The organism is Rhodococcus sp. P4_E4 (assembly GCF_056401575.1).
Genome location: NZ_JBFUJB010000021.1, coordinates 1 through 57,671 on the forward strand (window position 1 = coordinate 1; position 57,671 = coordinate 57,671).

General features: G+C 62.7%; 43 protein-coding genes (1 of these 43 running past the window's edge). 35 read left to right on the plus strand and 8 right to left on the minus strand.

Translation table 11 applies throughout. The features are described 5' to 3' along the window. The 3 genes from AC1DVN_RS22940 to AC1DVN_RS22950 all read left to right on the plus strand — a co-directional run. Window positions 1–12,405 (plus strand): amino acid adenylation domain-containing protein (locus AC1DVN_RS22940; protein WP_477994246.1); only part of this gene is annotated, 12,405 nt, incomplete at its 5' end. Between the two features lie 86 nt (window positions 12,406–12,491). Beyond that, window positions 12,492–13,514 carry an alpha/beta hydrolase gene (locus tag AC1DVN_RS22945; RefSeq protein ID WP_021344433.1) on the plus strand — a complete coding sequence of 341 codons (1,023 nt, stop codon included), beginning with the start codon at window positions 12,492–12,494 and terminating at the stop codon, window positions 13,512–13,514. A gap of 102 nt (window positions 13,515–13,616) precedes the next feature. After that, window positions 13,617–14,453, plus strand: a complete 837-nt coding sequence (locus AC1DVN_RS22950; RefSeq protein WP_446695863.1) for a helix-turn-helix domain-containing GNAT family N-acetyltransferase — start codon at window positions 13,617–13,619, stop codon at window positions 14,451–14,453. A 10-nt stretch (window positions 14,454–14,463) separates the two neighbouring features. Here AC1DVN_RS22950 and AC1DVN_RS22955 read toward each other — a convergent pair whose 3' ends face one another. The 5 genes from AC1DVN_RS22955 to AC1DVN_RS22975 form a co-directional block, all read right to left on the minus strand. Continuing rightward, a complete protein-coding gene (locus AC1DVN_RS22955; RefSeq protein ID WP_020907950.1) occupies window positions 14,464–15,930 on the minus strand; it encodes an FAD-dependent oxidoreductase in 1,467 nt (488 codons plus the stop codon). An 88-nt stretch (window positions 15,931–16,018) separates the two neighbouring features. Further along, window positions 16,019–16,480 carry a carboxymuconolactone decarboxylase family protein gene (locus tag AC1DVN_RS22960; protein ID WP_205906241.1) on the minus strand — a complete coding sequence of 154 codons (462 nt, stop codon included), beginning with the start codon at window positions 16,478–16,480 and terminating at the stop codon, window positions 16,019–16,021. After that, the gene (locus AC1DVN_RS22965) at window positions 16,477–17,421 is read right to left on the minus strand and encodes an NAD(P)-dependent oxidoreductase (protein WP_446695865.1); all 945 of its coding nucleotides are present in this window, start codon (window positions 17,419–17,421) and stop codon (window positions 16,477–16,479) included. Before AC1DVN_RS22965 ends, AC1DVN_RS22960 begins: the two co-directional genes overlap by 4 nt. After that, the gene (locus AC1DVN_RS22970) at window positions 17,418–18,167 is read right to left on the minus strand and encodes an SDR family oxidoreductase (RefSeq protein WP_446695866.1); all 750 of its coding nucleotides are present in this window, start codon (window positions 18,165–18,167) and stop codon (window positions 17,418–17,420) included. Before AC1DVN_RS22970 ends, AC1DVN_RS22965 begins: the two co-directional genes overlap by 4 nt. A 60-nt stretch (window positions 18,168–18,227) precedes the next feature. Further along, the gene (locus AC1DVN_RS22975) at window positions 18,228–19,694 is read right to left on the minus strand and encodes an aldehyde dehydrogenase (RefSeq protein ID WP_446695867.1); all 1,467 of its coding nucleotides are present in this window, start codon (window positions 19,692–19,694) and stop codon (window positions 18,228–18,230) included. 243 nt (window positions 19,695–19,937) lie between these two features. Here AC1DVN_RS22975 and AC1DVN_RS22980 point away from each other — a divergent pair, with 243 nt between their 5' ends. From AC1DVN_RS22980 to AC1DVN_RS23075, 20 genes are all read left to right on the plus strand, one after another. Beyond that, window positions 19,938–20,795: a mycofactocin-coupled SDR family oxidoreductase gene (locus tag AC1DVN_RS22980; protein WP_446695868.1), complete on the plus strand. Its 858-nt coding sequence runs from the start codon at window positions 19,938–19,940 to the stop codon at window positions 20,793–20,795. Between the two features lie 136 nt (window positions 20,796–20,931). Next, window positions 20,932–21,498, plus strand: a complete 567-nt coding sequence (locus tag AC1DVN_RS22985) for a TetR/AcrR family transcriptional regulator (protein WP_024487471.1) — start codon at window positions 20,932–20,934, stop codon at window positions 21,496–21,498. Beyond that, entirely contained in the window at window positions 21,495–22,700 is a 1,206-nt protein-coding gene (locus AC1DVN_RS22990; RefSeq protein ID WP_019748682.1) for a cytochrome P450, read from the plus strand. The genes AC1DVN_RS22985 and AC1DVN_RS22990 overlap by 4 nt, the downstream gene beginning before the upstream one ends. Continuing rightward, complete coding sequence (locus tag AC1DVN_RS22995; RefSeq protein WP_019748681.1) at window positions 22,700–23,506, plus strand: SDR family oxidoreductase; 807 nt, start codon at window positions 22,700–22,702, stop codon at window positions 23,504–23,506. Before AC1DVN_RS22990 ends, AC1DVN_RS22995 begins: the two co-directional genes overlap by 1 nt. Further along, window positions 23,503–24,897, plus strand: coding sequence for a cytochrome P450 (locus AC1DVN_RS23000; RefSeq protein ID WP_477994247.1), 1,395 nt, complete (start codon window positions 23,503–23,505; stop codon window positions 24,895–24,897). The genes AC1DVN_RS22995 and AC1DVN_RS23000 overlap by 4 nt, the downstream gene beginning before the upstream one ends. Window positions 24,898–24,899: 2 nt before the next feature. Then, window positions 24,900–25,091, plus strand: coding sequence for a ferredoxin (locus AC1DVN_RS23005; protein WP_029255487.1), 192 nt, complete (start codon window positions 24,900–24,902; stop codon window positions 25,089–25,091). 58 nt (window positions 25,092–25,149) lie between these two features. Then, a complete protein-coding gene (locus tag AC1DVN_RS23010) occupies window positions 25,150–25,701 on the plus strand; it encodes a Cif family virulence factor (RefSeq protein ID WP_020907944.1) in 552 nt (183 codons plus the stop codon). Between the two features lie 5 nt (window positions 25,702–25,706). Further along, a complete protein-coding gene (locus AC1DVN_RS23015) occupies window positions 25,707–26,954 on the plus strand; it encodes a hypothetical protein (protein ID WP_041815997.1) in 1,248 nt (415 codons plus the stop codon). 26 nt (window positions 26,955–26,980) lie between these two features. Continuing rightward, window positions 26,981–28,618, plus strand: coding sequence for an acyl-CoA synthetase (locus AC1DVN_RS23020; RefSeq protein WP_019748676.1), 1,638 nt, complete (start codon window positions 26,981–26,983; stop codon window positions 28,616–28,618). 53 nt (window positions 28,619–28,671) lie between these two features. After that, window positions 28,672–29,925 carry a cytochrome P450 gene (locus tag AC1DVN_RS23025; RefSeq protein ID WP_477994248.1) on the plus strand — a complete coding sequence of 418 codons (1,254 nt, stop codon included), beginning with the start codon at window positions 28,672–28,674 and terminating at the stop codon, window positions 29,923–29,925. Between the two features lie 34 nt (window positions 29,926–29,959). Next, window positions 29,960–30,700: an MlaE family ABC transporter permease gene (locus AC1DVN_RS23030; protein ID WP_021344419.1), complete on the plus strand. Its 741-nt coding sequence runs from the start codon at window positions 29,960–29,962 to the stop codon at window positions 30,698–30,700. Next, a complete protein-coding gene (locus AC1DVN_RS23035) occupies window positions 30,697–31,569 on the plus strand; it encodes an MlaE family ABC transporter permease (protein WP_003944051.1) in 873 nt (290 codons plus the stop codon). Before AC1DVN_RS23030 ends, AC1DVN_RS23035 begins: the two co-directional genes overlap by 4 nt. Before the next feature lie 9 nt (window positions 31,570–31,578). Further along, window positions 31,579–32,748, plus strand: coding sequence for an MCE family protein (locus AC1DVN_RS23040; protein WP_021334006.1), 1,170 nt, complete (start codon window positions 31,579–31,581; stop codon window positions 32,746–32,748). After that, window positions 32,745–33,767 (plus strand): MCE family protein, encoded by a 1,023-nt coding sequence (locus AC1DVN_RS23045; protein WP_477994249.1) that lies wholly within the window; start codon window positions 32,745–32,747, stop codon window positions 33,765–33,767. The genes AC1DVN_RS23040 and AC1DVN_RS23045 overlap by 4 nt, the downstream gene beginning before the upstream one ends. Then, a complete protein-coding gene (locus tag AC1DVN_RS23050) occupies window positions 33,764–34,786 on the plus strand; it encodes an MCE family protein (protein WP_037134411.1) in 1,023 nt (340 codons plus the stop codon). The genes AC1DVN_RS23045 and AC1DVN_RS23050 overlap by 4 nt, the downstream gene beginning before the upstream one ends. Next, on the plus strand, window positions 34,786–36,048 hold the full coding sequence (locus tag AC1DVN_RS23055; protein WP_151530881.1) for an MCE family protein: 1,263 nt from the start codon (window positions 34,786–34,788) through the stop codon (window positions 36,046–36,048). Before AC1DVN_RS23050 ends, AC1DVN_RS23055 begins: the two co-directional genes overlap by 1 nt. Next, window positions 36,045–37,226 (plus strand): MCE family protein, encoded by a 1,182-nt coding sequence (locus AC1DVN_RS23060; RefSeq protein WP_477994250.1) that lies wholly within the window; start codon window positions 36,045–36,047, stop codon window positions 37,224–37,226. The genes AC1DVN_RS23055 and AC1DVN_RS23060 overlap by 4 nt, the downstream gene beginning before the upstream one ends. Continuing rightward, on the plus strand, window positions 37,223–38,542 hold the full coding sequence (locus tag AC1DVN_RS23065; RefSeq protein WP_021334011.1) for an MCE family protein: 1,320 nt from the start codon (window positions 37,223–37,225) through the stop codon (window positions 38,540–38,542). Before AC1DVN_RS23060 ends, AC1DVN_RS23065 begins: the two co-directional genes overlap by 4 nt. After that, a complete protein-coding gene (locus tag AC1DVN_RS23070; RefSeq protein WP_020907934.1) occupies window positions 38,509–39,045 on the plus strand; it encodes a hypothetical protein in 537 nt (178 codons plus the stop codon). Before AC1DVN_RS23065 ends, AC1DVN_RS23070 begins: the two co-directional genes overlap by 34 nt. Next, the gene (locus tag AC1DVN_RS23075; RefSeq protein WP_113684201.1) at window positions 39,042–39,509 is read left to right on the plus strand and encodes a hypothetical protein; all 468 of its coding nucleotides are present in this window, start codon (window positions 39,042–39,044) and stop codon (window positions 39,507–39,509) included. Before AC1DVN_RS23070 ends, AC1DVN_RS23075 begins: the two co-directional genes overlap by 4 nt. On the opposite strand, the gene AC1DVN_RS23080 is transcribed toward AC1DVN_RS23075, so the two are convergent. Continuing rightward, window positions 39,506–40,096 carry a TetR/AcrR family transcriptional regulator gene (locus tag AC1DVN_RS23080; RefSeq protein ID WP_003943994.1) on the minus strand — a complete coding sequence of 197 codons (591 nt, stop codon included), beginning with the start codon at window positions 40,094–40,096 and terminating at the stop codon, window positions 39,506–39,508. The genes AC1DVN_RS23075 and AC1DVN_RS23080 overlap by 4 nt on opposite strands. Before the next feature lie 267 nt (window positions 40,097–40,363). Here AC1DVN_RS23080 and AC1DVN_RS23085 point away from each other — a divergent pair, with 267 nt between their 5' ends. Next, entirely contained in the window at window positions 40,364–41,902 is a 1,539-nt protein-coding gene (locus AC1DVN_RS23085) for an FAD-binding protein (RefSeq protein WP_046378642.1), read from the plus strand. Between the two features lie 29 nt (window positions 41,903–41,931). Here the strand turns inward: AC1DVN_RS23085 and AC1DVN_RS23090 are convergent, their stop codons facing one another. Then, the gene (locus AC1DVN_RS23090; RefSeq protein WP_029538195.1) at window positions 41,932–42,441 is read right to left on the minus strand and encodes a MarR family winged helix-turn-helix transcriptional regulator; all 510 of its coding nucleotides are present in this window, start codon (window positions 42,439–42,441) and stop codon (window positions 41,932–41,934) included. 175 nt (window positions 42,442–42,616) lie between these two features. Between AC1DVN_RS23090 and AC1DVN_RS23095 the strand changes: the two genes are divergently transcribed. Beyond that, entirely contained in the window at window positions 42,617–43,399 is a 783-nt protein-coding gene (locus AC1DVN_RS23095; RefSeq protein WP_019748662.1) for a dioxygenase family protein, read from the plus strand. A gap of 39 nt (window positions 43,400–43,438) precedes the next feature. Here the strand turns inward: AC1DVN_RS23095 and AC1DVN_RS23100 are convergent, their stop codons facing one another. Next, on the minus strand, window positions 43,439–43,897 hold the full coding sequence (locus AC1DVN_RS23100) for a peroxiredoxin (protein WP_020907928.1): 459 nt from the start codon (window positions 43,895–43,897) through the stop codon (window positions 43,439–43,441). Window positions 43,898–43,954: 57 nt separating this feature from the next. On the opposite strand from AC1DVN_RS23100, the gene AC1DVN_RS23105 reads away from it, so the two are divergent. From AC1DVN_RS23105 to AC1DVN_RS23150, 10 genes are all read left to right on the plus strand, one after another. Beyond that, window positions 43,955–45,541, plus strand: a complete 1,587-nt coding sequence (locus tag AC1DVN_RS23105; protein ID WP_019748660.1) for an anthranilate synthase component I — start codon at window positions 43,955–43,957, stop codon at window positions 45,539–45,541. Next, window positions 45,538–46,245 (plus strand): TIGR02234 family membrane protein, encoded by a 708-nt coding sequence (locus AC1DVN_RS23110; RefSeq protein ID WP_283385434.1) that lies wholly within the window; start codon window positions 45,538–45,540, stop codon window positions 46,243–46,245. The genes AC1DVN_RS23105 and AC1DVN_RS23110 overlap by 4 nt, the downstream gene beginning before the upstream one ends. A gap of 125 nt (window positions 46,246–46,370) precedes the next feature. Then, on the plus strand, window positions 46,371–47,180 hold the full coding sequence (gene trpC / locus AC1DVN_RS23115) for an indole-3-glycerol phosphate synthase TrpC (RefSeq protein ID WP_477994251.1): 810 nt from the start codon (window positions 46,371–46,373) through the stop codon (window positions 47,178–47,180). Between the two features lie 74 nt (window positions 47,181–47,254). Then, a complete protein-coding gene (gene trpB / locus AC1DVN_RS23120) occupies window positions 47,255–48,604 on the plus strand; it encodes a tryptophan synthase subunit beta (protein ID WP_019748657.1) in 1,350 nt (449 codons plus the stop codon). Beyond that, a complete protein-coding gene (gene trpA / locus AC1DVN_RS23125) occupies window positions 48,601–49,404 on the plus strand; it encodes a tryptophan synthase subunit alpha (protein ID WP_003944010.1) in 804 nt (267 codons plus the stop codon). The genes trpB and trpA overlap by 4 nt, the downstream gene beginning before the upstream one ends. Continuing rightward, window positions 49,401–50,474 carry a prolipoprotein diacylglyceryl transferase gene (gene lgt, locus AC1DVN_RS23130; RefSeq protein WP_019748656.1) on the plus strand — a complete coding sequence of 358 codons (1,074 nt, stop codon included), beginning with the start codon at window positions 49,401–49,403 and terminating at the stop codon, window positions 50,472–50,474. Before trpA ends, lgt begins: the two co-directional genes overlap by 4 nt. Continuing rightward, window positions 50,471–50,896, plus strand: a complete 426-nt coding sequence (locus AC1DVN_RS23135; RefSeq protein WP_029255475.1) for a TM2 domain-containing protein — start codon at window positions 50,471–50,473, stop codon at window positions 50,894–50,896. Before lgt ends, AC1DVN_RS23135 begins: the two co-directional genes overlap by 4 nt. A 129-nt stretch (window positions 50,897–51,025) precedes the next feature. Further along, on the plus strand, window positions 51,026–51,904 hold the full coding sequence (locus AC1DVN_RS23140; protein WP_030245814.1) for a TM2 domain-containing protein: 879 nt from the start codon (window positions 51,026–51,028) through the stop codon (window positions 51,902–51,904). A 132-nt stretch (window positions 51,905–52,036) separates the two neighbouring features. Further along, window positions 52,037–56,515 carry a glutamate synthase large subunit gene (gene gltB / locus AC1DVN_RS23145; RefSeq protein ID WP_477994252.1) on the plus strand — a complete coding sequence of 1,493 codons (4,479 nt, stop codon included), beginning with the start codon at window positions 52,037–52,039 and terminating at the stop codon, window positions 56,513–56,515. Continuing rightward, window positions 56,508–57,671, plus strand: the 5' portion of a protein-coding gene (locus AC1DVN_RS23150) for a glutamate synthase subunit beta (protein WP_020969747.1). 339 nt of this gene lie beyond the right edge of the window; the window shows 1,164 of its 1,503 coding nt (coding positions 1–1,164); its start codon is at window positions 56,508–56,510; its stop codon lies beyond the right edge, outside the window. Before gltB ends, AC1DVN_RS23150 begins: the two co-directional genes overlap by 8 nt.

The window sequence follows — 57,671 nt, forward strand, 5'->3', positions numbered from 1 at the left end:
GTGGTGGTGTTGCGGTCGGGTGTGGGTGGGGATTTTTTGGTGGGGTTTGTGGTGGGTGAGGTGGGTGTGGTGGTCGATGAGGTGGTGGTGTTGGAGGGGGTGCGGAGGTCTCTTCCGGGGTTCATGGTGCCGTCGGTGGTTGTGGTGTTGGGGGAGTTTCCGGTGACGGTGCATGGGAAGTTGGACCGTAAAGCCCTCCCGGACACTACTTTTACAGCCGCGGACTATCGGACGCCGAGCACACGGGCCGAAGTTATGGTCGCTCGAGCCATCGCCGAGGTGCTCGATCTCGACCAGGTGGGCGCCGACGACAATTTCTTCGAATTGGGTGGAGACTCGCTCAGCGCCACTCGCGTCGCAGCGCGCATCAGATCCGAATCGAGCACGAATGTCGGTGTGAAGGCCTTGTTCGACACTCCCGTGGTCGCTGATCTGGCGGCATCGATCGATCAGCTGCAAGCTGTGCTGCGAGGTTCAGGGCTGGAAGGTTCGGGGCCGGAAGGTTCGAGGATTTCAGAAATCGAGGGTAAGACCCGGCCAGAACATATTCCGCTATCGCTCTCACAGGCGCGCATGTGGTTCGTCAACCAGTTCGACACCTCGTCTCCGCTTTACAACATCCCCGTCGCACTACAACTGGACGGCTTCCTGGATTCGGGTGCGCTCCAAGCCGCACTGGGTGATGTGGTGGAACGGCACGAAACCCTTCGAACGATCTTCCCGACGTCCGCGAACGGGCCCCACCAGGTGATCGCCGAACCAGCGCTCGCTGCTCCTCGAATCCACCCCGTCCCGATTTCCGGTGAGCGGCTTTTTACGGATTTGCACGCGTTCTTCGACGTCGGATTCGATGTGGCCGAAGAGTTCCCGCTGCACGTGAGGTTACTCCGAATCGGGCCGGAGCAGCATGTTCTTGCGATCGTCGTCCACCACATCGCCGCGGACGGTTTCTCGATGGCGCCACTGGCACGTGACCTGATGCGCGCCTATACATCCCGTGCTCAGGAGCAGAATCCGGACTGGGAGCCACTGCCCATCCAGTATGCCGACTACAGTCTGTGGCAGCGGGAGATCCTCGACGCAGAAGTTGGTCCGGGAACGTCGACGTCGGATGAATTCGATTACTGGACAGCGAAGCTGTCGGATATTCCAGAAGTCTTGCCGCTCCCTCTCGATCGACCACGAACGCCGAAACGGTCTACCGAGGGCGCGGTGGTTTCGATGGACTTCTCACCCGAGATCCATCGAGTTTTGACCGACCTCGCACACCAGAATGCTGCGTCCCTGTTCATGGTGATGCATGCGGCGCTCGCGGTGTTGCTGGCACGGCTTTCGGCGTCGGACGACGTAGTGATCGGCACTCCGGTCGCAGGGCGCGGTGCTTCGGTGTTCGACGATGTGGTCGGGATGTTCGTCAATACGCTCGTGCTTCGCACACCCGTCGAATCCGGAGCAACCTTTGCCGAGGTGTTGGCCGCGGTGCGGTCAACGGATCTCGGTGCACTCGACCATGCAGACATTGCCTTCGAGAGGTTGGTGGATGACCTCTCGCCCGACCGTTCCACCGCGCATTCACCCCTCTTTCAAGTACTCCTCGAATTCCAGACCGATACGGGACTGAGCTTCGAATTGCCGGAACTGACGGCTCGCTCGCTCGACATCGATCTCGCGGTTGCAAAATTCGATCTACAACTGAGTGTGATGGAACACGTCGACGAGCACGGTGGGCCGGCCGGTATCAGCGCCGGTTTCCGTTATGCAACAGATATTTTCGATCGAGTATCGGTGACGCGCATCGCGGAGCGCTTCGAGAGAGTGATCGGCGCCGTGATCGAGGATCCGTCGGCAGTCGTCGGCGACATCGACATACTTCTGGCCGGCGAATACAGCGAGATGCTGGTTGCGCCATCGGCCTCGGCCTCGGGCTCGGCCTCGGTCTCGGGCGTCGGAACCCACGAGGATTCGCTGTCGGATCTCTTCGATCGTGCGGTGCTGACGTCCGGTGATGTCGTGGCGGTGCGCTGCGACGGATTGTCCGTCACCTACCGCGAACTCGACGAGCGAGCAAACCGCCTCGCTCGACTGTTGGTGGCTCAGGGTGTGGTGCCGGAAACCCTGGTGGCAGTCGCGATGACCCGCTCGATCGACCTGGTGGTGGCATTGCTGGCGGTGGTGAAGGCGGGTGGCGGATACCTACCGGTGGACCTGACTTCTCCGGTCGACCGGGTGGACTTCGTGCTGCGTGACTGCGCGCCGAAGTGTGTGCTGACCACTGGGGCCGACGGCGCCGACATACGAGACAGTGACGCAATCGCAGACAACGAGATTCCAGTGATTGCCGTGGACGACCCGGCGATTCTCGAAGCGCTGCTTAGGAGTTCTCCGTTTCCGGTGACCGACCAAGACCGGCTGCGACCGCTCCGACCCGATTCGGTGGCCTACGTGATTTACACCTCGGGGTCTACTGGGCGTCCGAAGGGGGTGCAGGTTTCCCACCGCAGTGTCGTGACGTTGCTGGCAAACACCGGAGCGCTCTTCGGCTTCGGCAGCGGCGATGTGTGGACGATGTTCCATTCCGAGGCATTCGACTTCTCGGTCTGGGAAATGTGGGGCGCACTCGCACACGGTGGCCGGCTGGTGCTGGTCGACTACTTCACGGCCCGTTCACCAGAGGCATTCCTCGAATTGCTACGGCACGAACGTGTCACGGTGCTCAATCAAACTCCCACTGCCTTCTATCAATTGGCGGAAGCCGACCGGCGTATCGGGAGCGCGGCCCTGTCATTGCGCTACGTGATCTTCGGTGGAGAAGCCCTCGACTTCGGACAGTTGACGCGCTGGTACGCCCGCCATGGGACGTCGTCACCAGATCTGGTCAACATGTACGGCATCACGGAGACCACGGTGCACGTCAGCCACCTACCGCTCGATCGTGAGCTGGCGCGTGACGGATCGGCCTCGGTGATCGGTCGGGCGTTGCCCGGATTGCGTGTGTATGTGTTGGATCAGCGGTTGCACCCGGTGCCGCCCGGTGTGGTGGGTGAACTGTATGTCTGCGGCGATCAGGTTTCACGCGGATACCTCGGCCGGTCCGGTCTGACCTCCGCGCGGTTCATTCCCGATCTCACCGTCAGTGGGGCGCGTATGTATCGATCCGGTGACCTGGGGCGCTGGAACGACAGCGGGCAGCTGGAGTACCTCGGACGAAACGATCTGCAGGTGCAGGTGAAGGGGTACCGAATCGAACTCGGCGAGGTGGAGGCTGCGCTGCTCTCCGGAGTGGGCGTGTCTCAGGCGGCGGTCGTGGCTCGCAGAGACCGGTTGGTGGGCTACGTGGTGCCGGAGGCCGTTGCCACTGTCTCTCCGGCGGCGTTGCTCGAGTATCTCTCACAGAGGTTGGCGGCACACATGGTCCCCGCTGTCGTGACGGTTCTCGAGGCGTTGCCGCTGACGGTGAACGGCAAACTCGACCGGAAAGCGTTGCCTGAACCTGACTTCGGGCTACAGACAACCGTGAGTCGTGGCCCCGCCTCCGAGACGGAAAGCATCCTTGCGGGCCTGTTCGCCGAGGTTCTGGGACTCGGCGAGGTGGGGGTCGACGATTCGTTCTTCACTCTCGGCGGTGACTCGATCATGTCCATCCAGTTGGTGACGCGAGCCAAGTCTGCCGGAGTTTTGATCTCACCGCGCGAGGTATTCGAACGCAAAACCGTTGCGGCGCTGTCCGAGACGGCCGGTACGTCTGGCGGTCACGCTGTTCTCGACGAGTTGCCCGGTGGCGGCGTCGGGGAGATCGAGTTGACACCGATCGCGGAATGGATGCTCGATCGCGGCGGAGACTTTCGGCGGTACTCACAATCTGTTCTCCTCGCGGTTCCTGCCACGCTCGACGAGGTCACGCTGACACAGGCGATGCAGGCCGTGCTGGACCACCACGACATCCTCCGCGCGGGCATCCGGGCGACGCTGCATCCTGAATCCGCTCGGCGGATGGACGTTGCGCCAGCAGGTACGGTGCGGGCGGAGACCGTCGTACGCCACGCGAGCCTGGAGGGTGCTGCCGCGGAGACGGTCTCGGCTGAACTCGACGCAGCTCTGGGGCGGCTCGACCCGGAGACAGGTGTGATGGTGCAGGCAGTCCTGCTCGACACCGACGGACAGATTCAAAAGGAAGGACAGCGCCAGAAACGGTTGCTACTGGTAGCGCACCATCTGGTGACGGACGGTGTTTCCTGGCGAATCCTGATCCCCGATCTTGCACTTGCTTGTGCGCAGGTGCAATCAGGCGTCGACCCGTCACTGGCTCCGGTCGGGACCTCGATGCGTCGATGGGCACGTGGCCTCGTCGACGCCGCGCGCGAGCCGGATCGGGTTGCTGAACTCGACTATTGGCGAGAGGTGCTCGCGGGTCCAGATCCGACTCTGGGTGTGCGCGCCCTGACGAAGAGGGACACCGCCTCGGCCACCACCGACATCGAAGTACGAGTTCCCACGGCATTGACCGATGCCGTGTCGACGACAGTGCCGCAGGCGATTCACGGGAGCGTCGAGGACGGGTTGTTGACGGCTTTGGCTCTTGCGATGGTCCGCTGGCATAGGGAGCGCGGGATCGAAAATCCGGAGACATTGATCAGCCTCGAGGGACACGGACGCGAGGAACAGGTGGTTCCCGGGGCAGATCTTGCTCGCACAGTGGGATGGTTCACGTCGATCTTCCCGGTGCGGATCGATCTGAGCGGAGTGGATCCGATCGACGCCTTCGCCGGCGGCCCGGCCGCGGGCGTCGCTGCCAAGGCCGTCAAGGAACAACTCCGGGCGGTGCCGGACCGCGGCATCGGCTTCGGGTTGCTGCGCTATCTGAACCGCGAAACGGCACACACCCTTTCGCAACTTCCGGAGCCCCAGATCAGTTTCAACTACCTCGGACGCGTCGGTGGATCCGAGGCCGACGCTTCAGCGGGATGGGTACCGATCCGCGACGAGAACTTGCGGACGGTTACGGCCGTCGATCTCCCACTCGCCGGCGTCCTCGAGGTCAACGTGATGACCGTCGACGACAGCGACACCGACAACAGTGATACCGAGGACGGCCCGCAGCTCGTTGCCAGCTGGACGTTCCCACCGGACATTCTGGGCGCGGATGATGTTCGGCAACTGGCGCAGTGGTGGCTCGACGCATTGGTCGGGCTCGGAGAGTACGCGACGGACAGCGGCGGATTCACACCCTCGGACTTCGATCTGGTCGATCTTCGACAGGACGCGGTCGACGACCTCGAAAGCCGGTGCCCCGACCTGACCGACGTATGGTCGCTCTCTCCATTGCAAGCGGGGTTGTTGTTCCATGCCGAACTGGCCGAACGATCGGTCGACGCATACCTCGTACAAGTGGCTCTCGATCTAGCCGGCGCAGTCGATTCGGAGCGCCTGCGTCGCGCCGCCGACGCGCTGCTCCACAGGCATGAGAACCTGCGTACCGCCTTCCTTCACGGCGCGGACGGCCGTGCCGTCCAGGTGGTCCGAAGCGCCGTGGCAGCGCCGTGGCAGGAAATCGACCTCACTGGTGCAACAGATCAGGATCTTGATCGAGCACTGGCGGAGGACCGAGCGCGCCCGTTCGACATGGCGCAGGCGCCGTTGATCAGATTCACCCTGATTGCTCTCGCCCCCGAAAAGTTCACGCTGGTGCTCACCAACCATCACATCCTTCTGGACGGCTGGTCCATGCCACTGCTGATCCGGGAGTTGGCGACGCTCTATGCCGCTGACGGTGAAGTGGCGGCCTTGCCTCACGCGCGCGCGTATCGCGACTATCTGACCTGGATGAGCCGCCGCGATCAGCAAGCTTCTCGAGCTGTATGGGCGAGGACGCTGAGCGGAGTCGAAGGACCGACGCTGTTGGCTCCGGCGGTTCGATCTCGTCGACTCTCCACCATGGCGGCCGAGTGGGTGTTCGATCTGGACGAGGAGTTCACAACCTCACTTCGCGGGATGGCGCGTGAACTCGGACTGACGATCAACACAATTGTTCAGGCATCGTGGGGGATCGTCCTCGCTGCACTGACCGGGAGAGACGATGTGGTGTTCGGGGCGACGGTGTCGGGTCGACCTCCCGAGCTGACCGGGATCGAAACCATGATCGGGCTGTTCATCAACACAATTCCGGTCCGTATCACTCTGCGCTCGAGAGAAAGTATCGGCACACTCCTCGCGCGGATCCAGGCCGAGCAAGCAGAGCTGTCGGATCACCACTATCTCGGGCTTTCCGAGATCCAAGTAGCCACGGGGCCGGAGACCGGATTCGATACGTTGACTGTCTTCGAATCGTATCCCGTTGACCGTCAGGGGCTTTCGTCCGATACCGATATTGCGGGGATCCGGATCGCCGATGTCGAAGCCAAGGACGCTGCCCACTACCCGCTCAGCCTGGTGGCATCGGTCGACACCAGACTCCGCCTGAAATTCGAGTACCTACCCGAGGTTTTCGGTGCCGCCGACATCGAAGAGATCGCCGGACGACTGCATCGTGTACTCGAAGCGTGTGCCCAGCCGGATCGCCCCTTGGCTGTGGTGTCGGTGCTCGCCCCGTCCGAACGTGCCGAATTGGTGCCGGCCCGTGGCACGGCTGGTGGGTCGTCTCGCATCTTCCCCGAGATCTTCGACGCGGCAGCCCAGCGTGATCCGAACGCGCTCGCCGTGGAATCGGCGGACGGCAGCCTGACCTACGGCGAGCTGGACATCGTCTCCAATCGCATTGCTCGCGTGCTGGTCTCGCGAGGACTGGGAACCGAGGACTACGTAGCAGTCGGTGTCCCACGTTCTCTCACGTCCGTGGTGTCGATACTTGCCGTCGCCAAGACGGGCGCTGCTTTCGTGCCGATCGATCCCGCCTATCCCGACGAGCGGATCAATCACATGCTGATCGATTCGAAGGTCAGCTTCGGATTGACCACCACCGCGGGCCGAGATCGATTGCCCGATATCGCGGAGTGGCTGATTCTCGACGATCCGCATTTCACGAAGAAGTGCGAGGACTTCTCGGGGAGCCCGTTGACCGACAACGACCGACTCCGTCCGATCGGGTTGGATTCAGCTGCCTACGTGGTGTACACCTCGGGGTCGACCGGCGTGCCCAAGGGAGTCGTGGTCACACAGCGAGGGCTCGACAACTTCGCCCGAGACCAGGTCGAACGCTACGGCGCAACTCCACAATCACGCACGCTGCACTTCTCCACTCCGAGTTTCGACGGGTCGCTCTTCGAATATCTGCAGGCTTTCGGCGCCGGGGCGACGATGGTTATCGCTCCACCCGGGATCTACGGGGGCGAGGACCTGGCGCAGCTTCTGGCCGAGCACGCCGTCACGCACGCGTTCATCACCACGGCGGCATTGGCAACGGTGGACCCGGGTGGGCTGGAACAACTTTCGGAAGTCGTATTCGGGGGCGAGGCGTGCCCACCCGATCTCGTCGCTCGCTGGGCACCTGGCCGCCGCCTGTACAACGCGTACGGACCGACCGAAGCAACGATCATGTCCAACGTCAGTCCGCCCATGACCGCCGGGGAACGCATCACGATCGGTGGACCTGTCAGTGGCGTCAGTGAACTGGTGCTCGACGCTCGACTTCAAGCGGTTCCCGTCGGGGTCCCCGGCGAGCTGTATCTGGCCGGACCAGGCGTGGCGCGGGGATATCACCGAAGGCCGGGGTTGACGGCAGAGCGCTTTGTTGCCAATCCGGCCGACCCAGGAACGCGGATGTACCGCACCGGCGACATCGTGCGATGGACGGCGGACATGTGTGTCGAGTACGTCGGGCGAAGCGACTTCCAGGTCAAGGTTCGAGGCTTCCGTGTCGAACTCGGTGAGATCGACAGTGTGCTGATGGCGGAGCCCAACGTCGGATTTGCCGTTACGGTTGCCGATTCCGCCCCCACCGGAGACACCCGACTGGTGTCGTACGTCATGCCCACCGCGGGTCGACTGGACACCAGGCTCCTGATTCGCGCCGTGGCCCGGCGCTTGCCTTCGCACATGGTGCCTGCCGTTCTCACGGTGCTGGAGAACATACCATTGACCGCTGTCGGAAAAGTTGACCGTTCGGCATTGCCCAGCCCCGAAATCGAGACGACCACAGGGGATTTCCGTCCCCCTGTCGGCCCGGTCCAACAGGCAGTGTCGGACGTGTTCGCCGAGGTGCTCGGCCTCGAACGAGTCGGTACCGACATCAGTTTCTTCGAGCTCGGTGGAAATTCTCTGAGCGCCACTTCGGTCGCGGCGAGGCTACGGGCGGTGCTCGGAGCTACCGTCGGCGTGCGGGACCTGTTCGATACGCCGACGGTGGCCGAGTTGGCTACGGTGATCGACCAGTCGGTCGCCGAACGGTCGGAGCGACTGGAACCGCGCCCCCGACCCGACAACATCCCCTTGTCGTTTGCTCAGCAGCGGATGTGGTTCGTCAATCAACTCGACACCAGTTCTCCTGCATACAACATTCCGCTCGTGGTGCGGTTGAGCGGTGAACTCGACAAACCGGCCTTGAGATCAGCGATGTCCGATGTCATCGCCCGCCACGAATCGCTGCGAACGATGTTCCCGGTCCACGGGGACGGACCGGTCCAGCACATCGTGCCCACCGAAAGCGCCGCGCTGCCACAACTGGCCGAGACATCGGTGACCGACGAACATCATCTCCGTGACGAGCTTGCCCGAATGGTCTCGGCCGGTTTCGACGTCGCCGCACGAATTCCCCTGCGGGCAGCGTTGTTCACCATCGATGAGCGCGAACACGTACTTGCCGTAGTGGTGCACCACATCTCGGCTGACGGCTTCTCGATGTCTCCACTGACCCGAGACGTGATGATTGCATACGAGGCCCACGCGTACGGCAGGGAACCCCAGTGGACGCCGCTTCCAGTCCAGTACGCCGACTTTGCGCTCTGGCAACGGGAGATTCTGGGCTCCGGCGACGACCCTGGGTCGGTGATCACCGAGCAGTTGGCTTACTGGCGACGCGCACTGTCAGGCGCTCCCGACCTCTTGGAACTTCCCCTCGATCGAGACCGGCCGACACAACAGAGTTTTCACGGCTCGCGGATTCACTTCTCGATCAGCAGTGATCTTCACCGCCGTATCCGAGACGTGTCGAGGCAGCAAGAGTCCACTGCATTCATGACTGTGCATGCAGCGCTCGCGCTCTTGCTGGCACGTTTGGGCAGCACCGACGACATCGTGATCGGAACGCCGATCGCCGGCCGGGGAGATCGTGCCCTCGATGATCTGGTCGGCATGTTCGTCGGCACGCTCGCACTGCGCACACAGGTCGACCCGGCTCAATCGTTCCGGGAGTTGGTTGCGCATTGCCGCGAAGTCGACCTCGCCGCGTTCGCGCATTCCGACGTTCCCTTCGAGCGGGTAGTGGACGCGGTCGGGCCGAAACGGTCGAGCGCCTATGCACCGATTTCCTCGGTGTCGCTGGAATTCCAGAACAACGATCGGCCGATTCTGAAGCTGGCGGGACTGGAAGTCCGCGGGATCGACCCAGAACTCGAGGTAGTGAAGGTAGACCTGGAATTCCTCCTCGCCGAAGAGTACGACGATCGCGGTGCACCGGGAGGAATGAGCGGAGCCGTCGACTTTGCCACCGATCTCTTCGACCCCGGTACGGTCAGCGGGTTTGCCGACATGTTCGTTCGTGTACTCGAGGCCGTGACCCGGAATCCGCAGGTACCGATCGGTGACATCGATCTACTCGGCGATCTTGAACGTCGCGAGTTGACGCCGGCGCATGGGCTCCCCGAAGTACCTCCGAAATTGTGGCCTGAGTTGTTGGCGGACGCCGTGGCGATCGATCCGGACTCGGTGGCCCTGTCGCTCGAGAACCGGCAGCTCAGTTATCGCGACCTGGACGAGTGGTCGAATCGTGTTGCCCGGGAGTTGTGCGGTCGCGGTGTGGGCCCGGAGACCTTCGTGGCACTGGGAATGCCTCGCTCGATCGAATCGGTGGTGGCGATCTGGTCGGTGACCAAAGCCGGAGCGGCTTTTGTGCCTGTCGATCCGGCCTATCCGCGCGAGCGCGTCGAATACATGCTCGCCGATTGCCGAGCCTCGCTCGGTTTGACCGTTCAGTCCAGCCGAACTCACCTACCCGACGTTGTTCCCTGGCTGGAACTCGACGACCCACAATTCGCCCGGCGGGTAGCCGCGCTGTCGCCGGAACCGATCACCGATGACGATCGAACCGGTGAACTGAACCTCGATCATCCGGCCTACCTGATCTACACCTCGGGATCTACCGGGAAACCCAAGGGAGTGAACATTACTCATCGAGGTTTGGCGAGCTTCACGGCCGAAACTCGTGAGAGGTTCGAGGTCACTCACGACTCTCATGTCTCACAGTTGGCATCGCCGAGTTTCGACGCTTCCATCTTCGAGTTGACGATGGCATTCAGCGCCTCGGCGCAAGTCGTGATCGTTCCGCCTGCTGTGTACGGTGGCGCCGAATTGGCCGATGTTTTCCGGCGCGAGCAGGTCACTCATGCCACCATTACACCGACCGCGCTGGCGGCGTTGGGGGACAACGGTTTCGAGGCGCTCCGTGTTCTCGATCTGGTGGGCGAGGCCTGCCCGCCGGAGGTCGTCGCGCAATGGGCGTCGGGTCGGAGGCTGCACAACGGCTACGGCCCGACTGAAACCACCGTGCAGGCGAGTGTCAGCGATTCGATGAAACCCGGTGCGGGAGTGAACATCGGCTCGCCGGCAGTGGGCTTCGGCTTCCTGGTGCTGGACGAGCGTTTGCAGCCCGTACCGGTGGGCGTGCCGGGGGAGTTGTACATCATCGGCCCAGGTATGGCACGTGGGTACCATAATCGGGTGTCGCTCACGTCGGAACGATTTGTCGCTTGCTTGTACGGATCGCCGGGGCGCCGGATGTACCGCACCGGAGATGTCGTGCGTTGGCGTGAATCCGGCGGTGACAGTGCCAAAATCGTTGGGTCCGGCGATGGAGTGCATCACACACTCGAATACATCGGGCGCAGCGACTTCCAGGTCAAGGTCCGTGGTTTTCGGATCGAACTCGGGGAAATCGATGCAGTTCTCTCACGCCATCCGTCGGTGGACTTCGCCGCGACTGTCGGCTACACGGGACCGTCGGGTGAAACGGTCCTGGTGTCGTACGTGCGTGCGTCGGCTGCCGACGCCTCCGACAGCGACGAGATACGGGCGTACGCAGCCGACCGACTTCCCTCGCACATGGTTCCGTCGGCAGTGGTACTTCTCGAGCGGATTCCGATGACACCGGTGGGCAAGCTCGACCGAAAGGCTCTACCGGAACCCGAATTCAGTTCGGTTGCAGCCGAGTTCCGCGAGCCGGTCACCGACACCGAGCGCGCCGTGGTCGACTCGTTTGTCGAGGTTCTGGGTGTCAGCCGGGTGAGCACTACCGACAGCTTCTTCGACCTGGGCGGGTCCTCCCTGGTAGCCACCCGAATCGTCAGCGCACTGCACTCCCGTTTCCAACGCAGAATTCCGCTTCAGTGGATGTTCCTCGACCCGACACCCGCTGGAATCGCTCGACGCCTCGACATGCCGACAGTGGACGCCGGCATGGAAGAGCTTCTCGCCGTGGTTGTTCCGCTGCGGACAGAAGGAAGTGGGCGACCGCTGTTCTGTGTGCACCCTGGTATCGGCCTGTCCTGGGGGTACGCCGGCTTGGTGCGGTATCTGCCCGAGGACCGACCGGTGTACGGACTTCAGCTACCCGCACTCAGCGACGACGGTGACTATCAGTCGATCGAACAGTTGGCGCATCGCTACGTCGAAGAGATGGAAGCCGTTTCGCCGGACGGGCCGTACGACTTGCTCGGTTGGTCCCTCGGCGGAGTCATCGCGCACGCCATGGCCGTCGAACTGCAATCGTCCGGCCGCGAAGTTGCCACACTGACGATGATGGACAGCTACCCCGACAACGGCGATGCCTCTGCGTCAGCCGCACTCGACGTCCGAGACCTACTGCGAGGACTCGGCCTCGAGATCGAGACCGACCGAGATCTGACCTTCGACGAGGCGGCGGCCGTGCTGGCCCGGAGGCTCGGGCCCGAGACGGGAGTCGACGGTCGGGACCTCGAGCGGATTGCCAGAGGGTACGAGACTTCGCAGAGAATCACGCACCAGTTCGTTCCCCAGATCTACGAGGGAGACCTGCTGATCTTCCCGGCTGACGGAAAAGACGACAGGATTCCGCGGGAAAGGTCGCCACAGGAATGGCGTCCGCTCGTGACGGGCCGGATCGTGGAGGTACCAGTGCGATGCGGACACAACGAGATGATCGAGGCACCGGCCATGGCGGTCATCGGACCGGAGATGGCTCGGGTGCTCTCGATGTTTTCCGGATACTCCGAACGGGCATGACAACTTGAAGCCACCGAGCCGCACGCCCGTGAAGCGAGCGCCACCGAGCTGTTGCCGGGCACCGCAATCGAGCACGAGGAGCGGCAATGAGAAGGAACGGACGTACTCGGGCGATACTGGTCGTCGCCCTCGTCGCATGGACGGGATTGTTCGGTGAAGCGGCGCTTGCCTCGGCTGATCAGGCGCGAACATCCCCTCCAGGTGGTTCAGCTCTCGATCACGTCGAGGAGATCAACGCCCGTCAGCTGACGATGTACGTCTACTCCGCTGCAATGGACAAGGTGATTCCGCTCGAGGTGATTCGGCCGGCAGACACGAGTGCGCCCCGGCCGACTCTCTACCTGCTCAACGGCGCGGGCGGAGGCGAGGACACGGCGACGTGGCAGACACGCACAGACGTCGTCGACTTCTTCGGCGACAAGAACGTCAACGTCGTCAACCCGATCGGCGGTGCCTACAGCTACTACACCGACTGGGAGAAGCCCGATCCTGTTCTCGGGCTGAACAAGTGGACCACGTTCCTCACCGAGGAGTTGCCACCGATCGTCGATGCCACGCTCGGGACGACGGGTGTGAATGCCGTCGCCGGATTGTCGATGGCAGGAACCTCCGTTCTGAGCCTGGCCGAGGCGGCGCCATCCGTTTACCGTGCCGTCGGTGCTTTCAGCGGGTGCGCCGAGACGAGTACTCAACCCGGTCAGGACTACGTGAGATTCGTGGTCGGATTCCGCGGCGGCAACGTGGACAACATGTGGGGTCCTCCCGGCGGTCCGGGCTGGGTAGCCAACGATCCTGTGGTCAACGCCGAGAGATTGCGGGGCGTCGACCTCTACATCAGCAATGGATCGGGCCTGCCCGGCCCACACGAGAATCTGGGGGGACCGATGGTCAACGGCGACCTCGGCGTTCTGGCGAACCAGGTGATCGTGGGTGGAGTCATCGAGGCCGGGACAAACCAGTGCACCCAGCGTTTGGCCGAGCGGCTCGACTCCCTGGGCATCCCGGCCACCTATGATTTCCGGGCAACTGGCACTCACTCCTGGGGTTATTGGCAGGACGATCTTCACAACTCGTGGTCGATGATTGCCGAGTCGATCGGTGCGCGTTAGCCGGTAAACCCGAGGATCGGCGGCTGAGTTGTTTCTCACTTCGGGGCCCGCTCGCCCCACCTAGCCGACCGAACTGCAGGTCAGCGGCGTTATAGTCGCCACATGAGTTCAGAAACACTCGCGCCCCTCGACACCGATGTACTTGCGCGCAGGTTTGCGTGCCTGGGTGATCCGACGCGGCTGCGAGTGCTCCGACTCGCTGCCGGCGGTCCGATCGACGTCGACACGATTGCACACGCCGCATCACTCGAGCCGTCGGCGCTGAGTGCTCACCTCGAGGCCTTGATCGAGGTCGGTTTTGTCGAGGCTTCGGTGCGTGAAGGCACTTCGGTTGTCAGTGTTGCCGGAACGGCATACTCCGATCTGATGGCAGCGGCCGCCGTCGTGGCTGCGCGTGGCCCGGTCGAAGACACACTGGGAGTTCTTCCCGACGATGTGGTGGTGCGCCGCATGGAATCCGGCGACTGGGATGCCGTGCGCTCGATCTACCGCGAAGGAATCGACACCGGAACCGCGACGTTCACCACGTCGGTGCCGTCAGCCGAGAAGCTCGAAGCGCAATGGTTGCCCGATCATCGATGGGTCGCCGAGATCGACGGCCGAGTCGAAGGCTGGGCGAGCCTGAGCCCGGTGTCCTCGCGTGATTGCTACCGCGGGGTCGCCGAGAACTCCATCTACATCGGTAGCGGCGCTCGCGGGCGCGGCGTGGGCAAGCTGCTGCTCCGCCGACAGGTGCAAGCCGCCGACGCCAGTGAGATCTGGACGGTGCAGTCGTCGATCTTCCCGGAGAACCGGGCGAGTGTCGCCTTGCATCAGGCCGTCGGATTCCGAATCGTCGGCACTCGCTCGCGTATCGCTCAACTCGGTGGCAGGTGGCGTGACACGTTGTTCCTCGAACGTCGCAGCGAGGACGCTGACATTGAGGACGCTGACATTTGAGAAGAGGCGCTCAGCCCTTGGCAGCGCTGATTCCCGCGCGTCGCCCGTAGAAGCTGCCGTCACCGAGGGACGTTCCGGAGGCGTATCCACCGGCGCAGACGCCGGCGGTGCAGCGTCCAGCGGCAAACAAACCCGGGATCGGTTCGCCGGAGACGTGGATGACCTCCGAGTTGATCGACGTGCGCAGACCGCCGAGCGTGAATCCGGCGGTGAAATTGCGAAGGTCGAGCGCAGCGACGGGTGAGCCGATCGGCTTGACCCACTCCTTCTTCTTACCGAGTACCGGGTCTTCACCACGGGCGGCGTGCCGGTTGTAGACCTCGACGGTCGACTGAAGGGTGCCTTCCGGCAGGCCCATGTCGGATTCGAGTTCCTCGACGGTCTCGGCCACCCACTTGGGCTGGAATCTGAAGAACGGTGTGGAACTGTCGGCGGCGCAGCCCTCTTCGTAGGAAGCTTCGTCGATGATCAGGTAGGCCTGATTCTCGTTGCGCAGCAGCGTCTCCTGGCCGATTCTTCCCGGGTACGTGTCTTCGTTGACGTAGCGCTGGCCGCGTCCGTTGACCAGGATGCCGCGGATCATCAACTGGGGGTCGCCGAAGAATGCGACCTCGGTTGCGTCCATGTGTGCGAGGTCGGCCCCGAGTGCCTGCGCCATCTGGATGGCCTTGCCGTCGTGCTCTTCGATAGCCGCACCGGGGCGCCCGATCAGCCGTGGGGCGTACGACTGGATCATCGCTTCGTTGTAGGCGAAGCTTCCCGTCGCCAGTACGACACCAGTGCGTGCTCGAACTGCCACTTCCTTGCCGTACTGCTTGGCGATGATGCCGACTACTCGATCGCCGTCGACGACCAGGCGCTGGACTCGCATGTCGTATTCGGCTCGTACACCGAGGCTTTCGGCCGTCTCGATCAGTGGCTTCATCAACATGAAACCACCGCCCTTCTCCCCGGTGCGCTTGCCGCTCATCTGCGGCACGTGCCCGCGAGGGGCCGGTGTCGCGATCGTGTTGAACGGTGCCGAGTTCTCGCCGCCGGAATACATGAGTCCGTCGTCGAAGGGTGTTTCCCAGCCGGGTTGGCCGTAGAAACTTTCCTTGAACGGCACACCGTTGTCGACGAGCCAGTTGTAGTGCTCGACGCTGCCTTCGCAGTAGTCGGTGATCTTCTCCTCGTCGGCGCCGGGCCCGAGTGCGGCCATCATGAAAGATTTCATGTTGGCGGGGGAGTCCTCGAACCCGAGTGCCTGCTGCAACGGGGTCCCGCCGCCCAGATAGATGAATCCACCTGCCAGCGCCGCAGCGCCGCCCCAGCCGCTCGTGCGCTCGAGCACCAATACGTCGGCGCCCGCTCGCGCGGCCTCGATCGAAGCACTCACTCCGGCAATGCCGTAGCCGGCGACGACGACGTCAGCCTCGAAGTCCCACTGCTCGATGCTTGCGGCGGACTGCGGACGGATTGAGCTGGCCTCGGCCATGGATTCGGATCCTTCGTTCTTCTGGTTGGTTGGTGGGGGGAATCGGTGGGTGTGATTGATGCCCTGATGGCAGTATCTCGATCGAAAGTCAGTCGGTGTCCGTTTTCGCGGAATCGGCTGCGGCCTTCTCCTTGGCGCGCGCGGCTTTACGTCTGTCGGCCTTCACGGCGATCAGCGCATTGTTGAGTCCGGTGGCCAGCGGCCAGCCGACGTAGTGGCACAGGAAGATCGCGGCCTCTTCGAACTGCTGCTCGGTCAACTCCTCGTTGTGGAGAGCAGCGTTGATCTGGATCTTTGCCACATCGTTCTGCCCCTGGGCGGTGATGGCACCGATCAGGAGTAGTCGTCGGTCACGCACCGACAGTCCCGGTCGCGTCCAGATGTCGGCAAAGAGGTGGTCGGCGGTGACCGCGAAGAAGTCGCCGGGAACGTCGGCGGGAAGCTCCCAGCCGTACACCTCGTTCATCTTCGCGACGCCACGAGCGCGGGCCTCGGAGATGCGGCTTTCGTCGGTTCCACCGGCATCGGTCATGTGAGGGGTGTCGGTCATGCGTGCTCCCGAGTAGTAGATGCCGAAGATGCCGTTGAAGGTTCGGCCGGCCTGTCTTCGCTGTCATTCCCGACGCCCAGACCGGCACCGAGTCCGGCGAGCGCAAGGTGCGCGAGCGGCAGATCGAGATTCAGCCGATCACCGAGGTCGATGGCCAAGGCCAAGTCCTTCTCCCCGAGATTGCGAACATGCCGCAGTATCGAGAACCACGGGTCGTCCTCCGAGACCGGTGCGGTGGTGTCGCGGAGCATGATCGCGCCCGCGCCACCAGTGATCGCATCGGTGTGCCTGACGACCTTTCCGAGCGTGCGGAGATCGAGTCCTGCTGCTTCGGCGAGTCGCGCGGCCTCGGTCGTGGCGGTGAACGAGACGAAGTGAAGAAGGTTGCGTGCGAGCTTCATTCGCGTTCCCGCGCCGACGTCACCGGCGTGAACCACCAGCTCGGCCCAGGATCCGAAGGGCTCGCGGACGGCTTCGAACGCCTCGTCGGAGCCGCCGATCATCACTGCCAGCCTGCCCTGCGCTGCGCCGCCGGCACCGCCACTGATCGGCGCGTCGACCAGCAGAACACCACGCTGTTGACAGATGTCACCGAGTTCCACCGCCGTGGTGTCCGAGATAGTGGAGTGAATCGCGACGACAGTGCCTGGCTGTGCGGTCGACAGGATCCCGTGCGGCCCGCACACAACCTCGCGTACCTGCGCGTCGTCGAGCACCGTGACGGAGATGATGCTCGCCTGCGCTGCAACGTCGGCGGGCGTCGATGCCGCGCTCGCGCCCGCAGTGGTGAACGGTTCGAGCGCTTCTGCGCGGGCATCACACACCACCAGTCCGCCCGGCCAGTCCAGGAGGCGCTGCGCCATCGGCGCGCCCATGTTGCCTAGGCCGATGTATCCCAGTCTGGTTTTCGAAGCGCTGGCTTTCGGCGCCGATTCCGTCATGACCGGTACACCTGGCCTCCGTCGACGTTGAAGATCTGCCCGGTCACCCAGCCTGCGTCGTCGGAGAGAAGGAACAGGCACATGCCGACGAGATCCTCCGGCGTTCCCATGCGCTGCAACGGGATTCGCCTTACCATGTCCTTGACGATGTTGCCGGGGGTGACGGTTCGAGTCGCCTCCGTGTCGATGGGACCGGGAGCGATGGCGTTGATCCGGATGTTCGACCAGCCGAGTTCGGTCGCGAGTTGTTGTGTCAGGCTGTTGACGCCGGCTTTCGCGAGTCCGTAGTAATTCGAGTACAGCCAGGCTGCTGTGGAGGACTGGTTGACGATCGAACCGCCCTTCGCGCGCATATGAGGTACGACCGCCCGGCACACGTGCAATGCGCCGTCCATGTTGACGCTCATGAACTTTCGGTAGTAGTCCCAGTCCACCGTCAACAGGGAATCGATCTTCATTCCGCCGTAGATGGCAGCGTTGTTCACCAGATGCTCGATGCTACCGAACTGCTCGATCGTGAAGTCGGCAAGTGCCGCAGTCGACTCCCCGTCGGCGACGTCGACGTCCTTGAACACGGCACTTCCACCGTCCGCCGTGATCTGCTTGGCGACAGCTTCACCGAGTTCGCGATTGAGGTCCGCCACGACCACGTTGGCCCCCTCCGCAGCCAGAGCGCGGGCATATGCCTCTCCGATACCCTGCGCTGCTCCGGTGACTATCGCGGTGCGACCGTCGAAACGTCCCATGTCGACCTACTTTCGTGGTGATGATTCTGTGGTGAGGGTGTGGGGTGAGGGTGTGGAATGTCAGGAAGGTGAAGCGACGAGCTTGGTTTCGAGGTATTCCTCGAAACCGGCGAGGCCCATTTCGCGGCCGATCCCGGATTGTTTGTAGCCGCCGAACGGTGCGTCGGCCGAATACCAGACGCCGCCGTTGACGCTCAGCGTTCCGGTTCTGACACCGGCAACGACGTGCGCGACGCGATCGGGGTCGGTGCCCCACACCGACCCGGACAGGCCGTAGGGGGAATCGTTGGCAATTCGGATAGCGTCGTCGTCGTTGTCGTACGGAATGATCACGAGAACGGGCCCGAAAATCTCCTCCTGCGCTACGCGAGACGAGTTGTCCAGCCCGGCAATGAGAGTGGGTTCGACGAAGAAGCCGCTCTGGTGATCGTCGGGTCGGCCTCCACCCGTCACGATCGTGCCGCCCTCTTCGACCGCGAGGGCGAGGTAGCTCTCCACCCTGGCGCGCTGGCGCGCGGAGATGACCGGACCACACACCGTTCCGCGCGCGCTGGGGTCACCGGCTCGGATACCCGCCATCGCGGCGCAGGCCGCGGCCAGAGCATCTTCGTACCGAGCGCGCGGCACGAGAAGTCTGGTACTGAGTGCGCATCCCTGACCGGCATGAACGCACACGGAGAACGCGGCAACCGAGCATGCACCCTTGATGTCCGCGTCGTCGAGGACGATGAATGCGGACTTGCCCCCGAGTTCGAGGAAGACCTTCTTGAGGGTTTGCGCGGCCGCGGCCATCACCGTGCGTCCGGTGGCGGTGGAACCGGTGAAGGACACGAGATCGACGCGCGGATCGCTGCACAGCTGCGCGCCGAGAGAGTGATCTGTCGACGTCACCACGTTGACGACGCCCGCCGGGATCTCGGTTTCTTCTGCAATCACCTTGGCGACCAGCGCGGCGCACCAGGGCGTGTCCGGCGCGGGTTTGAGAACGATGGTGTTGCCGGCCGCGAGGGCGGGGCCGAGTTTGGCGAAATTGATCTGGTGCGGGAAGTTCCACGGTGTGATTGCGCCGACGACGCCGACCGCTTCCTTGAGCAGTCGGCGATGGGTCGGAATCCCCATGGGTGACGCGTGCCCGAGATCTTGTTCCCACGAATAGGTTTCGATCAGGTCAGCCCAGTAGCGAAGATCTTCGATCGGGCCTTCGAGTTGCGGACCGCTCGTCAGCATGACGGGTGCGCCGACCTCGGCGACGGTGATCTCACGCAACTCCTCGATGTGGGACTGGAGTGCGTCGCACAGTTGGCGCAGGCAGCGAGCGCGAAACCCGTGATCGCGTGCCCATTCGGTCTCGTCGAACGCACGGCGCGCCGCGGCAATGGCCGCATCCATGTCCGCGGTGGTGCCTTCGGCCGCACGGCCGATCAGTTCCTCGGTGGCCGGGTTGAAAACTTCGAAGGTTCCACCGGATCCGGGAACCAGCTTTCCGTCGACGAGAAGTGCAGAACTGTCTGCGGGTCGAAGCGTCATAACGCGAACCCTCTCTTTCTGGACATGTGTCTGGACTCTAGTTCACACTCGTGGTTGAGGCAATGGTTTCTGGGGCATAAGAGATTTCGAGAGCGTCTCGGGATCTGCTTCGGTGAAAAGCGCCTCGTGTCCGGGGCGGCGCGGCTACGGTTCACCGCACATTCACAACCACGCCTTCACATCCACGCTTTCACATGCACGCCTTCACATACACGCCTTCACGTACACGGGAGAGAGGTCGAAATGAACAGAGTTGACGGAAAAGTGGTGCTGGTGACCGGTGCTGCTCGAGGTCAGGGGCGCAGTCATGCCGTTCATCTCGCACGGGAGGGCGCGCACATCATCGCCTTCGATCTGTGCGCAGACATCGCCAGCAACGAATACCCGCTCGCCAGTCCTGCCGAACTCGAGGAAACGGCTCGACTGGTGAAAGAGGCCGGACAGCAGGTGGTGACGGCCCGTGTCGACGTCCGCGATCGCGCCGGACTCGAAACGGCACTTGCCGAGGCGGTAGGTCAGTTGGGCGGATTGCATGTCGTCGTGGCGAACGCCGGTATCTGTCCGCTCGGCAAGCACGTGTCGACTGCCGGTTTCGTCGACGCGTTCGATGTGAACTTTCTCGGTGTCGTCAATACAGTGCACGCGTCGATGGAATACCTCGGCGAAGGGGGTTCGATCATCGCGATCGGCTCTGTTGCCGGTCTGGTGCCACAGACCGGATTCAACGGGCAGCAGGCGCTCCAGGGTCCGGGTGGCGACGGATACGGACTGGCCAAGAAGCTGATTCAGGCATATACCAGTTCGTTGGCACTGACTCTCGGGCCGAGTTCCATTCGCGTCAACGCGATTCATCCGACCAACGTGAACACCGACATGTTGCAGAGCATGCCGATGTACCGGACGTTCCGTCCCGACCTCGAGAATCCGACCGCCGAGGATGCGGCAGTGACGTTCCCGTTCATGCAGGCGATGCCGACCCCGTGGGTCGAGCCCGCGGACATCTCGCATGCGGTCGTGTATCTGTCCTCGGACGAGTCGCGATTCGTCACCGGCCAGCAACTGCGCGTGGACGCTGGTGCCGGGATGAAGATCGGTCTGTAGTAGAACTTTTCGCTTCGTGGCTGCCTGTGAGTGGTGAATTTTCGAAGTTTCCCCATTTCGTTGCCCTGGACAGGGCGCTGTAGTAACGTCCAGACACGTGTCCAGCAAACGGGGCGATTCAAGTGGCGGGGGATCGATTGTCTATGAATCCACTCGCAGGCGCCTCACGGGAAAACAGGCGGAAACTGTGGCCAGGCTTGCCGAAGCAACAGTGAAAGTTCTACGCAAACAAGAGTTTTCCGGACTGACTGTCCGTTCGGTTGCGGCCGAAGCGGGTGTCGGAACTGCGACCGCCTACACGTATTTCGCGTCCAAGGAGCATCTGGTCGCAGAGGTTTTCTGGCGAAGACTTCAGAACTCGTCGGCGCCTGATGGCTCAGGGTTGGATCGCACCGCGCACGTGCTGTCTGTACTTCGAAACATCGCGCTGCTTCTCGCGGACGAACCGGAGGTATCGGCCGCCGTGACCAATGCACTGCTCGGATCCGATCCTGAAGTGGAACATCTTCGCGGGCGGATCGGACTCGAGATCCATCAACGACTCGCTTCGGCGTTGGATCCGAATGGCGAACCCGAAGTGTTGGAAGCGCTCGAAATGCTTTATGCCGGGGCGCTTCTGCGAGCAGGGATCGGCTACGGAACCTACGCGCAAATCGCTGGACGCCTCGAGGCCTCAGCTCTACTGATCCTGGAGAAATCATGACAGAAGCTTTGATCGATCCGGTGGTCTTCAATCCGTACGACTACCACTTTCACGACGATCCGTATCCGACGTACAAGCGTCTGCGCGAAGAATCACCGTTGTATCACAATCCGGACGTTGGCTTTTGGGCGTTGTCGCGATATGCGGACGTGGTCGACGGATTCAAGGACAACAAGCGTCTCTCGAGCGCCAACGGGGTATCGCTCGACCCAGCAGCCTACGGTCCACACGCGCATTATGTGATGTCGTTTCTCGCGATGGACGATCCCCGCCATATGCGGTTGCGCCAGTTGGTTTCTCGCGGATTCACGCCGCGACGGGTTGCGGAGCTCGACGGCCGGATCCTCGAACTCACGAAGCAACATCTGGTACCTGCGTTGGGCGCGGGGGAGTTCGACTGGATTACGGAGGTGGCGGGAAAGCTGCCGATGGACGTCATCTCCGAACTCATGGGGGTTCCCGAACCCGACAGGGCCGAACTGCGGCGCAAGGCGGATCTGGTGGTGCATCGAGAGGCGGGTGTTCTCGACGTGCCGCAACCTGCGGTGGAGGCTTCGATCAGTTTGATGGGCTACTACAAGGAGATGATCGCGCAGCGTCGCCGATCGCGGACGGACGATCTGACCTCGGCCTTGCTCGATGCCGAGATCGACGGAGACAAACTCTCGGACCAGGAGATCCTCGGATTCATGTTTCTGATGGTCGTGGCCGGAAACGAGACCACGACCAAGCTTCTCGGAAACGCTCTGTACTGGGGTTCGCACCACCGGGAGCAGATCACACCGGTTCTCGACGATCCCGAACGAGCCTCGGAATGGGTGGAAGAGACTCTTCGCTACGACACGTCGAGCCAGATCGTGGCTCGGACTTCGGTTGTCGACCTCGAATATCACGGACGCACCATTCCGGCGGGGGAGAAGGTCCTGCTCCTGATCGGATCGGCCAACCGAGACGCCGACGTCTTCGAGGATGCCGACAGCTTCCAGATCGGCCGGAGTTCGTCGGGAAAACTCGCGAGTTTCGGTGGTGGCGTGCACTTCTGTCTCGGTGCCCACCTTGCCAAGCTCGAAGCCAAGATCGCCCTCGCAGAGTTCGGGCGTCGGGTCAGCGACTACGAAGTCGACGAGTCCGGAATCGAGCGTGTTCATTCGACAAACGTCCGGGGCTTTGCGGCCCTGCCGGTGAAAGTGCAGGTGCGCTGATGCCTCGTTTCGAACCCAATCCCCTTCGCCGGCCGGCATTGATCAGTGGTGCATCGTCGGGAATCGGCACCGCTACTGCGTATGCCCTGGCCGAACTCGGCCATCCGGTTGCGCTCGGTGCGCGTCGAGTCACCGAATGCGAAGCCATCGCCGAGAAGATCCGCAGCAATGGTGGTGAAGCGTTCGCCCACTTCCTCGACGTCACGGACGGTGATTCGGTCGACGGATTCGTCTCGGCCGCAGAGGCAGTCCACGGTCCCACCGAAATGGTCGTCTCCGGTGCCGGTGACCTCGAATTCGGGGCTGCGGACGAGATGGATCCAGAGGCGTTCTCACGGCAGATCCAAGTCCACCTCGTTGGTGCGCAGCGATTGGCGCATCGCGTACTCCCCGGCATGAGGCAACGACAGCGCGGTGACTTCGTACTGATCGGCTCGGATTGTGCCGAGCGCCAGCGTCCACTCATGGGTGCTTACGACGCGGCCAAGGCCGGGCTCGAAGCAATGGGGCGCCAGATGCGAATGGAGCTCGAAGGAACAGGCATTCGCGCGTCGATCGTGCGACCCGGGCCGACACTGACCGGCATGGGGATGGACACGACGCCGGAGATCATCGGACCGGTTGGGGAATCGTGGAGTAAGTGGGGGTTCGCCCGCCATGGTTACTTTCTGCGCGCCTCGGACATCGCCAATGCCATCGTCGCCGTTGTGTCGGCGCCGCGAGGAGCACACATCGTGCTCGTCGAAGTTCAGCCCGAGGCACCACTGGACAAACTTCCCACTGCGAACTCACAGGAGACGACATGACGCACGGAGTGCAGGAGACGTCGCGAACACTGCCCGAGCCGCCGCGGGTGTCCGGCGGGGATCTCCCGCACGGGCATCTTGAGGAACTGCGAACCGACCCGATAGCGCTCATGCGCCGGGTGCGTGAGGAATGTGGTGACGTCGGCGCCTTTCAACTTGCCGACCGCACGGTGATCTTGCTGTCCGGAGCCGAGGCAAACGAGTTCTTCTTCCGCTCCACCGACGAGGATCTCGACCAACAAGCGGCTTACCCCTTCATGAAGCCGATATTCGGTGAAGGCGTCGTCTTCGATGCCAGCCCGGAGCGGCGCAAGGAGATGCTGCACAACTCGGCTCTGCGCGGCGAACAGATGCGCGGGCACGCCGCCACGATCGGCCGCGAGGTCGAGGCGATGGTCGCGCAGTGGGGAGACGAAGGCGAGATCGATCTGCTCGACTTCTTCGCCGAGCTGACCATCTACACCTCGTCGGCGTGCCTGATCGGCAAGAAGTTCCGCGACGAACTGGACGATAGTTTCGCCAAGCTGTATCACGAGCTCGAACAGGGAACGGATGCATTGGCTTTCGTGGATCCGTACGCGCCGATCGAGAGTTTCCGCCGCCGCGACGAGGCCCGGTTGGCGTTGGTCGCACTGGTACAGGACATCATGAACGGGCGCATCGCGAATCCTCCGCAGGGCAAGGAGGACCGCGACATGTTGGACGTGTTGGTCTCGGTCAAGGACGAGAACGGCGACCTCCGGTTCAGTGCCGACGAGATCACCGGCATCTTCATCTCGATGATGTTCGCCGGCCACCACACGACTTCCGGCACGGCAGCGTGGTCGCTGATCGAGATGCTGCGGCATCCCGACACAATGACGGACGTCGTCGACGAACTCGACGATCTGTACTCCGACGGCGCCGACATCAGTTTTCATGCCCTGCGCCAGATTCCGGTTCTCGAGGCTGTGGTCAAGGAAACCCTTCGACTGCATCCGCCGTTGATCATCCTGTTGCGGGTGGCACGTGGAGATTTCGAAGTGGGCGGCTTCGAGATCCGAGAGGGCCATCTTGTCGCTGCGACGCCCGCGATCTCCAATCGAATCGCCGAGGACTTCCCCCGACCGGACACCTTCGATCCCGGGAGGTACATCGACCCGAATCAAGAGGACATCGTCAACCGCTGGACGTGGATTCCGTTCGGAGCCGGCCGGCATCGCTGCGTCGGTGCTGCATTCGCCCAGATGCAGCTCAAAGCGATCTTCTCGATCCTGCTGCGGGACTTCGAGTTCGAGATGGCGCAGCCGTCGGAGTCCTACCGAAACGACCACAGCAAGATGGTCGTGCAGTTGCAGCAGCCGTGCGCGGTGAGGTACCGGCGCAGAACACGTCCCGGGCGTGAGGGGTGATCATGCACGTCGAAGTCGACCTCGACCTGTGCCAAGGCCACGCGGCGTGTGAGCTCGAGGCACCGGAGATCTTTGTCGTCCCGAAGCGGGGGAAGGTCAGTCTTCTGGACTCGGACCCGCCCGAGTCTCTCCGCGGTGAAGCCGAGCTGGCGGTCAGGTACTGCCCGACCGGCGCCCTGAGAATTGTCGACTGATTACAGCGGATTGTCGATTGATTGCAGCGAATTCAAGTACTCGAGGGAGGAAGTTCAGATGACCGGTTTCGACCGCGCAGAGCTCGACGAGATGGTCCAACGCTGGATCGAGGCGAACAAGAAGGCCGAAGCCGCCGGTGATTGGAAACCGTTGGCGGACATGTACACCGAGGACGCCACGTACGGGTGGAACTACGGTCCCAAGCAGGATTTCATGGCGGTGGGGCGCGAGGAGATTCGCGAAGTCGCACTCGGCCTCGAGATGAAGGGCCTCGAAGGCTGGGAGTACCCGTATCAAGACTTTGTGATCGACGAACGTAGCGGAAACGTGATCGGCTTGTGGAAGCAGATTTCCGATGCCAAGCGTGAGGACGGGAGCAACTACTCCGTCTACGGTATCGGCGGTAGTTGGTTCCGCTACGGCGGGGACTTCCAATGGTCCTGGCAGCGTGACTTCTTCGACTTCGGGAACGTGTCGGCACTGTTCATGGAGATGATCGGCAACAACGCTCTCTCGAAGGGGATGCAGGGCCGGATCCAGCGATCGATCTCGGGCGACCCGCTACCGGGCTGGTATCCGGTGGGCACCGCGCCGGTCCCGCTGTGGTGAGTCCGATGACGGTGCGCGATTCCTTCGAGACACTCTCGCAGCGCGACCTTGCCGTGTTGGTGCCCGAGTTGCTCCTGTGCGGGCAGCTGATCGATCGCTCGGGCATGGCGCATCTGATCGTCGAATTCGGACGCGAGGGTATGGCGCAGGTGGCCGTCGAGGAGTGGGAATCGGCCAGCCCCTGGTACACCCGCCGCATGCAGAAGGCTCTCGGATACGAGGGCGACGACGTCGTGACGATCTTCAAAGGGTTACAACTCGACATCGGCGCTCCGCCACAGTTCATGGACTTTCGATACCGGGTCGACGATCCGCTGCACGGTGAATTCTGGCTCGATCATTGCGGAGCACTCATGGACGTCGAGCCGTTGGGCGATGAGTTCGTGACCTCGATGTGTCACGACATCGAGGATCCGACTTTCGATGCGACGGCCATCGCGACCAACCCGCACGCCCAGATCCGTCCGATTCACCGACCACCGCGCAGGCCTGCGGACCGACATCCGCACTGTGCCTGGACCGTTTCCATCGACCCGTCGCACACGCCTCCCGTGATGACCGCGCACACCGAGCAGATCGGACGCACCGCCGCGGTGACGGTCGAGCTGAGCCCGATCGATCACGGTGGGGACGGTAGGGCGGACTACTCGGGTCCGTTGTTGTCCGACCTGAGATTTTCCGACTTCTCGCGATCGGCCTTGGTTCGTATCGCAGAGGAGATCTGCGTGCAGCATCATCTGTTGGCCTTGGGCTTTCTGGCAGCGGTTCGCCGCCGTGCCGACGAAGACAAGGCGCGCGAGATCACGCGAAAGCAATTGACCGGAATCGCGGGAGTTGCGGCACAGCGTATTCGAGATGCGCTCGGGCTTCCTTCGACTCTGGAATCGTTGGCATTGGTCCTGTCCGTGCATCCCTTGCTGAATCCGAAGCAGTATGTGGAGAGTGAGATCCGACCGGACGGCGGTGCTCTGGAGCTGTGGATCTCGCGAGACGCTCTTGTCGACCGCGACGGCGGTTGGCCGACCTTGCTCGGCAGCGAGCACCTCGATCCCCTCCAGGCTTTGGTCCGCGGCGTGAATCCGCACTTCACCGTGAGAGTGGTGGCCGAAGATGCCGCGGGGCTCCTTCTGGCCGTCGACATCACCGAAGCTCCCGCTCCGGAATGCGTCGAAGTCGCCATTACGAAGGTCAGTACCGGCGCGGCATTCGTATTCGAAGATCGCGGAATCCCTTTGCCTCTCTTCGTCGTCTGACCGGCCGAACCCGAAGGACTCAACCTATGGCGTACACGTTTGCAGACCTGTTCGAGCATTCCGTCGATGTGATGCCCGATCGCCTCGCGCTGATCGTTTCCGGCGAGGAGGTGACATACCGTGAGCTCGACGAGCGGGCCAACCGATTGGCGCATTACTTCCAGTCCGTCGGGTTGGGTGTCGGTTCGCACATCGGTATTCAACTGCACAACTCGATCGAGGCGATGGTTGCTGTCCTCGCGGCCTTCAAGATCCGCGGCGTTCCCATCACGGTGAACTACCGCTACACGAGCGACGAATTGGTTTATCTGTACGAGAATGCGGATCTCACGGCGTTGGTATTCCATCGTGGTTTCGCTGAGCGGGTCGCCGAGGCGTTGGTGTCCGCGCCGCGGGTCAAGTACGTGATCGAGGTGGCGGACGAACTCGCTCTCGGGAACGAACCGTCGATTCCGGGGGCAGTGGCGTACGAGGATGCGCTCGGCAACCAATCCCCGCTGCGCGTAGGTGAACATGCTTTTCCCGAGCGTTCCGGCGACGACGTCTACGTTCTCTACACCGGCGGAACAACCGGACGACCGAAAGGCGTCGTCTGGCGGCAGGAAGACATCTGGCGCGTGTTGGCCGGCGGTTACGACTTCTATTCGGGTGAGCCGATCGCCGACGAGTACCAGCAGTCGCGCGGTGGCGCCGCGGCAGCCGAACCGATGCGGTGGTGCATGCTTCCACCGCTGATCCACACCTCGGCACTGATGCCGACGTTCAACGCTCTGTTCTCCGGAAACACCGTCATCTTCGAACCGAAGTTCGATGCGGCGCAGGTCTGGAAAGTCGTCGCCGAGTATCGGCCCCAGGTCATGGTCATCACCGGCGACGCCATGGGCCGTCCACTGGTCGAAGCCCATCACGAATTGCAACCGGATGCGTCGAGCCTGGCTGTGCTCGCCTCCGGCGCTGCGCTCTTCTCCGGATCGGTCAAAGACGCGTTCTTCGACGTCTTTCCGAATCTGATGATCTCCGATTCGGTTGGATCGTCCGAAACAGGCTTCGGCGGAATCGGATTCGCAACCAAAGGGCTCGAGCAGCGTGGCGGACCCAAAGTGGGCGCCAACAGATTCACGGTCGTCGTCGACGACGACAACCGTGTGTTGGAGCCGGGTTCGGGGGCCGAAGGATGGTTGGCGAAACTCGGCAACGTCCCACTGGGCTACTACAACGATCCGGTGAAGTCGGCGGAGATATTCCGAGAGGTGAACGGCGCGCGGGCAGTGGTGACCGGAGACCGAGCGCGGATCGAGGACGACGGCTCGGTCACTCTCCTCGGCCGGGGAAACATGGTGGTCAACACCGGCGGTGAGAAAGTCTTCGTGGAAGAGGTCGAAGCAGTGGTGAAGGCCCATCCCGACATCTACGACGCAACAGTGATCGGCATTGCCGACGAGCGGTGGGGCAATCGGGTGGCGGCGGTGCTCCGCGTCCGCGATGGTGTGGAACCGGATTTCGATTCCATCGAAAAACACACCCGCACTCAGCTTGCCGGCTACAAGATTCCGCGTTCCTTCTGGATCGCCGACGAGGTCGTTCGAGCGCCGAGCGGCAAGCCGGACTACCGCTGGGCCAAGGAGTTCTCACAGAACAGCGACCCGGTCCACCGGATCGACTAGCGCTCACACGCAACACCCGGCACCCGGCACCCATCCGTAAAGGAGCATCTGCAATGCCTGAGATCGACCTTCCCGACGGGTTCGACGTGACCGACCCGCATCTGTACGGCGAGCGCGTCCCGCTTGCCGAGTTCGCCGAACTACGACGATGCGCTCCGGTCTGGTGGAACGCCCAGGAACCGGGTACCGGCGGATTTCACGACGGTGGTTGTTGGGTTGTCTCCCGCCACGCAGACGTCCGCGACGTCTCGTTGCGCAGCGAGGAGTTCTCGAGCAACGTCAACGGCTGCATTCCGCGGCATGAAGACAACATCTCGGCGGAGGAGTTGGAGGCGACAAAACACGTCCTCATCAACAAGGACGCCCCTGAGCACACACAGCTGCGCAAGTTGGTGGCGCGCTTGTTCACTCCGCGGTCGGTGGAAGCGATGCGGGCCGGGCTGGAAGCGCGGGCAGAAGACATAGCGTCGGCTGCTTTGGCGGAAGGTAGCGGTGATTTTGTCAGCCAGGTCGCCAGCGAGTTACCGATGCAGGCGATCTCGGAGCTGATCGGTGTACCGCAGGACGGGCGCCGTCAGCTGTACGAATGGTCGAATCAGATGACGGGATACGACGACGAGTCGCTCGCCGGCGAGTCGCGGATGGCGTCGGCGCAGATCCTGGGCTACGCCTATCAACTGGCCGAGGCGAGACGGGAGGAACCGCTCGACGACATCATCTCGCGCTTGGTGCATGCCGACATCGACGGACAGAAACTCACCCCGGAACAGTTCGGTTTCTTCGTCATCATGTTGGCTGTCGCAGGCAACGAAACGACGCGCAACGCAACGACACTCGGCATGATGGCATTTCTCGAGCATCCGGATCAGTGGGAACTGTACAAGCGTGAGCGTCCGCGCACCGCCGCGGACGAGATCATCCGCTGGGCTTCGCCACTGACGTCGATGCAACGAACAGCAGTGGTGGACACACAGATTGCCGGCACTACGATTGCGAAGGGGCAGCGTGTCGTACTGCTCTACGGCTCGGCGAACTTCGACGAAACCGTCTTCGAGAACCCCGACGTCTTCGACATCACCCGAGACCCGAACCCGCACCTCGCGTTCGGAGGAACCGGACCGCACTACTGCGTCGGCGCCAACCTGGCCAGAATGGAGGTCGATCTGATCTTCGGCAAGATCGCCGATCACATGCCCGACATCAGCAAGCTCGGCGATCCGAGCAGGCTCTCGTCCGGTTGGCTCAACGGGATCAAGGAATTCAAGGTCGACTACGGCAACTCCACGTCATGTCCTTCGGGGCATTGACGTGTACAGCGGAAGAGTTGCACTTGCGGGCCCGATGCGCGAACTCGGCCAGTTCTACCGGATGGGCGCCGATGTCGCAGTGGGCTTGTTCCGCACCCGCTTTCAGGTGCAGGAGTTTCTCGAGCAGAGTTGGATGATCGCCCGGGTGTCGATCGTGCCGACAGTGTTGGTAGCCGTGCCGTTCACGGTCCTGGTGAGTTTCACCCTCAACATCCTTCTCCGCGAGATCGGTGCCGCCGACCTCAGCGGCGCCGGGGCCGCGCTCGGTGCCGTGACTCAGGTCGGTCCGGTGGTGACGGTGCTGATCGTGGCAGGTGCGGGCGCGACAGCCATCGCCGCCGATCTGGGATCGAGAACGATTCGTGAAGAGATCGACGCCATGGAGGTGCTCGGGATCGATCCGATCAATCGGTTGGTGATTCCGCGGGTGGTCGCGTCGACCGTGGTGGCTTTGCTGCTCAACGGACTCGTCTGCGTCATCGGCATCGCCGGCGGTTACGCCTTCTCGGTGTTTCTCCAGGGCGTGAACCCTGGCGCCTTCGTCGAGGGAATCACGTTGCTGACCGGCCTGCCCGAGGTGGCGTTGTCGATGGTCAAAGCTGCACTGTTCGGGATGCTGGCGGGATTGGTGGCCTGCTATCGCGGTCTGTCGGTACGGGGTGGGCCGAAAGGCGTGGGGGAGGCCGTCAACGAAACGGTGGTGTACGCGTTCATGGCGTTGTTCGTCGTCAACACCATCGTCACCGCGGTCGGCATCCGATTGACGGCGGGGTGATCGAGGTGACGCTGTCGGATTCGCTGGCACAAATCGGCAAGTTCGGACGCACGCGGGCGCGGGTGGCTCGAACGTCACGCTCGATCGACGATGTTGGGCGACAAGCTGTCTTCTTCGCGCGCGCCATCGCTCACATCCCGTGGGCAATTCGCAAACACCCGAAAGAAGTGTTGAGGCTGGTAGCCGAGATCAGCATGGGCACCGGAGCTTTGGCAGTGATCGGCGGCACGGTTGCGGTCGTAGGATTTCTGACCCTAGCCTCGGGCGGCACCATTGCGATCCAAGGTTTCAGCTCGCTGGGAAATATCGGAGTCGAAGCGCTCACCGGATTCTTCTCCGCCTTCATCAACGTTCGTATCGCTGCGCCGGTCATCGCGGGAATCGGCCTGTCGGCCACGATCGGAGCAGGTTCGACCGCGCAGATCGGTGCCATGCGCATCAGCGAGGAAATCGACGCCCTCGAATCGATGGCGATCAGTTCGGTCCCGTACGTCGTCAGCACCCGCGTCACCGCAGGGATGATCGCGATCTTGCCGCTGTACTCACTGGCGCTCGTGGGATCATTTCTGGCCGGACGATTCACCACGGTCGTGCTGTTCGGTCAGTCCTCGGGTCTTTACGACCACTACTTCACGACGTTCCTCGATCCGGTCGACGTCGCATGGTCCTTCGTTCAAGTGCTCGTGATGGCACTACTGGTGATGCTGATCCACACGTACTACGGATACAACGCGTCCGGGGGACCGTCGGGCGTGGGAACTGCAGTGGGCCGCGGGGTTCGGCTCTCGCTGATCTGCGTCGTGGCGGTGACCCTGCTCGTCTCACTCGCGCTCTACGGCGGTTCCGGCAACTTCAATCTGTCCGGTTAGGGGGACTGCGTGCACAGATACGGCTACAAGTTGGCTGCTCTGGGCTTGGCTGCGGCGATCGTCGGGGTCATCGCTTTGTCGGTCGCGTCTTTCAACCAGGTGTTTGTCGCTCGCGTCCCGATCACGGTGATCGCGGAGCGCGCGGGGCTCGTGATGGATCCGGGCGCGCGGGTGAAGATGGCCGGGGTGACCGTGGGCTCGGTGGAGTCCATCACGCCGACTGACGACGCCACCGCACAACTGTCGTTGTCGATCGATCCCGAAGCGCTCGAATCGATTCCGTCAAACGTGGATGTGGCGATCACGTCGAACACGGCCTTCGGCGCGAAGTTCGTCAGCCTGTCCTCGCCGGAGCAGCCGAGCAGCGCGCGACTTGCCGCCGGGGCGACGATCGACGCATCCCGGGTGACTGTCGAGCTGAACACGGTGTTCGAGAAACTCACCACCGTGCTCCGGACGGTGGACCCGGGCAAGCTCGATTCGACATTGGGTGCCCTCTCGACTGCTCTGCAAGGACGCGGCGAACGGCTCGGGGTCGCACTCGAACAAGCAGATTCCTCGTTGCTCGAATTCAACACTGCACGTGAGGCTCTCGATCATGTGTTGACGGATTTACCAGCCGTCACACAGACCTACCGCGACGCTGTTCTCGACTTGATGGACACCCTCGACTCGCTCACGACGACGGGAACCACTGTTCTCGACGAGCAGCAGAATCTTGATCTCCTCTTGCTCAACGTGATCGGGGTCGCCCGCACCGGAGAAGATGTACTGGGAGCCAACGCCGACGGTATCGACACCGTTCTGTCGTTACTGCGGCCGACCACCGCACTGCTCGATGAATACTCCCCGGTGATTCCCTGCATGTTCCACGGACTGCAGGAGAGCAAGAAGATCGGCGACGGCGCCTACAACGGACAACCAGGAATCAAGATGTCGATCGGTCTGATCGCCGGAACCGAACCGTACCGATATCCCGACGACCTTCCGAAGGTCGCGGCAACAGGTGGCCCGCAGTGTATGGGTCTTCCACTGCGCGACCCGAACGTCAATGCTCCGTACCTGGTGACCGATACCGGGGTGAATCCGTTTGCGCCCGAGCGTCAGCCGAATGGTGGGCAACCGATGAACACGGTCCCGGATCTGATGAGCTACCTGTTCGGGACGGAGATCCGATGAAAGTTCGTGGGTACACCGTCAAGTTCGGAATTTTTGTTCTGGTGATGATCCTCGTCAACGCCGGGCTGATCCTCGTGTTCGGCCAGATGCGAGGTGGCGACGCGAGGTCGTACTCGGCGGAGTTCGTCAACGCCTCCGGGCTCAGAGCCGGCGACAAGGTGCGCATCGCGGGTGTGCCGGTCGGTTCTGTCGGCTCCGTCGAATTCGGAGGGAATTACCGTGCCCACGTGAGTTTCAGTGTGGATACGGGTGACACCGTGACTGTATCGACCAGAGCCGCTGTTCGATATCAGGATCTGGTGGGTAATCGATACCTCGAACTGATCGACGATCCGGGGATCGCGGAACCGCAGCCACAGGGCGAGAGCATTCCCGTCGATCGCACCGCGCCGGCACTCGACCTCGATGCGCTACTCGGTGGTTTCAAGCCGCTGTTTCAAGCCCTGGACCCGGAGCAGGTCAACGCGTTGTCGATGTCCTTGCTCGAGGTGTTTCAGGGCCAGTCCGGAACTGTGGCATCGGTGCTGGCGCACACCGGATCGATCACGAACACTCTCGCGGACCGCGACCAACTGATCGGTCGAGTGATCGGCAACCTCGACGGTGTGCTCAGTGAATTGCGCAGCCGCGGTGGTCAGTTCAGTGACACTCTCGATCACCTACAACAGCTGGTCAGCGGGCTCGCGGCGGACAGGGAGATGATCGGGACTGCCGTCGAGAGCGTGAATACCGCATCAGGCACCTTCGCCGATCTCCTCGCCGGAGTTCGCCCGGACATCGCGGGAAACCTGTCGAAGCTGGACGCAAGCCTGAATCCGCTGATCGAGCAACAGAGTGAGCTCGATCGGATTCTCGCGTCCATGCCCTCGAACTACAAGCAGCTGATCCGAGTCGGCTCGTACGGGTCGTTCTTCAACTTCTATCTGTGCGGAATTGCACTGAAGGTCGACGGTGCCGACGGTACGCCGCTCACTGTCGACCTGGTGGATCAGACGACCGGAAGGTGCGCACCACGATGAGAGAGATGGCACAGAGCCAGGCCGTACGCGTGGGGGTCGTGGGATTGGTCGTCACGGCCGCCGTCGTATTGGCATCGCTCCAGTATCAGAATCTGCAGTTCCTGAAATCGGGCGTCGGGTACAGCGCGGTGTTCGCCGACGCCAGCGGTCTCGCGCCGGGAGACGAAGTCAACGCCGCCGGAGTGAAGATCGGAACGGTGGACCGGATCGAGGTCGAGCACGGACTCGCGCGCGTGGATTTCACACTGGAAGGCTCGATCGGATTGGGAGAAAGCACGTCGGCAGCCGTCACCACGATGTCGTTGCTCGGCAAGCGAGCGGTATCGCTCGATCTGGACGGTACGGGAAGGATCGCGGTCGGCGGCGAGATCCCGGTCGAGCGAACAAGATCGGCGTACTCGCTGCCCGACGTGCTCGGTGACCTCACCACGACGGTCGAGGACATCGATCTCGACCAGCTCTCCGAATCACTCGACGCAGTGGGGCAGGTGATGTCCGACAGTGCGCCGAACCTGAGGCCGGCGCTGGACGGTGTCGCACGGATCTCCGACAGCGTCAATAGACGCGACGACATGTTGCGCACCTTGCTGTCCGATGCAAACGACGTCGCCGGGACGCTGGCCGAGCGTGGACCACAGGTCAACGCGCTACTCGTCGACGGCAACGCCTTGTTGGGAGAACTGGATCGGCGACAGGCGGCGCTGGGGGAAGTGATCACGAACATCTCGGCGTTGTCGACCCAGCTGAGCGGGCTCGTCCACGACAACGAGGCGCAATTGCAACCGGTCCTCGGCAAACTCGACACGGTTGTCGGCATTCTGCAGAACAACAAGGACAACCTTTCTCAGGGAATCGACGGTCTCGGTACGTACGTGGGCACGCTCGGCGACACCGTGGCCAGCGGTCCCTTCTATTACGCCTACGTCCAGAACCTGGTACCGGCGCAATACACCCAACCGTTGATCAACGCGATGTTCGGGCTACCACCTGCGCCGCTACCGATTCCGGAGGTTCGATGATGGGTGCCTTACGAGTTCGCAAACCGGTGAACTGGCGTCGAATCGCCGTCGTCGGTGGAAGCGTCGTCGGCGCGGCGATCGTCGTCGCGTCGGGATACCTTGCGGTGCAACATCTGCGCTACTACAACGTGACCGCCTACTTCACCTCGACGACTGGTCTGTATGTCGGTGACGACGTTCGTGTCGTGGGGGTCGACGTCGGCCGCGTCACCGAGATCGCCCCACAGGGAGATCGAATGCGCGTCGAACTGAAATTGGCGCGCGAGGTTCCCGTCGCCGAGGACGCGAAAGCGGTGATCGTTGCCCAGTCGCTGGTCTCGGCCCGCTTCGTGCAGTTGACGCCGGCGGTGACGGACGGCGCCGACGCACTGAATGACGGTGCGGAGATCGGGCTCGACCGAACGGCGGTCCCGGTCGAGTGGGACCAGATCAAGGAACAGCTGGGCCGGGCTGCCGATGCTTTGGGTCCCGACGGGGACGATCGTGGTCCCGCCGCCAACTTCCTCGACGGTGCCGGATCCGCACTGGCCGGCAACGGGGAAGCGCTGGGGCGCTCGGTGACCGAACTCTCGGAGGCTATGAGCACACTCGACGAAGGCGGAGCCGATCTGTTCGGCACCATCCGCGGCCTGCAGACCTTCACGACCGCACTCGCCGCAAGCGACGAACAGATCGTTCAGTTCCAAGGACGGCTGGCAAATGTCTCGAGTGTGCTCGCCGAGAGCCGGACGCAATTGGCTCCGGCTCTCGCCGATCTGGACGCCGCCGTCGTCGACGTACAGCGGTTTGTCGAACAGAACCGAACCGGCTTGACGGAGCAGATCGCGAAGTTGGCCGACGTGTCCCAGGTATTGGTCGACAAGCGCGCAGGTCTCGAGAAGGTACTGCATCTGGCTCCGACAGCGTTGTCGAACTACTACAACGTCTATCGGCCGGCCCAAGGAGCGATGGTGGGTGTGCCCGCATTCCAGAACGTCGGCAACCCGATCGACTTGATCTGCGGCGGAATCGCCGGCCTGGCCAACGACACCTCGAAGAAGGGCGCGGATTTGTGCATCGAATACCTCGGCCCGTTGCTCAACACGATCAAAGCGAACTACCCGGACCTGAGCATCAATCCGACCCGGGCGCTCGGCGCTCTTCCGGACCAACTGGTGTACAGCGAGCCTGATCTGGAACCGACTGGCGCCTTGAGTTTTCCGACGGTACCGGTGGCGTCTGATCTGACCGGCTTGCTCATGCCGTCGACAGGATCACGATGACTAGCCGCCAGTGGGGAACAGTGTGTGTGGCGGCGAGCGCTGTGCTCGTTCTGACGGGTTGTCAATGGAGCGGGCTGAATTCGGTGTCGCTGCCGGGCGCGGCCGGCCGCGGTGAGGGAAGTTTCTCGGTCGTGATCGAGATGCCGGACGTCACGTCGATCAGTCCCAACTCCCCGGTCATGGTCAACGACGTGACAGTCGGAAGTATCAGTGCGATCGAGACCGACAACTGGCACGCACGGGTGACGGTTGCGCTCGACGGCTCGGTGTCGCTGCCCGCCAACGCGACTGCCAAGATCGGCCAAACCAGTCTGCTCGGATCCAAACACGTCGCGCTCGCGCCGCCCACCGAGGTGGCGCCGGAAGGGCGGTTGTCGGAGGGATCCGTGATTCCCCTTGCATCGGCCAGTGTCTATCCCACCACCGAGGAAGCGTTGACGGCACTGTCCTTGGTGCTCAACGGCGGTGGGCTGGCCCAGATTCACAGCATCACCACGGAACTGAACACTGCTCTCGGCGGACGGACCGATGCGGCGCGCGACCTGCTGAGCCAGATGGACACCGTGACCGAGACACTCGACCGTCAACGCGAGGCGATAGTCACGACCATGGAGAATCTCGACGTGTTCGCCGGCGAGATCACGGCTCAGCGAGACGTTCTCGGTGAGGCGTTGGAGACCCTTGATCCGGCCTTGGCGGAACTGAGCGCCCAACGCGTCGACCTGACCACCGCCCTCGATGCGGTCGGCAGGTTCGGGGACGTCGGGACCGATCTGGTCGACCGGACCCGCGACGATTTGAAAGCCAATTTGAGCGCCTTGGAATCGACGCTGCAGAAGGTGGTCGAAACAGGACCGGACCTGATCAACAATTTGGGCAATCTGAGTACCTTCCCCTTCCCCCAGACGACCATCGACGACGGAATGCGCGGTGATTACACCAATTTGTGGGCGCTGATCGACCTCACGAGTAATCGCCTTCAGTCAGGTCTGGGCTTCGGTACTCCGTTCGGGGCGCCGCAAACTCCGGTGGAGAACGGAGTACTGGTCGATCCTTTGACCGCGCCTCTGAGTACCGGGCGGGCCGCCCCAAGTGACACCGGGCGGGCCGCCCCAAGTGGTACAGGGCGGACCGACCCAAGTAGCACAGGGCGGACCGCCCAGGACGGTGGACGATGATTCTCACGAAGTTGGTGCGAAGGCAATTGACGATCTTCGCGATCCTGGCGGTGATAGGCATGAGCGCAGCGGCTATCTCGTACCTGAGAGTTCCGACCATGCTCGGCATCGGGCGCTATTCGGTGACAGTCGAACTGCCCGACGCCGGCGGCCTGTATCGGAACGCGAACGTGACCTATCGCGGCGACACCATCGGTCAGGTCAGGTCGGTGCGTCTCTCGCCGGGAGTGGTACGCGCCGAATTATCTTTGGAGAGTGCGGTTCCCGTTCCCTCCAGCGGACTCACAGTAGCGGTGCGAAGCGTGTCGGCAATCGGTGAGCAATACGTCGACATGCAACCGAGCACCGCGGACGGACCCTTTCTGGCCGACGGAGACGTGATCGGCCCCGACGCTGTCACGATCCCGACCGAGATCGGACCGGTCCTCGATCAGGCGCAGGCGATGCTCGCATCCGTACCGCAGGACAAGTTGCGATCGGTGATCGACGAGTCCGCGGCAGCTTTCGGAGGCAGGGGAGAGGATCTGGCTCGTCTGCTGGATTCGACCACTTCGTTCGTCGATCAGATGTCCGCTGCCACAACGCCGGCTACGACGCTCGTACAGCAGTTGGATCCGCTCCTGCAGACACAGGTGGTGACGGGCGATCAGATTCGCCAGTGGGCGTCCAGTGTCGCTCAGCTCAGTGGACAGTTGGAGGTCGCCGACGGGTCCGTGCGCAATATCCTCGAGACCGGACCGGGCTTCGCGACTGAAGCCGACCTGCTGTTTCAAGGCCTCAAACCCACTTTGCCTGTGCTGCTTGCCAATTTCACCAGCACCGCTCAGGTGGCTTTGACGTACAACGCCGGGTTGGAACAGGTGCTCGTCATCTTGCCGCCACTGGTCGCGGCACAGGAAACCGTCGTACAACGCGGGCAGGTGGACGGCGCCGCGAACGTCAACTTCCACCTCCAAGCGCAGGACCCTGCGGCGTGCTCGACCGGTTACCTTCCTGCCGATCAGCGACGGGACCCGACCCAGACGAGTGTGCCGGACACCCCGGCTGATCTGTACTGCAAAGTGCCACAGAACTCGGTCTTCGCCGTTCGTGGATCTCGGAACATTCCCTGCATGGAGGTACCGGGCAAACGAGCACCGAGCCCGGAGATCTGCCGGAGCCCCGAAGCGTACGTGCCGTCGGGGACGAATGCGCCCGGCGAGTTGTACACCGGGCCTGACGGAGTCGACTATCAACACACGGAGTTGGCTCCGGCTGACTCCGGTCCGGGGGAGGGTGAGCCGTGGCAACAGTTGCTGACGCCGACGAATCGCTGAGAGGTGAGGTGCTGGATCCGGTCCGAGGGAAGCGCGGTGTACTCACTGCCCTGGTCTGGATTGCACTCGCGGCTCTGAGCGTCGTTGTCGTCTTCGGTTGTCTGGCAGTTCGATCGGACCGCGTGCGAGAGTCCCAGCGTCAAGGGTTCGTCGACGGTGCTGTCGCAGGAACCCTTGCTCTGATCGACGTTCACTCTGCCACGCTCGACGAGGATCTCGCGGAGCTGAAGTCGCTGACTACGGGAACTTTTGCAGACGAACTGAAGTCCGGTGAATCTGCGTTCGTCGCATCGATCCGTGATTTCGCCGTCGATTCCGACGGTCATGTCGACACCGCAGCCCTGGCATCGGAATCCGGAACCTCGGGGGTGGTACTGATCGCGGCATCGGCTCAGGTCGGCAATTCGGCGGGAGAGTCTTCGGCGCGAACCTACCGTCTTCGCGTCGGTGTCGAAGAGGTCGACGGTCGGGTACTGATGTCGAGTGTGGAGTTCGTCCCGTGAAGCGCGTGGTCTTGGCGTTTGCAGCGCTGATCTTGGTGGGAGTCGGCGGGACTCTGCTCTGGAGTCACCACCGTTCGGCAGCCACTGAAACCGCACGTGTCGAGGTGATCGGTGTGGCGCCGATGCTCGTCGAGAATCTCTTGAGCTACAACAGCGACACGGTGGACGAGGATCTTGCACATGCTGCCGAGGGTGCAAGTGGAACATTTCAGGACCGCTTCGCCGAATTCGGATCGAAAACCGTTGCACCCCAGTCGAAGGAGCAAGGAATCAGCACGAAGGCGCGAGTAGTCGACGTGGGAGTGCTCTCCGCTGCTGCAGACCGAGCGGAATTGCTCCTGTTCGTCGATCAGATCACGACGAGTATCGCGCGGCCGGCACCAGCGTCGACGTCGAGCCGAGTCGAGGTGACACTCGATCGAGTCGACGGCACATGGTTGGTGAGTGCCATGACCCCCGTCTAGTGAAGGTTGTCGCGGCCCGCCATGATCAGCCTGGCAGTGACTTCGAGCCGGTCTGCGATCTGCGAATAGGACTCGTAACCCATGCCGGCTCGGACAAGCGCTCCGGACCAGGAGATTTCGAGTGCTTCGAGTACGTCGGGATCGTATGACGGCCCCAGCGCCTCGATGAGCCGCTCGCGGATGTTCTTGCCGATACGTCCCCGAAGGTGTTCGACGTCGGGATCATTGCCCATCATCGCCGTGGTCACGGCCGCGGCCAGCTCCGGTTCGTCGGAAACGAGGAGTGCGACGCTTCGAAGGACCGAGCAGACCTGCGCTTCTCGTTCCGCCTCGGGGGAGGGCTCGTGCGGTACTGCGTCGAGTCGGCGCCAGAACAGTTCTGCCACAAGGTGACTCTTGGACGAAAAATAGGTGTACGCCGTGGCTGCGGCGACACCGGCTTCCGCTGCCACCATTCGTACAGTCAGATCGGCAAACCCTTTGTCGCGCAGGACCGTGATCGCTGCCGCGGTCAATCGATCGACGGTTTCGGCTTGCTGCTGTGTGAGCCGTCGACGAGTGGACTCGAACTTGGTCTTACCAGACATGTGTCCAGACACTACGGGATCAGACCCGTGCGAGCAAAGTGTGCGCTATCACCGCTCGTTCTCGCTCCCCGCTCGGTGTCATGTCTCGCTCCCCGCTCGGTGTCATGTCTCGCTCCCGCTCGGCGTCATGTCTCGCCCCCGCTCGGCGTCATGTCTCGCTCCCGCTCGGTGGGACAGAATTTCGATCCCCCGCGATCGCTAAGTCCATGTGTTAGAACGATTTCTAGAACACGTTCGGAAATGTGCCCAGGATCGGAGAGGCTGATTATGACGAAGTGGGACGAGACATGCGACGTACTCGCTGTGGGATCGGGCGGCGGACTCGCCGGCGCGTACACGGCAGCACGCGAAGGCCTCGACGTCATAGTGATCGAAGCGACCGACAAGTACGGCGGAACAACGGCGTACTCGGGCGGCGGCGGAATGTGGTTCCCGTGCAACGCCGTTCTTCGCCGGGGCGGGGACGACGACACCATCGAAGACGCGCTGGAGTACTACCGTTCGGTGGTGGGTGATCGGACACCTGCCGACGTCCAGGAGGCATACGTTCGAGGCGGCGCCGGGCTGATCGACTATCTCGAAGAGGACTCGAATTTCGAGTTCCAGATACTGCCGTGGCCCGACTACTTCGGGGAAAAACCCAAGGCTCGCGCGAGCGGTCGACACATCGTTCCCAAACCGATGAACGCTAAGAAGCTTGGTGTGCTTCGTGATTCACTTCGATCGCCGCTCGCGACGGAGCGGTTGGGAGAAGAGTTGCCGGCGTACCTCGTCGGCGGGCAGTCGTTGATCGGTCGATTCTTGCTGGCACTTTCGACATTCGCCAACGCCGCCATGCACCTGAACACCACTCTCGAAGAATTGGTCGTCGAGGACGGATCGGTCGTCGGCGCGGTCGTCGAACAAGGTGGTCGACGTCGAACCATCCGAGCCCGCAGAGGAGTGATTCTGGCCGCGGGCGGATTCGAACAGAACGAGACCCTGCGAGCCGAATTCGGTGTTCCCGGCTCGGCGCTCGACACGATGGGTTGTCCCGGCAATCTCGGCAAGGCGCATCAGGCGGCTATCGCCGTGGGCGCCGATACCGACCTCATGGGGGAGGCCTGGTGGTCGCCGGGGCTCACCCATCCGGATGGCCGCTCCGCGTTTGCGCTGTGGTTCACCGGCGGAATCTTCGTGGACGACAACGGTCGTCGATTCGTCAACGAGTCTGCGCCGTACGACCGCTTGGGTCGCTCCGTCATAGAACACATGCGGGCACGAAAAGTAACCACACCGTATTGGATGATCTACGACAACAGGGAAGGTGCAGTGCCGCCGGTGAAGGCGCCCAACGTGCCCATGGCGCAGACGGAGCAGTATGTGGATGCGGGGTTGTGGAAGAGTGCCCAGACGCTCGAAGACCTCGCCGCCCAGATCGATGTTCCCGCAGCGGAACTGGTGCAGACCGTGAAGCGATTCAACGAGTCTGCGGCGACCGGCGTCGACACGGACTTCGGCCGAGGAGACACTGCGTACGACCGTGCCTTTTCGGAGGGGGCTTCACCGCTAGTACCGATCGACCAAGGACCGTTTCACGCTGCCGCTTTCGGTATCTCCGACCTCGGGACCAAAGGTGGTCTACGTACCGACGCAACCGGGCGGGTGCTCAAAGCCGACGGTACGGCGATTGCCGGGTTGTACGCGGCGGGGAACACGATGGCAGCGGCCAGCGGGACAACGTATCCCGGAGGTGGAAACCCGATCGGAGCGAGCATGCTGTTCAGTCACCTGGCTGCACTCGACCTCACGAAGCCGCCGTCGTAAGGATCGGCCCGCTCGTGTCGGGAAAGGGGTCAGGCCTTGCCGAGTCCGGCGGCGATTCCCTTGTCCAGTTGGCTGAGCATTGCAGTCCCCAAGGACGAAAGCTGGGCGACCTGGCGATCATCGAGGCCCTCGAAGAGGAGACCTTGAACAGAGGCGACGTGTGGCGGCGCGGCCGCGACGACCTTTGTCATTCCTTCGTCGGTGAGTACTGCGTTGGAGCCGCGGCTGCCGCGAATGACTTCCCGTTTCACCCAGCCGGCTTTCTCCATCTTCGTGATGACGTGCGAGAGGCGGGACAGGGAAGCGTTCGCGCGCTGGGCCAGTACCGACAACTGGAGCTTGTGGTCGGGGGCGTCCGAGAGTGCGGCGAGCACGAAGTATTCGAAGTGGGTGAGTGCCGAATCGCGTTGCAGTTGAGTGTCGAGTGCGGCAGGCAACCGTGTCACGAGAGCGATCAGTGTCAGCCAGGCTTCCTGCTGCTCGGCTGTGAGCCACTTCGTCTGAGACTGCGCGTCGGGCTGCGCGGTCGGTTCACTCATCGGTGACTTCTCCTTCGGGTCGAGCATTCTTCGTGCACGGAGCGTGCTGGTGTACAGCGTCTCAGACGCATGTCCAGAAGAATATTGCGGGGAATAGTTGCGGGACGCAAGTGTTGAGTCCTATATTAGGTTGAACCTTCAACTTAACGACGAATGTCTATCCCGAGGAGCCCATATGTCCACCACAACCATGCCTGCGCTGTATCTCAGCCACGGTGCTCCGCCGCTGGTGGACAGCGCGTTGTGGGTCGACCAATTGGGGGCGTGGGCCGGCGATCTTCCGCGGCCGACGGCAATCCTCGTCGTCTCGGCGCACTGGGAATCAGCACCGCTGACGATCGGTTCGACGACCACGGGCACCCCGCTCATCTACGACTTCGGTGGTTTTCCCGAGAGGTTCTACCGCGCGAAGTACAACTCTCCCGGCGCTCCGGAACTCGCAGCTCAGGTCGCCGCGTTGATGCCGGACAACGAACGAGTGGTTCAGCAGCCGAATCGAGGACTCGATCACGGTGCCTACGTGCCGCTCACGGTGATGTACCCGGACGCAGACATCCCGGTACTGCAAATTTCGCTGCCAACCCTCGATCCCGAGCGTTTGCTCCATCTCGGAGAACGCCTACGGCCACTCCGTGAGCAAGGTGTGCTGATCGTGGGATCCGGATTCACCACGCACGGGCTGCCGTTCCTGCGCGATCCGTCACCGGAGGCGCAGGCCCCGGGATGGTCGGCGGAATTCGACGCGTGGGCAGGGGAGAGGTTCGCTGCCGGAGACGTCGATTCGTTGATCGACTTCCGCGCCCAAGCTCCCGGGATGCCGTACGCGCATCCGACCATCGAGCACTTCGCCCCGTTGTTCGTCACGCTCGGTGCGTCGTCCGATCCGGAGCAGGTGCCCACCCAGGTGATCGACGGATTCTGGATGGGACTTGCGAAGCGCTCGATTCAGGTCGCCTAGAGAATCAGGTTGCTCAGAGAATCATTTCGCCCAGGTGAGTCAGCTTCGATTGCGAAGGAACTCGAGTGCCTGGTCGCCGTGCGTGTTGGCGCGAAGTTCACTCGAGATGACTTTGAGAACGGTGCGGTCGGTGTCGATCACGAAGGTCGAGCGTTTGACCGGAGCCAGCTTGCCCAGGAGTCCGCGCTTGACGCCGAACTGTTCGGCTACCTTGCCGTCGGTGTCGGCGAGCAGGGGGTAGTCGAAGGATTGTGCGGTGGCAAAGGTGGACTGAGCTTCGACCGTATCGGTGCTGATACCTGCCCGCGAAGCGCCCACCGCGGCGAATTCGCTGCCCAGGTCACGGAAGTGGCACGCCTCGGCGGTGCACACCGGCGTCGAGGCTGCCGGGTAGAAGAAGAGGACCAAGGGGCCGTTCGCGAGCAGGCTCGTCAGCGAGCGCGGAGTTCCGTCCTGGTCGGGCAGCGAGAAATCGGGGGCGAGTTGGCCTGGTTTCATTCGGCCGAGGTTACCCGCGCACGACGACCGTGTGGGGGAGCCTGGGATGATGGAGGCATGCACGGCGAGCCCACCTCCATGTCCGCACGGTCGTCCGACACCGCGATCGTCGGTGACGCGTCCGATTCCACCACCACTCGGGAGCAGTTCCGTGCCCTCGCAGCTGAGCACCGGGTCGTTCCGGTCACTCGGAAAGTGTTGGCGGACTCCGAAACTCCGCTCTCGGCGTACGAGAAGTTGGCCGGCAATCGTCCAGGCACCTTCTTGCTCGAGTCGGCCGAGAACGGTCGTTCGTGGTCGCGGTGGTCGTTCATCGGCGTCGGGAGTCCGGCTGCACTGACCGTCGTGGACGGAGAGGCGGCTTGGTACGGCAATGTTCCGGCCGGTGCTCCGGCCGGCGGTGACCCGATCGATGCACTCGGTGCCACCCTCGAACTACTTCGTTCGGAGCGACTTCCCGACCTACCCCCGCTGACCGGCGGAATGGTCGGGTTCCTCGGTTACGACGCGGTGCGGCGCCTCGAGAGATTGGGTGACTCCGCGGTCGACGACCTGCAGATACCCGAGATGGTCATGCTGCTTGCTGCCGACATCGCCGCTGTCGATCACCACGAAGGGGCGATCACCCTCATCGCCAATGCGGTCAACTGGGACGGCACCGACGAGCGTGTCGACACGGCGTACGACGACGCGGTCGCCAGGTTGGACGCGATGACTCGCGCTCTCGCGGCGCCGGCGAAATCGACGGTGTCGACATTCTCGAAAGCGACTCCGAACTACCGTCGTCAACGCACCACCGAGAGCTTCGGTGTCGACGTCAAAAAGTTGATCGGCGACATCGAAGCGGGCGAGGCATTCCAGGTAGTTCTCTCGCAGCGATTCGAGATCGATTGCACTGCAGCACCGATCGACGTGTACCGGATGCTGCGCGCGTCGAACCCCAGCCCGTACATGTATCTGCTCAACGTGCCGAACGGTGACGGAGAGACGGCGTTTTCGATCGTCGGTTCGAGCCCTGAGGCACTGGTCACCGTCGCCGAGGGCGTCGCGACGACACACCCGATCGCTGGAACCAGATGGCGCGGTGCCACAGAGGAGGACGACATCCTGCTCGAGAAGGACCTCCTCGCCGACGAGAAGGAAAACTCCGAGCACCTCATGCTCGTCGATCTGGGGCGAAACGATCTGGGTCGTGTCTGTCGCCCGGGCACGGTGAAGGTGCACGACTACCGGCACATCGAGCGGTACAGCCACGTGATGCATCTCGTATCGACCGTCACCGGTCATCTGGCCGAGGGAAAGCACGCTCTCGACGCGGTCACCGCATGCTTCCCCGCTGGAACCCTGTCAGGGGCACCCAAGGTGCGTGCGATGCAGCTGATCGAAGAACTCGAGCCCACCAGGCGGGGTATCTACGGCGGCATCGTCGGCTACCTCGACTTCGCCGGCGACGCCGACACCGCGATCGCGATCCGAACGGCATTGATCAAGGACGGGATCGGATATGTCCAGGCGGGCGCCGGCGTCGTCGCCGACTCGGATCCGGTCTACGAGGACACCGAGGCCCGCAACAAGGCGATGGCAGTGCTGAGCGCCATCGCGTCGGCGCACACCCTGCGCACCATCGGAGGTGACGATCAGTGAGTGAGAACGAGTCGATTGCAGCGGAGCAGCCTACAAGGGCTTCTCGTGGCACCGCTGTGCCGAGGACGCTTTTGCTTGCACTGTCGGCAGCAGCTCTGTGGGGCAGCTCACGAATGACGTGGGTTCATCTGACCTCGAGCGACGGCAAGACGCTGGAGCGGACGACGGACCTCGACGGCAGCACCTGGGCGGCGGCGATGACTCCGCTCGCGCTCGCGCTTCTGGCGGCGATCGCGGCGTCGTTCGCGGTGCGAGGTTGGGCGCTTCGTGTGGTCGGACTGTTGGTGGCACTCGTCGCCGTCGCGGTAGCGGTTCCGGCGGTGCAGTTGTTGGTGTCCGGAGCCTCTGCGGACCGAGCGGTGGAGTTGGCCGAGTTGTCCGGTCACCCGGAAGATCTCTCGACGACTGTTTCGGTACTGCCTGCCTTGCTTGCGTTGCTCGGAGCGGTGGCGGCGCTCGGCGCAGCAGTACTTCTGATGCGCAAACCTCCAGTGCGAGGCGGGTTGTCGTCGAAGTACGACAACCCTGCCGCCCGCCGCGAAGCTGCAGCCAAGCTCGGTCAGGGAGACACACCCGCGTCGGACGAGCCTGTGACACAACGGATGTTGTGGGACGCGCTCGATGCCGGAGAGGACCCGACAGTGGCTGACGGGGACGACGGAGTTGGGGGAGGCAACGGTGCGAAACCGGGGTCGTCGCACTGAGTAAGACTGAACCCTCACCTGCGTGGGTACCCCGGCGGAGTAGCAAAATTTCGTCCCACTAGGCTGAGACCACCCTGATGACGTATCTCACATCGGGCTCTTGCCCAGAAAGGATTCGGGCCACGATGACCGTACTCGACTCGATTCTCGACGGGGTGCGCGCTGATGTCGCCGCCCGCGAAGCCGTACTCGACTTCGCTGCAGTTAAGGCTGCTGCGGCCGCTGCACCGCCTGCACTCGATGCTGCAGCAGCACTTCTGGAATCGAGCATCGGCGTCATCGCCGAGATCAAGCGAGCGAGCCCGTCAAAGGGTGCGCTGGCCGACATTGCCGATCCCGCAGAGCTTGCCGCGGCTTACCAAGCCGGTGGCGCACGCATCATCAGTGTTCTCACCGAAGAGCGCCGTTTTCACGGCTCGTTGGCCGACCTCGACGCAGTCCGTAAAGCGGTCACCATTCCGGTGCTGCGCAAGGACTTCATCGTGGGGCCGTACCAGATTCACGAGGCTCGTGCTCACGGCGCCGACGTCATCTTGCTGATCGTCGCGGCACTCGAACAGCAGGCGCTCGCCTCGCTGATCGATCGCACCGAATCTCTGGGAATGACTGCCCTCGTCGAGGTGCACACCGAGGAAGAAGCCAACCGCGCGCTCGAAGCCGGCGCCAAGGTGATCGGTGTCAACGCGCGCAACCTCAAGACCCTCGAGGTGGACAAGAACACCTTCGGTCGCATTGCTCCCGGTCTGCCGACCGAGACGATCAAGATCGCCGAATCGGGTGTTCGCGGAACTGCCGATCTGTTGGCGTACGCCGGTGCGGGCGCCGACGCAGTGCTCGTCGGTGAAGGCCTCGTGACCAGCGGCGACCCTCGTAAGGCCGTCGCAGATCTGGTCAATGCCGGTGCACACCCGTCCTGCCCCAAACCGTCTCGATAAAGCGGTTCACCCGCCCGGCGTGCTTTGATGCACCCGGGCGGTGACCAGCGACACCGTTGGGGCAGACTGGTGGGGTGACTTCACGTACTCAGGAACCAGGCTCCGGTGCAGTATTCAAGGGCGGCAATCTGCCGCCGGCCAGCGCGGGACTCACCGAGCGCTCTCACGACCCGGATGCCGGAGGGCATTTCGGCGTCTATGGCGGACGGCATGTGCCGGAAGCCCTCATGGCGGTTATCGAGGAAGTCACTGCGGAGTACGAAAAGGCTCGCGCGGACGACACGTTCTTGAACGAACTCGATCGCTTGCAGCGCGATTACACCGGGCGTCCGTCGCCGATTTTCGAGGCAACGCGAATGAGCGAGTTCGCCGGTGGTGCGCGCATCATTCTCAAGCGTGAAGATCTGAACCACACCGGTTCTCACAAGATCAACAATGTTCTCGGTCAGGTTCTGCTGGCGAAGCGTATGGGCAAGACCCGCATCATCGCCGAGACCGGAGCGGGCCAGCACGGTGTGGCATCGGCCACCGCCTGTGCACTGCTCGGTCTCGAGTGCGTCATCTACATGGGTGCTGTCGACACCGAACGTCAAGCACTGAACGTCGCACGCATGCGCCTGCTCGGCGCGGAGGTCGTCTCGGTCGAGACCGGTTCGCGCACGCTCAAGGACGCGATCAACGAAGCCTTGCGCGACTGGGTTTCCCACGCGGACAACACCTATTACTGCTTCGGTACCGCGGCAGGTCCGCACCCGTTCCCCACCATCGTTCGCGACTTCCAGCGAGTGGTCGGCCTCGAAACACGCGTCCAGGTTCAGGCACTGACCGGCCGCCTGCCCGATGCAGTCACAGCCTGCGTCGGAGGCGGCTCCAACGCAATCGGAATCTTCCACCCGTTCATCGACGATTTGTCGGTACGGCTGGTTGGCTACGAAGCAGCCGGCGACGGTGTCGAAACCGGAAGGCATGCAGCAACGTTCGCCGGCGGTACACCTGGCGCATTCCAGGGTGCCTACTCCTACCTGCTCCAGGACGAAGACGGTCAGACCATCGAATCGCACTCGATCTCTGCTGGTCTGGACTACCCGGGCGTCGGACCCGAGCACGCTTACCTGAGCGATATCGGGCGTGCCACCTACGAACCCGTCACCGACAGCGAAGCGATGGATGCTCTACTGCTGCTCTCGCGCCGCGAAGGCATCATCCCGGCCATCGAATCCGCCCACGCCGTTGCCGGCGCGCTCCGACTGGGCAAGGAACTCGGCGAGGGCGCGATCATCGTCGTCAATCTCTCCGGTCGCGGTGACAAGGACATGGACACCGCCGCAAGCTGGTTCGGTCTCTTCGACGGCGCCTCGAGTCAGGCAACCGCTCCGGCTGATGCAGCAGACCAGAACGACAACACGGAAGGCTCGGACAAGTGAGCGAACGACCATCACGCCTCGCACCCACCTTTGCAGCGTGCAAGGCTGACAAGCGTGCCGCCCTCGTCGGTTACCTGCCTGCCGGTTATCCGACCGTTCCCGAATCGATCGACGTGTTCAAGGCGATGGTCGACGGTGGCTGCGACATCATCGAAGTCGGTGTCGCGTATTCCGATCCGGTCATGGACGGTCCGACCATCCAGCGTGCAGCCGAAACCGCACTCACCAACGGCGTTCGCCTTCGCGACATCTTCACCGTGATCGAGCAGATCAGTTCGGTCGGCGGCAAGGCCGTCGTGATGACCTACTGGAACCCGGTACTGCAGTACGGCGTCGACAAGTTCGCACGAGACCTCGCTTCCGCCGGCGGGCTCGGACTCATCACCCCCAACCTCATTCCGGAAGAAGCAGGCGCCTGGATGGAAGCATCCGAGGAGCACCACCTCGACCGGATCTTCCTTGTCGCCCCGTCCTCGACGGAAGAACGGCTCGCGATGACACTCGACGCGAGTAGTGGATTCATCTACGCGGCCTCGACAATGGGTGTCACCGGCGCTCGCGACGCCGTGTCGTCGATGGCTCCGGAACTGACCGCACGAATCCGCGCGCATTCCGACATTCCCGTCGGCGTCGGATTGGGTGTTCGGTCCGGCGCACAAGCTGCCGAAATCGCGGCGTACGCCGATGCCGTCATCGTCGGCTCGGCTCTGGTCTCCGCGGTCGAGAACGGCTTGGGAGCGGTTCGCTCGCTCACCGAAGAACTCGCCGAGGGCGTCCGCTCGGCTACCGTGGCGTCGTGACCTCAACTGTGGACCTACTGGCCTATATCCCCAGCCCGCCCCAAGGCGTCTGGTACGTCGGACCGGTAGCGCTGCGCGCCTACGCGCTCTTCATCATCCTCGGCATCATCGTCGCGATCGTGTGGGGAGATCGTCGTTGGGTCGCCCGCGGCGGCGAGAAGGGGACCGTTCTCGACATCGCGATCTGGGCTGTTCCGTTCGGTCTGATCGGTGGCAGGCTCTATCACGTATTGACCGACTGGCCCGCCTATTTCGGCGAGAACGGTCAGCCTCTCGATGCACTCAAGGTGTGGCAGGGAGGCCTCGGAATCTGGGGAGCTGTGTTCCTCGGCGGCATCGGTGCGTGGATCGGCTGCCGTCGACGCGGCATTCCGGTTTCCGCGCTCGGTGATGCGATTGCGCCCGGAATCCTGCTCGCGCAGGCCATCGGTCGTATCGGCAACTACTTCAACCAGGAGTTGTACGGTCGCGAGACCACCGTCCCATGGGGCCTCGAGATCTTCGAGCGTGTGAACTCCTCCGGCCAGCTCGATCAACTGGCAGGTGTCTCCAACGGAGAAGTCATTCGGGTCGTTCACCCGACGTTCCTCTACGAAGCTGTGTGGAACGTCCTGATCGTGATCCTGCTGGTCCTCGTCGACCGCCGATTCAAGATCGGTCACGGACGCCTGTTTGCTCTGTACGTCGCGGGTTATTGCCTGGGCCGGTTTGTCGTCGAACTGATGCGCGACGATTTCGCATACGAGATCGCCGGCATTCGAGTCAACACATTCACTTCGGGGATCGTGTTCTTCGCCGCACTGGCCTACTTCTTCCTGGCGAAGAAGGGTCGTGAGGATCCGGCTGATTTGAAGTCGAAGGACTACGTCGCTGCGGTAGCTGCCGGCGAAGCAGGAGTCGCGGCGCCAGTTACCGAAACTGATTCGGCGAAGGCCGACGCGAAAGGCGCCGACGCTGAAGATTCTGAATCCGATGCTGCTGAATCCGCTTCCAGTGAGGCAAGCGCCTCCACGGCAGCGTCGGATGAGTCGTCGGACGCGGTGAAGCTGTCGAAGAAAGACAAGCCGTGACAGGTCCCTATTCGCAAGGGGGATTCCCCGAGGATCAGGGACCGGTCTACGGCGCGCCCAATCCGTACGGATATCAGCAGCCACTGCCCGCTCCATCGATGTACGGGTTCGGAGATCCCTATGCGCCGTACGGTCGGCACCCGGTAACGGGGGAACCGTATTCCGACAAGTCGAAAGCCACAGCTGGACTGTTGCAGATCTTGCTGGGCTTCTTCGGAATCTGTGGAGTCGGTCGTCTTTACATCGGGAGCGTCGGCATCGGACTGTGCCAACTGCTCGGCATGTTCTTCGCGCTGTTCATGTCCGCGTTCCTCATCGGAATTCCATTTGCCATCGGAATTTGGATCTGGGCGTTCGTCGACGGCATCGTGATACTTTCGGGCAATGCGCGGGACGGTGTTCGCCGGCCGTTACGAGGATGAACCGCGAGGATGAACCGCGAAGACAGATGTGTGGGGGACCGGCCACGCGAAGGCCGAACCCTTCTCGTGGCCCGATAACAAAAGCTATTACGTACCGTCGTCGAATCGAAGGAAAGTACGTTGCCTAACTTGAACAAGAATCCGGAACCGTCCGAGTCGGGGGACTCGTCAGGATCGCAGCCGCCGGTTCCACCCCAGTTCGGGTCGCCGTTCGACTACGACGCGACGGCGGATGCGTCGTTGACGGAAACCTCGGCGCCAACGGAAAAGACTCCGTCGACGGAGACCACCGGCACCGGTCCAGGCTGGGACACGTATTCGGGAGTCGGGAACGGCCCGGGCTGGGGAAACCACCCCATCTACCCGCCGCCGACCGGAACCGAATCGACTACAGCGTTCCCCACTGCCGATTCTGATTCCACCCCGAATCAGCCCACGGCGCCGTACACGTCGCAGGAAAGCTACGCCGCCCAGAACTATCCGGCGACCGACTATCCGGCGCCGGACTACTCGAGGCCGACCCAAACCCCGACGGACGGTCCCGTCTACGGCGCGCCGGCAGATCAGACTCCGAATCCCTACGCGGCTCCGCCGCAGGGCTACCCCGCCGCTCCACCGCAGGGAAGCCAGAATTACGGTCAGCAGCAGGGCTACCCCCAGCCTGGATACTCGCAGCCCGGTTACGGTCAGGCGCAGGGATACCCGCAAGGTCAGGGTTATCCTCAGCCTGGCTTCGGCCTTGTCGACCCGTCCGCACCGTACGGACGTGACCCGATGACCGGCGAACCGTATTCGGACAAGTCGAAGACGACCGCCGGATTGCTGGGCATTCTGCTCGGCGGTTTCGGAGCAGGACGTTTTTACCTCAACCAGCCCGGCATGGCTGTCGCACAGATCGCGGTCACTTGGTTGACGTGTGGAATCGGCGGCATCTGGCCGCTCATCGACGGAATCATGATGTTGACCGGCAGTGTGCGCGATCAGTACAACCGACCTTTGCGTAGCTGATCGAAAACGATGTTCGGAACTGTGGCCCCCTGACGCTCGTCGTCAGGGGGCCACAGTTTTACTCTCGCGACCTGCGGTTATGTACTGATAAACTAGCGAACGTCGGCTGCATGACCGTGTGGAGGTCGCCGAGTGCCGTTTTCTCGAATACCTGATCCTCGAGGCCTGTACGACCCCGATCAGGAAACCGATTCATGTGGTGTAGCCGTGGTAGCAGACACCTCTGGACGTCACCTGCATTCCATTGTCGACGAGGCGCTCGCGGTCCTGGCCAATCTCACCCATCGTGGCGCAGTCGGGCGCGAGTGCAACAGTGGTGACGGCGCGGGCATCCTTCTTCAGCTGCCGACGGAATTCTTCGACGCGGTGACCGCGTTCGAGCTTCCACCACCCAACGCGATGGGTGAGAACACCTACGCAGCCGGAAACTGCTTTCTCCCGGTGGATCAGGAAGCACGTCGGCGCGCGGTAGTTCGGATACACCGGTACGCAGCGGCAGAAGGACTGCGGATTATCGGGTGGCGGGAGGTCCCAGTCGACCGTGACTGCGTCGGAACCGTTGCCGCGCAGTGCGCTCCGTACATCAGTCAATGTTTTGTGACGTGCGCCGAGCCAAGAGATCGCAGTGTGGGCGGAATTGCCTTGGACCGACGAGTGTTCGCGCTCAGGAGACAAGTCGAGCGAATTCATTCGGCCGATGATGCGGTGTATTTCCCCTCGTTGTCCGCCCGAACCATCGTGTACAAGGGCATGCTCACGCCGACGCAGTTACCCGGTTACTTCACCGACCTATGCGACGCCCGAATGCGAACTGCCTTGGCGGTCGTGCACAGTCGGTACTCCACGAACACTTTTCCGTCGTGGTCACTTGCTCAGCCGTATCGCTGCATCGCTCACAACGGCGAGATCAATACGATTGTGGGAAACAGGAATTGGATGCGCGCTCGCGAGCCGATGTTGCGGAGCGCACTTTTAGGTGGGGACATCGATCGCATGTTTCCGATCTGTACCCCGGGTGGATCCGACTCTTCGTCGTTCGACGAAGTGCTCGAGTTTCTGACGCTCGGGGGCCGCAGTGTGCAGCACGCCATCGCGATGATGATTCCCGGTGCTTGGGAGAACGATTCTTCGATGCCAGACGAGATGAGGGCCTTCTACCAATTTCACGCTTGCCTGATGGAACCATGGGACGGTCCGGCGTCCGTGACGTTCAGCGACGGCACTGTTGTCGGGGCGGTGTTGGATCGTAACGGTCTTCGCCCCGGGCGATGGTGGCGGATGAGGAACGGCCGTATCGTGTTGGCGAGTGAGAGCGGTGTGTTCGACGCTCCGACGTCCGAGGTGTTGGAGAAGGGGCGCCTCGAACCGGGTCGAATGTTCCTCGTCGACACCGCTCGCCGTGGCATCGTTTCCGATGCGGAGATCAAATCCGAACTCGCGAGCACAGCCCCCTACCGGGAATGGGTCGAGGGGGGATTGGTCGATCTCGAGGAAATCCCCGAGTCGGCGCCTGCCCGAGGCGATCCGGCTCCGCTGTTGCACAGGCAGCTGCTCTTCGGATACCAGGCAGAGGACTTGCAGGAAGTTCTCCTTCCAATGGCTCGCACAGGATCGGAGCCGTTGGGATCGATGGGAGTCGACACACCTCTCGCCGTTCTCTCGGATCGGCCGAAGCTGTTGTACGACTACTTCGTCCAGCTCTTTGCTCAGGTGACGAACCCGCCTTTGGACGCGATTCGCGAGGAAGTCGTCACTACGCTTGGTGTCACCCTCGGCGCTGAGCAGAACTTGTTCGAAGCGTCGGCGCTGTCGTGCCGAAGGATTGTTCTCGATAAACCGGTGATCGGACCGGGGAAGATGGCGAAGGTCGCCGAACTATGCGGCGCAAGAACTCCGAGAAGCGCTGTCCTACGGGGAGGTTTCGATCCGAGAGGCAGTCTCGGCGAAGGCGTCGAGAGGCTTCGTGAGTCCGCCCGAACGGCCGCCGCAGCCGGAATCGAGATTCTGGTGATCTCCGACCGTGGATCGGGCCCTGAGCAGGCTCCCATTCCGTCATTGCTCGCAGTATCTGCCGTGCACCACGATCTGGTTCGGCATGGCCTGCGAACCAAGGTTTCCCTCGTCGTCGAGTCGGGTGACGCGCGCGAAGTTCATCACATCGCGCTGCTGATCGGCTACGGTGCGGCGGCTGTCCACCCCTATCTTGCTCTTGAATCGGTAGAAGCACTCAGCGAGCAAGACGAGCTTCCCGGGATAGATTCGAAAATGGCATCGGACAACTATCTGAGAGCGGCAAATTCCGGTGTGCTCAAAGTGATGTCGAAGATGGGAATCGCTACGGTTCACTCCTACACGGGCGCACAGGTATTCGAGGCAGTGGGCTTGGGCCGAGAATTGGTCGACGAATACTTCTGCAACACACGGAGCCGGATCGGCGGGATCGGTATCACCGAAGTCGCGCGAGAGGTTCTGATGCGTCACGCGGCCACGTATCGTACGGTGCAGCATCGTCAGTTGAGCAGCAGTGGAGAGTTCCGGTATCGCCGCGGTGGTGAATTGCATGTGTTCACACCCGAGTCCGTGTTCTTCCTTCAGCATGCGACCCGGACGGGGCGAAGTGAGACGTTTCGTCGCTACAGCGATGAAGTCGATCGACTGAGCGCGCAGGGCGGAACACTTCGGGGATTGTTTCGATTTCGGCGTGAGGTTCGTCAGCTGATTCCCCTCGATCAGGTCGAACCCGTCGAGATGATTCTCGCTCGATTCAACACCGGTGCGATGAGCTACGGTTCCCTCTCTGCCGAGGCGCACGAGACGATGGCGGTTGCGATGAATGCTCTCGGCGGACGTTCGAACACCGGTGAGGGCGGAGAGTCACCGGAGCGATTGCGTGACAACAAGCGTCGAAGCGCAGTCAAGCAGGTCGCGAGTGGTCGCTTCGGGGTGACCAGCGATTACCTGGTCAATGCCACCGACATTCAGATCAAGATGGCCCAGGGCGCCAAGCCCGGTGAAGGAGGGCAGCTTCCGGGGTCCAAGGTGTACCCGTGGATCGCGGAAACCCGGTACTCGACACCTGGAGTCGGCCTCATTTCTCCGCCCCCGCACCACGACATCTATTCGATCGAGGATCTCGCCCAATTGATCTACGACCTCAGATGCGCAAACGATCGTGCGCGGATACACGTGAAGTTGGTCAGCGCAGTCGGAGTCGGGACTGTTGCGGCAGGTGTGGCCAAAGCGCACGCCGACGTGGTGCTGATCTCCGGTCACGACGGCGGGACGGGGGCGGCGGCACTCTCGTCCATCCACCACGCTGGTACGCCCTGGGAGATCGGGCTGGCCGAAACTCAGCAGACCTTGGTGCTCAACGGGTTACGCGATCGGATCGTCGTCCAGTGTGATGGGGGTTTGCGCACGGCGCGGGACGTCGTCGTCGCCGCGTTGCTGGGGGCGCAGGAGTACGGGTTTTCCACGGCGCCACTGATCGCGGCCGGCTGCGTCATGATGCGGGTATGTCACCTCGACACCTGCCCCGTCGGAGTAGCGACGCAGAATCCCAAACTGCGAGAGCGATTCACCGGCCGGCCGGAGTACGTCGAGAACTTCTTTCGCTTCATCGCCGACGACGTACGACGTTTGTTGGCAGAACTGGGGTTTCGAAGTATCGACGACGCTCTGGGCCACGCAGACGTATTGGAAATGTCTCCGGCGGTGGCGCATTGGAAGAGTCGCACGTTGGACCTCTCACCACTCTTCGACGTTCCGGCCGCGCCGACCGGCGCGGCCTACCCGCCGTGTGTACCTGTCTCGAGCGAACTCGAACGCACCCTGATCGAGTGCGCGGCGAACTCACTCGAGGACGCTCGACCCGTGCATATCGAACTGCCAGTACACAATACGGATCGGGCGGTGGGAACGAGGCTGGGCGCAGAGGTGACCAGACGTTACGGCGCCGTCGGGCTACCTCAAGGCACCATCGACGTCGTGCTCAGTGGAACGGCAGGCCAGTCACTCGGTGCGTTCCTGCCGCCCGGCATCTCGCTGGTCGTTGTCGGCGATGCAAACGACTACGTGGGGAAGGGGCTCTCCGGTGGACGAATCGCGCTTCGGCCGAGTGAGGACGCGCCCTTCGTAGCGGAGGATCAGGTGATTGCCGGCAATACGCTGCTGTACGGAGCTACGAGCGGTGCGCTCTATGCCAGGGGGCGTGTCGGGGAACGATTCGCGGTGCGCAACTCGGGCGCGGTCGCTGTGGTGGAAGGCGTCGGAGACCATGCGTGCGAGTACATGACCGGGGGTCGCGTCGTCATCATCGGCCCAACTGGTAGGAACCTTGCTGCGGGAATGTCGGGCGGAATTGCCTTCGTACTCGACGTGAAGGCAGAGAAGGTCAACGGCGACATGGTCGTTCTGGAGCGGCCTTCGGCGGAAGACTGCAGTCAGCTGGTCGAAATTCTCGGCGAGCATTTGGCCGCGACCGGCTCGCCGGTGGCGGCAAAACTTCTCGACGACTGGGTTGGCCAGAGTCCGAGATTCACCAAAGTTTTGCCTGTCGACTACCGGAAGGTCGTGGAAGAGAACGAACTGGTGGAGCCGGCTCATGCCTGACGCACGCGGGTTCCTCAACGTGAAACGATCCGGCTCACCGACCAGATCGACCGATGTGCGTGTCGGCGACTGGGCGTCGGTATACGAGTCGCTGGATCCCGTCGTGCGAAATCGAGACGTATCTGCACAGGCCTCGCGTTGCATGGACTGCGCTGTGCCGTACTGCCATTCGGCCGACGTGGGGTGTCCGCTCGGCAATCTCATTCCGGAATGGAACGACCTGGTTCGGCGTGGACGGTGGTCCGAAGCCTCGGAGAATCTGCATTCCACCAACAATTTCCCCGAGTTCACCGGACATCTGTGCCCCGCACCGTGCGAAACGGCGTGCGTTCTCGCACTCGACGACGAGCACACGTCGGGGGGTGTCACCATCAAGCGCATCGAACAGGCAATCGTCGACAACGCCTGGGAGTCGGGTTGGTTGGGGCCGCAGGCACCGGTAGTTCACAGTGGAAACCGTGTTGCAGTTGTCGGTTCGGGACCGGCGGGACTGGCTGCGGCTCAACAACTGACACGAGCCGGACACAGTGTCACGGTGTTCGAGCGGAGCGATCGGATCGGGGGACTGCTTCGCTACGGAATTCCGGAATTCAAGTTGCCCAAGGCCCTCATCAACCGGCGGCTGGACCAACTGACCGCCGAGGGGACCAGATTCGTCACCGACTGCGCCGTCGGAGTGAACGTGAGCGCGCACGACCTCTCGACGGAATTCGAGGCGGTAGTCCTGGCGGTCGGGGCTGACCGTGCCAGAGACACAGACGTACCGGGTCGTAGTCTTCGCGGAATCCATCGTGCGATGACGTACCTGCGTGCGGCCAACCACGAATGCGAGGGTGACGGAGCGTCGAGCATCTCGGCGCGAGGTAAGAACGTCGTGATCATCGGTGGCGGCGACACGGCCGCCGACTGCCTCGGCACGGTGCATCGCCAAGGCGCCCTCTCGGTGACGGAATTGGATTACCACGTCCCACCTCCGGCACGCCGCGATCGAGATCGCGACCCATGGCCGTTGTGGCCGCGGGTCCTACGCAGCTCGCCGGCAGACGAGGAGGGCAGTGACAAACGATTCCGATGGGCGGCGCAGGAATTTCTCGACGACGGTGGGGGTGCGGTCCGCGCAATCCGGATGGTTCCGGTAGCCGTGTCGCGGGGGACG

Coding starts and splice junctions, on each gene's coding strand:
- AC1DVN_RS22945 (WP_021344433.1), top strand. CDS start 12,492: ATGAGAAGGAACGGACGTACTCGGGCGATACTGGTCGTCGCCCTCGTC.
- AC1DVN_RS22950 (WP_446695863.1), top strand. CDS start 13,617: ATGAGTTCAGAAACACTCGCGCCCCTCGACACCGATGTACTTGCGCGC.
- AC1DVN_RS22955 (WP_020907950.1), bottom strand. CDS start 15,930: ATGGCCGAGGCCAGCTCAATCCGTCCGCAGTCCGCCGCAAGCATCGAG.
- AC1DVN_RS22960 (WP_205906241.1), bottom strand. CDS start 16,480: ATGACCGACACCCCTCACATGACCGATGCCGGTGGAACCGACGAAAGC.
- AC1DVN_RS22965 (WP_446695865.1), bottom strand. CDS start 17,421: ATGACGGAATCGGCGCCGAAAGCCAGCGCTTCGAAAACCAGACTGGGA.
- AC1DVN_RS22970 (WP_446695866.1), bottom strand. CDS start 18,167: ATGGGACGTTTCGACGGTCGCACCGCGATAGTCACCGGAGCAGCGCAG.
- AC1DVN_RS22975 (WP_446695867.1), bottom strand. CDS start 19,694: ATGACGCTTCGACCCGCAGACAGTTCTGCACTTCTCGTCGACGGAAAG.
- AC1DVN_RS22980 (WP_446695868.1), top strand. CDS start 19,938: ATGAACAGAGTTGACGGAAAAGTGGTGCTGGTGACCGGTGCTGCTCGA.
- AC1DVN_RS22990 (WP_019748682.1), top strand. CDS start 21,495: ATGACAGAAGCTTTGATCGATCCGGTGGTCTTCAATCCGTACGACTAC.
- AC1DVN_RS22995 (WP_019748681.1), top strand. CDS start 22,700: ATGCCTCGTTTCGAACCCAATCCCCTTCGCCGGCCGGCATTGATCAGT.
- AC1DVN_RS23000 (WP_477994247.1), top strand. CDS start 23,503: ATGACGCACGGAGTGCAGGAGACGTCGCGAACACTGCCCGAGCCGCCG.
- AC1DVN_RS23005 (WP_029255487.1), top strand. CDS start 24,900: ATGCACGTCGAAGTCGACCTCGACCTGTGCCAAGGCCACGCGGCGTGT.
- AC1DVN_RS23010 (WP_020907944.1), top strand. CDS start 25,150: ATGACCGGTTTCGACCGCGCAGAGCTCGACGAGATGGTCCAACGCTGG.
- AC1DVN_RS23015 (WP_041815997.1), top strand. CDS start 25,707: ATGACGGTGCGCGATTCCTTCGAGACACTCTCGCAGCGCGACCTTGCC.
- AC1DVN_RS23020 (WP_019748676.1), top strand. CDS start 26,981: ATGGCGTACACGTTTGCAGACCTGTTCGAGCATTCCGTCGATGTGATG.
- AC1DVN_RS23025 (WP_477994248.1), top strand. CDS start 28,672: ATGCCTGAGATCGACCTTCCCGACGGGTTCGACGTGACCGACCCGCAT.
- AC1DVN_RS23030 (WP_021344419.1), top strand. CDS start 29,960: ATGCGCGAACTCGGCCAGTTCTACCGGATGGGCGCCGATGTCGCAGTG.
- AC1DVN_RS23045 (WP_477994249.1), top strand. CDS start 32,745: ATGAAAGTTCGTGGGTACACCGTCAAGTTCGGAATTTTTGTTCTGGTG.
- AC1DVN_RS23050 (WP_037134411.1), top strand. CDS start 33,764: ATGAGAGAGATGGCACAGAGCCAGGCCGTACGCGTGGGGGTCGTGGGA.
- AC1DVN_RS23055 (WP_151530881.1), top strand. CDS start 34,786: ATGGGTGCCTTACGAGTTCGCAAACCGGTGAACTGGCGTCGAATCGCC.
- AC1DVN_RS23060 (WP_477994250.1), top strand. CDS start 36,045: ATGACTAGCCGCCAGTGGGGAACAGTGTGTGTGGCGGCGAGCGCTGTG.
- AC1DVN_RS23065 (WP_021334011.1), top strand. CDS start 37,223: ATGATTCTCACGAAGTTGGTGCGAAGGCAATTGACGATCTTCGCGATC.
- AC1DVN_RS23080 (WP_003943994.1), bottom strand. CDS start 40,096: ATGTCTGGTAAGACCAAGTTCGAGTCCACTCGTCGACGGCTCACACAG.
- AC1DVN_RS23085 (WP_046378642.1), top strand. CDS start 40,364: ATGACGAAGTGGGACGAGACATGCGACGTACTCGCTGTGGGATCGGGC.
- AC1DVN_RS23090 (WP_029538195.1), bottom strand. CDS start 42,441: ATGAGTGAACCGACCGCGCAGCCCGACGCGCAGTCTCAGACGAAGTGG.
- AC1DVN_RS23095 (WP_019748662.1), top strand. CDS start 42,617: ATGTCCACCACAACCATGCCTGCGCTGTATCTCAGCCACGGTGCTCCG.
- AC1DVN_RS23100 (WP_020907928.1), bottom strand. CDS start 43,897: ATGAAACCAGGCCAACTCGCCCCCGATTTCTCGCTGCCCGACCAGGAC.
- AC1DVN_RS23105 (WP_019748660.1), top strand. CDS start 43,955: ATGCACGGCGAGCCCACCTCCATGTCCGCACGGTCGTCCGACACCGCG.
- trpC (WP_477994251.1), top strand. CDS start 46,371: ATGACCGTACTCGACTCGATTCTCGACGGGGTGCGCGCTGATGTCGCC.